General features: G+C 67.5%; 53 protein-coding genes (1 of these 53 only partly in view). 20 read left to right on the forward strand and 33 right to left on the reverse strand.

Features of this window, described 5'->3' with window-relative positions:
• The 15 genes from AC0KXF_RS06365 to AC0KXF_RS06435 all read right to left on the reverse strand — a co-directional run.
• Positions 1 to 779: the 5' portion of an ABC transporter permease gene (locus AC0KXF_RS06365; RefSeq protein ID WP_473108362.1), read on the reverse strand. 202 nt of this gene lie to the left of the window's left edge; the window shows 779 of its 981 coding nt (coding positions 1-779); its start codon is at positions 777 to 779; the stop codon falls past the left edge of the window.
• A 144-nt stretch (positions 780 to 923) separates the two neighbouring features.
• On the reverse strand, positions 924 to 2171 hold the full coding sequence (locus AC0KXF_RS06370) for a sugar ABC transporter substrate-binding protein (protein ID WP_473108363.1): 1248 nt from the start codon (positions 2169 to 2171) through the stop codon (positions 924 to 926).
• A gap of 222 nt (positions 2172 to 2393) precedes the next feature.
• Positions 2394 to 2822 carry a cupin domain-containing protein gene (locus tag AC0KXF_RS06375; protein ID WP_473108364.1) on the reverse strand — a complete coding sequence of 143 codons (429 nt, stop codon included), beginning with the start codon at positions 2820 to 2822 and terminating at the stop codon, positions 2394 to 2396.
• Positions 2823 to 2840: 18 nt separating this feature from the next.
• Positions 2841 to 3647: an SDR family NAD(P)-dependent oxidoreductase gene (locus AC0KXF_RS06380; RefSeq protein WP_473108365.1), complete on the reverse strand. Its 807-nt coding sequence runs from the start codon at positions 3645 to 3647 to the stop codon at positions 2841 to 2843.
• Between the two features lie 76 nt (positions 3648 to 3723).
• Positions 3724 to 4515, reverse strand: a complete 792-nt coding sequence (locus AC0KXF_RS06385; RefSeq protein ID WP_473108366.1) for an SDR family NAD(P)-dependent oxidoreductase — start codon at positions 4513 to 4515, stop codon at positions 3724 to 3726.
• 144 nt (positions 4516 to 4659) lie between these two features.
• Entirely contained in the window at positions 4660 to 5715 is a 1056-nt protein-coding gene (locus tag AC0KXF_RS06390; RefSeq protein ID WP_473108367.1) for a zinc-dependent alcohol dehydrogenase, read from the reverse strand.
• A 7-nt stretch (positions 5716 to 5722) separates the two neighbouring features.
• A complete protein-coding gene (locus tag AC0KXF_RS06395) occupies positions 5723 to 7081 on the reverse strand; it encodes a M24 family metallopeptidase (RefSeq protein ID WP_473108368.1) in 1359 nt (452 codons plus the stop codon).
• 126 nt (positions 7082 to 7207) lie between these two features.
• A complete protein-coding gene (locus tag AC0KXF_RS06400; protein ID WP_473108369.1) occupies positions 7208 to 8317 on the reverse strand; it encodes a ketopantoate reductase family protein in 1110 nt (369 codons plus the stop codon).
• Positions 8318 to 8373: 56 nt separating this feature from the next.
• Entirely contained in the window at positions 8374 to 9618 is a 1245-nt protein-coding gene (locus AC0KXF_RS06405; RefSeq protein WP_473108370.1) for an MFS transporter, read from the reverse strand.
• Positions 9618 to 10508 (reverse strand): sugar phosphate isomerase/epimerase family protein, encoded by an 891-nt coding sequence (locus AC0KXF_RS06410; RefSeq protein ID WP_473108371.1) that lies wholly within the window; start codon positions 10506 to 10508, stop codon positions 9618 to 9620. Before AC0KXF_RS06410 ends, AC0KXF_RS06405 begins: the two co-directional genes overlap by 1 nt.
• A gap of 71 nt (positions 10509 to 10579) precedes the next feature.
• Positions 10580 to 13081, reverse strand: coding sequence for an ATP-binding cassette domain-containing protein (locus AC0KXF_RS06415; protein ID WP_473108372.1), 2502 nt, complete (start codon positions 13079 to 13081; stop codon positions 10580 to 10582).
• Positions 13082 to 13158: 77 nt separating this feature from the next.
• Positions 13159 to 14268 (reverse strand): substrate-binding domain-containing protein, encoded by a 1110-nt coding sequence (locus AC0KXF_RS06420; RefSeq protein WP_473108373.1) that lies wholly within the window; start codon positions 14266 to 14268, stop codon positions 13159 to 13161.
• 51 nt (positions 14269 to 14319) lie between these two features.
• Positions 14320 to 15339, reverse strand: a complete 1020-nt coding sequence (locus AC0KXF_RS06425) for an ABC transporter permease (RefSeq protein ID WP_473108374.1) — start codon at positions 15337 to 15339, stop codon at positions 14320 to 14322.
• Between the two features lie 261 nt (positions 15340 to 15600).
• Positions 15601 to 16665, reverse strand: a complete 1065-nt coding sequence (locus AC0KXF_RS06430; RefSeq protein ID WP_473108375.1) for a 2,3-butanediol dehydrogenase — start codon at positions 16663 to 16665, stop codon at positions 15601 to 15603.
• An 82-nt stretch (positions 16666 to 16747) separates the two neighbouring features.
• On the reverse strand, positions 16748 to 17527 hold the full coding sequence (locus AC0KXF_RS06435; protein ID WP_473108376.1) for an SDR family NAD(P)-dependent oxidoreductase: 780 nt from the start codon (positions 17525 to 17527) through the stop codon (positions 16748 to 16750).
• Positions 17528 to 17772: 245 nt separating this feature from the next.
• Here AC0KXF_RS06435 and AC0KXF_RS06440 point away from each other — a divergent pair, with 245 nt between their 5' ends.
• The 6 genes from AC0KXF_RS06440 (at position 17773) to AC0KXF_RS06465 (ending at position 22689) form a co-directional block, all read left to right on the forward strand.
• Positions 17773 to 18219 carry a VOC family protein gene (locus AC0KXF_RS06440; protein WP_473108377.1) on the forward strand — a complete coding sequence of 149 codons (447 nt, stop codon included), beginning with the start codon at positions 17773 to 17775 and terminating at the stop codon, positions 18217 to 18219.
• A 204-nt stretch (positions 18220 to 18423) separates the two neighbouring features.
• A complete protein-coding gene (locus AC0KXF_RS06445) occupies positions 18424 to 19530 on the forward strand; it encodes a substrate-binding domain-containing protein (RefSeq protein WP_473108378.1) in 1107 nt (368 codons plus the stop codon).
• A 5-nt stretch (positions 19531 to 19535) separates the two neighbouring features.
• Positions 19536 to 20351 carry an ATP-binding cassette domain-containing protein gene (locus tag AC0KXF_RS06450; protein ID WP_473108379.1) on the forward strand — a complete coding sequence of 272 codons (816 nt, stop codon included), beginning with the start codon at positions 19536 to 19538 and terminating at the stop codon, positions 20349 to 20351.
• Between the two features lie 9 nt (positions 20352 to 20360).
• Entirely contained in the window at positions 20361 to 21578 is a 1218-nt protein-coding gene (locus AC0KXF_RS06455) for a sugar ABC transporter permease (protein WP_473108380.1), read from the forward strand.
• Positions 21575 to 21991, forward strand: a complete 417-nt coding sequence (locus AC0KXF_RS06460; protein WP_473108381.1) for a hypothetical protein — start codon at positions 21575 to 21577, stop codon at positions 21989 to 21991. The genes AC0KXF_RS06455 and AC0KXF_RS06460 overlap by 4 nt, the downstream gene beginning before the upstream one ends.
• The gene (locus AC0KXF_RS06465; RefSeq protein ID WP_473108382.1) at positions 21988 to 22689 is read left to right on the forward strand and encodes an SDR family NAD(P)-dependent oxidoreductase; all 702 of its coding nucleotides are present in this window, start codon (positions 21988 to 21990) and stop codon (positions 22687 to 22689) included. The genes AC0KXF_RS06460 and AC0KXF_RS06465 overlap by 4 nt, the downstream gene beginning before the upstream one ends.
• 93 nt (positions 22690 to 22782) lie before the next feature.
• Here AC0KXF_RS06465 and AC0KXF_RS06470 read toward each other — a convergent pair whose 3' ends face one another.
• The 6 genes from AC0KXF_RS06470 to AC0KXF_RS06495 form a co-directional block, all read right to left on the reverse strand.
• Complete coding sequence (locus AC0KXF_RS06470) at positions 22783 to 23085, reverse strand: hypothetical protein (protein WP_473108383.1); 303 nt, start codon at positions 23083 to 23085, stop codon at positions 22783 to 22785.
• Positions 23082 to 23504 (reverse strand): cupin domain-containing protein, encoded by a 423-nt coding sequence (locus AC0KXF_RS06475; RefSeq protein WP_473108384.1) that lies wholly within the window; start codon positions 23502 to 23504, stop codon positions 23082 to 23084. The genes AC0KXF_RS06470 and AC0KXF_RS06475 overlap by 4 nt, the downstream gene beginning before the upstream one ends.
• A 60-nt stretch (positions 23505 to 23564) precedes the next feature.
• Entirely contained in the window at positions 23565 to 24545 is a 981-nt protein-coding gene (locus tag AC0KXF_RS06480; RefSeq protein WP_473108385.1) for an ABC transporter permease, read from the reverse strand.
• A 73-nt stretch (positions 24546 to 24618) separates the two neighbouring features.
• Positions 24619 to 25617: a sugar ABC transporter substrate-binding protein gene (locus AC0KXF_RS06485; RefSeq protein ID WP_473108386.1), complete on the reverse strand. Its 999-nt coding sequence runs from the start codon at positions 25615 to 25617 to the stop codon at positions 24619 to 24621.
• 59 nt (positions 25618 to 25676) lie between these two features.
• On the reverse strand, positions 25677 to 26678 hold the full coding sequence (locus AC0KXF_RS06490; protein ID WP_473108387.1) for an ABC transporter permease: 1002 nt from the start codon (positions 26676 to 26678) through the stop codon (positions 25677 to 25679).
• Complete coding sequence (locus AC0KXF_RS06495; RefSeq protein WP_473108388.1) at positions 26679 to 28208, reverse strand: sugar ABC transporter ATP-binding protein; 1530 nt, start codon at positions 28206 to 28208, stop codon at positions 26679 to 26681.
• Positions 28209 to 28553: 345 nt separating this feature from the next.
• Between AC0KXF_RS06495 and AC0KXF_RS06500 the strand changes: the two genes are divergently transcribed.
• The 8 genes from AC0KXF_RS06500 to AC0KXF_RS06535 all read left to right on the forward strand — a co-directional run bounded on the left by AC0KXF_RS06500 (position 28554) and on the right by AC0KXF_RS06535 (position 35083).
• Positions 28554 to 29276, forward strand: a complete 723-nt coding sequence (locus AC0KXF_RS06500; RefSeq protein WP_473108389.1) for an SDR family NAD(P)-dependent oxidoreductase — start codon at positions 28554 to 28556, stop codon at positions 29274 to 29276.
• Positions 29277 to 29305: 29 nt separating this feature from the next.
• Positions 29306 to 30397, forward strand: a complete 1092-nt coding sequence (locus tag AC0KXF_RS06505) for a ketopantoate reductase family protein (RefSeq protein ID WP_473108390.1) — start codon at positions 29306 to 29308, stop codon at positions 30395 to 30397.
• Positions 30394 to 30702: a Dabb family protein gene (locus AC0KXF_RS06510; RefSeq protein WP_473108391.1), complete on the forward strand. Its 309-nt coding sequence runs from the start codon at positions 30394 to 30396 to the stop codon at positions 30700 to 30702. The genes AC0KXF_RS06505 and AC0KXF_RS06510 overlap by 4 nt, the downstream gene beginning before the upstream one ends.
• Entirely contained in the window at positions 30699 to 31730 is a 1032-nt protein-coding gene (locus AC0KXF_RS06515; RefSeq protein WP_473108392.1) for a ketopantoate reductase family protein, read from the forward strand. The genes AC0KXF_RS06510 and AC0KXF_RS06515 overlap by 4 nt, the downstream gene beginning before the upstream one ends.
• A 75-nt stretch (positions 31731 to 31805) precedes the next feature.
• A complete protein-coding gene (locus AC0KXF_RS06520; RefSeq protein ID WP_473108393.1) occupies positions 31806 to 32519 on the forward strand; it encodes a helix-turn-helix domain-containing protein in 714 nt (237 codons plus the stop codon).
• A gap of 15 nt (positions 32520 to 32534) precedes the next feature.
• Complete coding sequence (gene lhgO / locus AC0KXF_RS06525; protein ID WP_473108394.1) at positions 32535 to 33764, forward strand: L-2-hydroxyglutarate oxidase; 1230 nt, start codon at positions 32535 to 32537, stop codon at positions 33762 to 33764.
• 44 nt (positions 33765 to 33808) lie between these two features.
• The gene (gene dcd, locus AC0KXF_RS06530) at positions 33809 to 34414 is read left to right on the forward strand and encodes a dCTP deaminase (protein WP_473108395.1); all 606 of its coding nucleotides are present in this window, start codon (positions 33809 to 33811) and stop codon (positions 34412 to 34414) included.
• Between the two features lie 27 nt (positions 34415 to 34441).
• Entirely contained in the window at positions 34442 to 35083 is a 642-nt protein-coding gene (locus AC0KXF_RS06535; protein WP_473108396.1) for a LysE family translocator, read from the forward strand.
• 107 nt (positions 35084 to 35190) lie between these two features.
• Here the strand turns inward: AC0KXF_RS06535 and AC0KXF_RS06540 are convergent, their stop codons facing one another.
• On the reverse strand, positions 35191 to 37245 hold the full coding sequence (locus AC0KXF_RS06540) for a bifunctional copper resistance protein CopD/cytochrome c oxidase assembly protein (protein ID WP_473108397.1): 2055 nt from the start codon (positions 37243 to 37245) through the stop codon (positions 35191 to 35193).
• A gap of 122 nt (positions 37246 to 37367) precedes the next feature.
• Entirely contained in the window at positions 37368 to 37646 is a 279-nt protein-coding gene (locus AC0KXF_RS06545; RefSeq protein ID WP_017884001.1) for an HU family DNA-binding protein, read from the reverse strand.
• 289 nt (positions 37647 to 37935) lie between these two features.
• Here AC0KXF_RS06545 and AC0KXF_RS06550 point away from each other — a divergent pair, with 289 nt between their 5' ends.
• Positions 37936 to 38628, forward strand: coding sequence for a GntR family transcriptional regulator (locus AC0KXF_RS06550; protein ID WP_473108398.1), 693 nt, complete (start codon positions 37936 to 37938; stop codon positions 38626 to 38628).
• A 6-nt stretch (positions 38629 to 38634) separates the two neighbouring features.
• On the opposite strand, the gene AC0KXF_RS06555 is transcribed toward AC0KXF_RS06550, so the two are convergent.
• The 6 genes from AC0KXF_RS06555 to AC0KXF_RS06580 form a co-directional block, all read right to left on the reverse strand.
• Entirely contained in the window at positions 38635 to 39957 is a 1323-nt protein-coding gene (locus AC0KXF_RS06555) for an aspartate aminotransferase family protein (RefSeq protein ID WP_473108399.1), read from the reverse strand.
• Positions 39958 to 40066: 109 nt separating this feature from the next.
• A complete protein-coding gene (locus AC0KXF_RS06560; RefSeq protein ID WP_473108400.1) occupies positions 40067 to 41548 on the reverse strand; it encodes an NAD-dependent succinate-semialdehyde dehydrogenase in 1482 nt (493 codons plus the stop codon).
• Positions 41549 to 41680: 132 nt separating this feature from the next.
• A complete protein-coding gene (locus tag AC0KXF_RS06565) occupies positions 41681 to 42433 on the reverse strand; it encodes an SDR family NAD(P)-dependent oxidoreductase (protein WP_473108401.1) in 753 nt (250 codons plus the stop codon).
• A 17-nt stretch (positions 42434 to 42450) separates the two neighbouring features.
• Positions 42451 to 43800, reverse strand: a complete 1350-nt coding sequence (locus tag AC0KXF_RS06570) for a M20 family metallopeptidase (RefSeq protein WP_473108402.1) — start codon at positions 43798 to 43800, stop codon at positions 42451 to 42453.
• Complete coding sequence (locus AC0KXF_RS06575; protein ID WP_473108403.1) at positions 43797 to 45014, reverse strand: aminotransferase-like domain-containing protein; 1218 nt, start codon at positions 45012 to 45014, stop codon at positions 43797 to 43799. The genes AC0KXF_RS06570 and AC0KXF_RS06575 overlap by 4 nt, the downstream gene beginning before the upstream one ends.
• A 2-nt stretch (positions 45015 to 45016) precedes the next feature.
• Entirely contained in the window at positions 45017 to 46258 is a 1242-nt protein-coding gene (locus AC0KXF_RS06580) for a M24 family metallopeptidase (RefSeq protein ID WP_473108404.1), read from the reverse strand.
• Between the two features lie 78 nt (positions 46259 to 46336).
• On the opposite strand from AC0KXF_RS06580, the gene AC0KXF_RS06585 reads away from it, so the two are divergent.
• On the forward strand, positions 46337 to 47257 hold the full coding sequence (locus AC0KXF_RS06585) for a LysR family transcriptional regulator (protein WP_473108405.1): 921 nt from the start codon (positions 46337 to 46339) through the stop codon (positions 47255 to 47257).
• 46 nt (positions 47258 to 47303) lie between these two features.
• Here the strand turns inward: AC0KXF_RS06585 and AC0KXF_RS06590 are convergent, their stop codons facing one another.
• The 4 genes from AC0KXF_RS06590 to AC0KXF_RS06605 all read right to left on the reverse strand — a co-directional run bounded on the left by AC0KXF_RS06590 (position 47304) and on the right by AC0KXF_RS06605 (position 52073).
• Entirely contained in the window at positions 47304 to 48140 is an 837-nt protein-coding gene (locus tag AC0KXF_RS06590) for an SDR family NAD(P)-dependent oxidoreductase (RefSeq protein ID WP_473108406.1), read from the reverse strand.
• On the reverse strand, positions 48137 to 49789 hold the full coding sequence (locus AC0KXF_RS06595; RefSeq protein WP_473108407.1) for an amidohydrolase: 1653 nt from the start codon (positions 49787 to 49789) through the stop codon (positions 48137 to 48139). Before AC0KXF_RS06595 ends, AC0KXF_RS06590 begins: the two co-directional genes overlap by 4 nt.
• 5 nt (positions 49790 to 49794) lie before the next feature.
• Positions 49795 to 51162 (reverse strand): MFS transporter, encoded by a 1368-nt coding sequence (locus AC0KXF_RS06600; protein WP_473108408.1) that lies wholly within the window; start codon positions 51160 to 51162, stop codon positions 49795 to 49797.
• A gap of 125 nt (positions 51163 to 51287) precedes the next feature.
• Positions 51288 to 52073: a maleate cis-trans isomerase family protein gene (locus tag AC0KXF_RS06605; RefSeq protein WP_473108409.1), complete on the reverse strand. Its 786-nt coding sequence runs from the start codon at positions 52071 to 52073 to the stop codon at positions 51288 to 51290.
• Positions 52074 to 52211: 138 nt separating this feature from the next.
• Here AC0KXF_RS06605 and AC0KXF_RS06610 point away from each other — a divergent pair, with 138 nt between their 5' ends.
• From AC0KXF_RS06610 to AC0KXF_RS06625, 4 genes are all read left to right on the forward strand, one after another.
• Positions 52212 to 52709, forward strand: a complete 498-nt coding sequence (locus AC0KXF_RS06610) for a DUF3830 family protein (protein WP_473108410.1) — start codon at positions 52212 to 52214, stop codon at positions 52707 to 52709.
• Between the two features lie 251 nt (positions 52710 to 52960).
• The gene (locus tag AC0KXF_RS06615) at positions 52961 to 53287 is read left to right on the forward strand and encodes a transposase (protein ID WP_473108418.1); all 327 of its coding nucleotides are present in this window, start codon (positions 52961 to 52963) and stop codon (positions 53285 to 53287) included.
• Positions 53284 to 54015 (forward strand): IS3 family transposase, encoded by a 732-nt coding sequence (locus tag AC0KXF_RS06620; protein WP_473108411.1) that lies wholly within the window; start codon positions 53284 to 53286, stop codon positions 54013 to 54015. The genes AC0KXF_RS06615 and AC0KXF_RS06620 overlap by 4 nt, the downstream gene beginning before the upstream one ends.
• 192 nt (positions 54016 to 54207) lie before the next feature.
• Positions 54208 to 54396, forward strand: a 189-nt coding sequence (locus AC0KXF_RS06625) for an IS110 family transposase (protein WP_473108412.1), incomplete at its 3' end; no start/stop codon positions are given.

A 54396-nucleotide genomic window follows, 5' to 3' on the forward strand; every position in this document is an offset into this window, starting at 1 on the left:
ACGGCCGCGATCGAGTTCAGCGTCAGAGCATCACCCATCGCGGGCGTGGCCGATCCGATGCGCGACGTCAGCAGGATGCCTGCGACCGCCGCGCAGAGGCCCGCGATGGTCAGCGACCAGAGCTTGATGCGACGGTTGGGGATGCCGGCGAGGGCGGTGACCGCCTCGGCGCCGCCGATGGCGAAGGCGTAGCGTCCGAATCGCGTCTTCATACCGATGAAGGTGAAGAGGAGCCAGACGATGACCGCCCAGAGCACGAGGTTCGGCAGGACGACGAGCAGGTCGCCCTGAGCGATCCAGCGCAGGCCCTGGTTGGAGACTTGCACCGGACGCCCTTCGACCAGCCACGTACCGACGCCTCCGACGGCCATCGACATACCCAGGGTGACCAGGAAGCTCGGCACCTTGCCGTAGGCGAAGATGACGCCGTTGACCAGCCCGACGATGAGGCCGACGGCGAGGGCCCCGAGGATGGCGAGGAAGACGTTGCCGGTCTCCTTCGTGACGGACGCGGCGACCAGACCGGCAAGGGTGACGGTCGCGCCGACGGAGAGATCGATGCTGCCCTGGATGATGACCAGCGTCATCCCGACCGCGACCACCAGGAGGACCGATGACTCGCGCAGAATCGTCAGGAACGTGCTGGCCTGGAGGAAGTTGGGGCTGATGATCGAGAACAGGATGAGGAGGAAGACGATGGCGACCAGAGGCAGACCGATGGACTTCAACGCCTCCCTTCTCTCCGCGCGCCCGATGCTGATGGCTTGTGTGGCGGTCATCGAAAGGTCTCCTTTATATCGTCAGAAGAAATGGAAGGAAGGCGGGGAGAGCGGCGGCAGCCGGTTCGGTATATCTCGCGCCGAACCGGCTGCCGGTGAGACGGAGGAGAGCCGGTGACTTCCTCGCCTCCTCGCAGAAGCTGGTCAGTCCCGGCGTAGGAGCTTCCAGTGCTCATCCCACTCGGCATTGACCGCGTCCTTGTCGCCGATGGCATCCGCGTAGGGCTGAGGCAGTTCGAAGTCGGCGGGCTTCTCCTCCTCGGCCCACGACCACATCTCCTCCATGTCGATCACCTGGACCTGATTCTGGGGATCCCAGTCATCCGGGTGCGCCACGCGACTCATCTTCACCCAGTCGAACGGGTCCTGTTCGATGTACGTCTCGATGTACTCGTCGACGTTGTCGGCCGTGACCAGGACCCCACCGGTCCAGAGCTGACGATTCAGCGGCTCGGGCGCCTCGCCGCTCAGGCATGCATCCAGCGCCTGGACGAACGAGAAGCCGGCCTGCCACTGCGGGATCGAGGAGACGACGCCGAACATCTCGCCCGACTGGATCAGCTCCATGGTGCCCTGGTTGCCGTCCATGCCGGTGACCGGTACGTCCTCGACACCGGCCTCGGTCAGCGCGTTCATCGCGCCGATGCCGACGTCGTCGTTCTGGCCGAACACACCGTCGATGTCGGTACCGTGACGGTTGATGATGCCCGCCATTGCGTTGCGAGAACTATCGCGATCCCACTCGCCCGGCTGCCGATCGAGCAGCTTGATATCCGGGTACTCCTCGAGCGCACGATCGACGCCGAGCGTGCGCTGGAAGTCGGCCGTCGCCCCGGGGTGCCCGGTCACATGCACGAAGTTGCCTTCGCCGCCCATCTCCTCGAACAGTGCCACCGCCAGCTGGTAAGCGAGTTCCTCAGTGTATGGCGAGAAATAGGCGGTGTAGTTGTCACCGTACTCGAACGGAGAATCCCACGGATCCGATTCCCAGGTATTGGCGAAGCAGACGTCGTTCTCGTTCGCGATCCGCGCCATCTCCGGCACGCTCGAGGGATCGGGGGCGGTCACGAAGATCATCCGCACACCGGCATCGACCTGCTGCTGGAACTGCGCGATCTGCGTCGCGGGGTCGCCCTCGTTGGCCATCGCGACGTACTCGCCATTGAAGGCGTTCACAGCGCGCTCGGCCCCCTCGTTCCAGCTCGAGTAGTAGTCGTTGTTCATGCTGGTGAACAGCGAGACGACGGTCTCCCCCTTGAGGTCCACCGATTCGGGGAGATCAGCAGCAGGGCCGTCGTCTCCCCCGCCCCCGCCGTTGCCGCTGCAGGCGGTCGTCAGCAGGAGACCTGCGACGAGGATGCCCGCTCCGATGAGGCGCTTCTTCTTCGGCATCTGCACTCCTTTGTGTTTGGGTATGCCAGCGCGAAATACGATCGACACAAGACCGTTTTCGTTAAGTAAGAATACACACTATTCACGCTGAATGATCAGTCAAGTGTAACGTCTGAGTAAACATTGCCGACTCTCGCAAGCGCCGGCCGACCTTCGGTGCGCAGGAGGGCGACGACCCCGGCCAGTCCGACCGGGATCGTCGTGACCGCGCGACTCCAGGGCTCAGTCCCAGTAGCGCGTCGAGACGAAATGGGGCTCTCCGCCGTCTACCGGGTAAGCCGTGAAGCCCACCTCGTCCTCAGGCATGTAACTGATCGCGAAGCAGAAGCACTTGATGTCGCCGCCCTGATCCGCCGCGAGGGAGTGGATCTGATTCGGACGTATCCGCACGAGCTCGCCCTTGCCAAAGTGGGCGCTCTCACCGTCGATCGTCATCGTGCCGCTGCCCTCGAGCACGAAGTAGAACTCGTCGCTGTTGTGCGAGTGCGGCTCGATCGCGGCCCCCTCCTTCACGACGAACTCGTTGGCGAACTCGAGGTACCCGCCGGAGACCTCCTCGCGCAGTTCCTCCATCTTGAAGAAGAACATGCTGTGCACGGTGTCGTTGTGCTCGGAGATGTACTCCGAACTGCGGCGCTGAATGTTATCCATGAAACTGCTCCCTCCCCATCAGAACAGGGCTCGAATGCTGCCGCCGTCGACGCCGAGCGTCGCGCCGGTGGTAAACGACGAGGCATCCGAGGCGAGGAACACGACCGCGTTGGCGACCTCCTCGGGTGTGCCTATCCGCCCCATGGGGATCCCGCGTTCATCGATGAGGGCCTGGATGGCATCCATCCCCTCCTTGCCGTAGGCCCGTTCGACGGTCTTCACCCAGCCGTAGTTCTCATCGGACCAGAAGGGGGTGTAGATGGGGCCGGGAGCGACGCAGTTCAGCCGGACCGACGGCGCGTAGAGCCGCGAGAGCGACTTGGACACCGAGGCGACGGCGGCCTTCGACGCCGCATAGTCTGTGATCGAATCCTCGGGCTGCCGGGAAAGGTCGGAGGTGACACTCACCACGGCCCCTCCGCCGTTCGCCTGCATCTCGGGCACCAATATCTTGGAGAGGCGGACCATCGCGAAGAAGTTCAACTCCATCGTGCGATGGAACTGTTCATCAGAGGTCTCCTCCAGCGTTCGGAGCGTTCCCGATCCGACATTGTTCACGAGGATGTCGGGAGCACCTCCGAAGAACTCCTTCGCCTGAGTCACGGCGGCCTCGATGCCCTCCAGCGTCGAGAGGTCCGCGACGATCGTTCCGGACTCGAGCCCTCGCGCGGTCAGTTCCTCGCGCTGACTCGCGAGCTTCGCCTCGTTGATGTCCACCGCGACGGGGATCGCCCCCTCGTCCGCGAAGGTGCGCACCACGGCATCGCCGATGCCCGACGCCCCACCGGTGACGAGCACCCTTCTGCCCGCAAGTTTCAGATCCATGTTCTACAATCTCCAGTCTTCATTCGTGTGTTCGGTCGGAGCGGAGGCCCTGACGGTTACGCGGTGCACCCGCGGCTCAGGTCATCACCACCCCGCCGTTGACGTCGAGCGTGGCCCCCGTGATGTAGCCCGCGTGCTCCGTCGACAGGAAGTAGATGCCGTCGGCGATCGAGCGCGGCGGCCCCGCCGCCTTGAGGGGGATCTTCGCCCACTCGATGTCACGCATCTCCTCGAAGCTGATACCGCGAGCGGCCGCCTCATCGGTGAGGGCCTTCTGGTGCATGCGCGTGTTGATGTTGCCCGGCGCGACCGCATTGACCCGGATGCCCTCATCGGCGAGTTCACGGGCGAGCCCCTGGACGAAGCTGATCACCCCCGCCTTCGACGTGCAGTAGGAGGCGTAGAACGGGTGCGCCTCTCGCCCCCAGTACGAGGCGACCGCCGTGATGGAACCCGTGCCGTCGCGGGCGATCAGCGGGATGAAGTGCTTCGATGCCAGAAAGACGCCGCGCAGATTGGTGTGGTGCACGCGGTCCCACTCCTCGACCGGAAGGTCCACCACAGGGAGCCCCTCGGCCTGTACGGTTCCGGCCACGAGCGCGAGCGAGGTCAGCGAGCCCCCGGCCCACTCGTGCACCTGTCCGACGGCCGCACGGAGAGAATCCTCCGATCCCTGATCGAGCACGAGGGGGAGTACATCGGCATCGGCGAACCGACCGCCCAGCTCCTCGGCGAACGCGTCCACCGCTTCCCGGTTCAGATCGGCCACGGCGACCCGCGCCCCTTCCTCGGCGAAGCGGACCGCTGTCTCCCGTCCGATCCCGCCGGTCGCCCCGGTGATCAGAACGGATGGTGCTGAGTTGGTCATGTTGCTCCTTCGCATCAGGGGACTGCTGTCAGTGAACAACTATGTTCACCTTCACTTAAATCTTGCAAGTCCACTGGCCCTTGTCAAGTGCTCATTAACACGACACCCCGCGAGCCCGCCGACTGCGGCCGGAGCCCTCCCCCGTCACGCGAACGGATCGAACAGCACTTTGCCCTCGAGCCCACCCGATACCAGCCGGTCCAACTGGGCCGGCAGCTCTTCGAGAGGGCGCACCGAGTCGAGGAGTTCGCCGGCCAGATCGGTCGTCCGCAGGATCTCCACAGCCACGGGCAGGTCTTCACCGCAGACGTGGGCGAGGGTCGTGCGGATATCGATCTCATGGAAGACGAGTCTGTGGATATCGACTTCCTGGTCCATAGCCGGAGCCCCCACCTGCAGCACCCTGCCCCCGTCGCGGGTCAACGCGATCGCTCGATTCAGCTGCCCATTTGCACCGCTCGCCTCGATCACGAGGTCGACGGCACCCTCCGACTCGGCTATCCGGCGCTCGAAGTCGGCACCGTCCGCGGCGATTACCTCGTCCGCTCCCACGCGCAACGCGCGTTCGAGGCGGCTTCCCGCGAAGTCGATGACGGTCACCTCCACGTCGACCAGGTGCTTGAGCGCAGCGAGCACGAAGGTGCCGATAGCGCCGGCTCCGATGAGCACGACCCGATCGCCGGCCACCGCCCCCGCACGACGCGCGGCGTGCAGGCCGACCGCAAGGGGCTGGGCCAGGCCGGCGACGTCATCGGAGAGGTCCGTCGGGAGATGGACCAGGGTCCGGGCGTCGACCGCGGCGTACTGCGCCATGCCTCCCGACATGTTCAAGCCGTACGTGCGGTACTCGGCGCACAGATTGCTCCGTCCCTCCCGGCATCGCTCGCAGCCTCCGCACGACACGCCTGCCCCGGAGGCCACACGGTCGCCTACGTCGAAACCGGCGGCGTCTGATTCGACGACCTCGCCGACGAACTCGTGCCCGAGAATCAGGGGGCCGAGATGCCCGCTGTGCGGGTGCCGCTTCTCCACGGGGAAGACGCGCGGTCCCGCCTTCCATTCGGAACCGTCGGTGCCGCACATGCCCGTGCGGGTGATGCGGAGCAGCACCTCGCCGGGACGGATGACGGGTCTCGCAACCTCTTCCAGGCGGACATCGCCCGCACCGTAGTAGACAGCGGCTTTCATCGTCTTCGACATACCAGCCTCACGCCTCCCCGCGCCCCCACGCGGTATTCAGATGGGACTGCGAATCGCGCAGCGTGGGGAGATCCGCTCCAACCGCATGGTACTTGGGGCCGGCGACCAGCAGTTCCTCCGCGGGGAACTTGGTGATGACCTCGCAGCCGTCCGCGGTCACGACGACCTCCTCCTCGATGCGGGCAGCGCCGATGCCATCCGCCGAGGGCCAGTAGGTCTCGAGCGCGAACACCATCCCTTCCTTGAGCTCCTCGGGGTGATCGAAGGAGACGAGGCGAGAGAAGATCGGCTTCTCCCAGATCGACAGTCCGACGCCGTGACCGTACTGCAGCGCGAACGCGGCTTCCTCATCAGGGAAGCCGAACTCCTCGGCCTTCGGCCACACGGCGACGATATCGGCGGTCGTAGCCCCCGGCCGCACGAGCGCGATCGCGCGGTCCATGTACTCGCGCGCGCGCTTGTACGCATCGACCTGAGCCCGGCTGGCCGATCCCACCGCGAAGGTGCGGTAGTAGCAGGTGCGGTATCCCTGATGACTATGCAGGATGTCGAAGAACGCCGGATCACCGGGGCGGATGAGGCGATCGCTGTACACGTGGGGATGCGGCGAGCAGCGCTCCCCCGAGATCGCGTTCACGCCCTCGACGTATTCCGAGCCGAGATCGTACAGCACCTTCGAGACCAGCCCGACGGTCTCGTTCTCTCGGACTCCCGGCCGCAGGAAGCGGTACAGTTCGTCGTAGGCGGCATCGACCATGGAGGCTGCCTGCGTCAGCAGCTCGATCTCCTCCTTCATCTTCACCGCGCGTGCATTCAAGAACACCTGCTGCCCGTCGACCACCGAGATTCCGGCCCGCTGCAGCGCCACGAGGATCGGCATCTCGACGATGTCCACACCCAGCGGTTCATTCAGCAGCCCGAACTTCTCCAGCTCGCGGCGCACCTTGCGAGCGACCTCGTCGGCGATGCCGGCGTCGGGGTGGAAGGCGCCGCGCAGGGTCGATATGCCCGCTCGCGCGCCGGACTCGGCGCGCGGGCGCACCGCTCCGTGGTGCGGCGCGTGAGGATCGGCGTCCATCTCCGTGGTGGTCGTGTGCAGCCAAGGGTTGTATAGGTCGTGGTGCTTTGCCGCCGAACCGAAATCCCACACGATCGGGTCGCTATTGCGGGTGATCAACGCGAACCGGATCGCCTTGTCCATCGCCCACGTTCCGATGTGTGTGGAGGACATGTAACGGATGTTCGAGAAGTCGAAGGCGAGCAGGGCGCCCAGATCACTGCGCTCGAGTTCCGCCCGCAGCTTCGCGACCCTGCCGCTGCGCAGCACATCGCGGTCGATCCGCTGCTCCCAGTCGACTGCATTCATACCGTAAGTAGGAATCGGCATCGCCACCACACCCTCGTCGTCGTTGATTGTCAGAGTAAAGGACACTAAACCCTATTGTTCAGCAAGACTAAACTTTTGTGAACGTCCTCGCAAGTCCGACCCCCGTCAGAGGGAGCGACGGCGAGCCCCCGGCTCGGTCCGCTCGCGAACGGGTACCGGTACGGGCTGCCGGAGACTCTGCCTCATCAGCACCGCATTGGCGACGCTCGGCTCGAGCTCCCCGATCTCGATCTTGCGCGCGATCTCGACGACGGCGCTATTCACCGGAGTCGGGACGCCGTACCGCTTCGCCAGACGCACGACCTCGCCGTTCAACTCGAACACCTCGCTGCGTCGACGCTTCATCCAGTCCTGCAGCACGGTCGCCCGCGAGTGGGGCAGGATGTAGTTCTGCACGAGCTCATCGAGGATCGTGGCGACGTAGGTATCGGGGTCCGCGGCCGCCCCGCCCTCCATTCCGAAGATGGGCCGGATCGTGAAGCCGTGCGCCTTCGCCACGGCGATCGCCTCGTTGCCCGCCTCCAGCATCACCTCACGCATGCCGTCGAATCGGGCGCAGTCCGAGATCGAGAGATCGAGATTGGCCGATGTCACCAGCTCGGCGGCGTTCAGCACGAGCTTCATCCATTTCGCAGACTGGATGTCATCGGTCTCCTCCACCACTCCGGCATGACGCATCAGCGCGGCCACGGAGGCGACATGATGCTCCGCCGACGGGTCGAGCGCCCCCACGGCGAACCAGGAGCGATCCCGCCCCGAGTGACGTTCCACGAGCCCCGGCTCGTACATCGCCGACGTCACCTCGATCACCGCCCCCAGCGTGCGCTCGACTCCGACGACATCGGCGATCTCGGTGGCGGTCATGCCGTTCTGCACCCCGACGACCACCGAGTTCCGATGCAGCAGCGGCTTGATCAGCTCGGTGGCCCAGCGGGTGTCGTAGGCTTTCACCAGCAGGAGCACCACATCGAACGGCTCGCGCATCTCCGCCACCTCGCACAGATGATGAGCGGATACCCGCGTGGTCACGATCTCACCCCCGTGGCCGTGCTGCACCCGCACCCCGCGCTCCCGGATCGCCTCGACATTGGCCGGCCACTGGTCGATGAATGTGACGTCCACCCCCGCGTTCACGAGGTCCGCCCCGATCGCCGACCCGTTCGCACCGGTGCCCAGTACGGCCACGCGAACGGACGTGTTCTGACTCTGACTCATGTGTACTTCTCCTCGAGATTCCGCCGGTGGGCAACCACCCCCGGTGTTAACAGATACTAAACGGATATGGCTGGTGAGACCTTCGGGGTTCGGAACGCTCCCCTGACGAGTTGGAGCCCGAGACCCAGCCCGTACAGCACGAGTGCGACGACCGCGACCGCCTGAGCTCCATAGGCCGCAAGCGCCACGCCTCCTGTCAGCGCACCGACGAAACTGCCGAGATTGATCGTTCCTGGAGCCAGGGAGGCCGCGAGCCGCGGTCTCCGGCGCGCCAACCGCACGTATACGACCTGGGCTCCCGGTGTCAGCGACCCGAGCCCCGCTCCCACGAGGAGCATTCCCCCGACCGCACCGACGCTTCCCGCGCCACCGGGCAGCAACAGCCCCGCACCGACGATTCCCGCCGTGCCGCTGAGCAGCAAGGTGCGGGGAGCGGAGCGATCCGCCAGCGCACCGCCGGCGAAGTTCCCGAGGTTCATTCCGATGCCGAAGACCAGCATGAGCACCGCCACCGGCACCACCGGTTGCGAGCCCTGCACATGGGTCGAGAGCGGAGCCACGAACGTGCTGACGGCGAAAGCCCCGCTCGCGAGGCTCGTGATCAGCACGATCGCGACCAAGAGCTTCCGAGCTTCGCCGAGGCCCCGGCTCGCACTCGCGTTCTCCCGTCCATCGCCGACGACGGGCGCGATCCGCACGAGGGCGAGAAGCGGTGCCGCGAACAGCACCGAGCAGCCCGCGAGCGCCGCCCGCCACCCGAACTCCGCACCGAAGGCGATCAGCACCGGCACTCCGAGCACGTTCGCCATGGTGAGACCGCCGACCACGATGGCCGTGCCCCTCCCGTGGTGCCGCGCGCCGAGGGCACGGGCGGCCATCAGAGACGCGAGCCCGACGTAGGTGGCGTGCGGAAGCGCCGCGAGGAAGCGCAGCGCCACCGCGAGGGGCAGGTTCGGAGCGAGCAGTGTGAGCACCGTCAGCACCAGCATCGCCGCGACGCAGACCGCCACGGTGGCTCGCTCGGAGAGGCGCCGCAGTGCGATCGGGGTCAGGATCATGCCGACGACCACGCCCGCAGCGTACCCCGAGGCCATGCCGCCGGCCGCCGCGACCGCAGCATCCGGATGATCGGCGAAGCGCTGCGGCGAGAGATCGGCGGCGATCTCGGGTAGCAATCCCATCACCAGGAATTCGCTCACGCCGATCCCGAAAGCCCCGCACACCAATGCCGCGATGAGCACGCGCTGCCTGATGCGATCGCGCGCGGCCTCACGCGGTCTGTCCGCCTTCGAGACGTCCATCAGTCCCGAACGAGTCGGCGATCCGCCTCCTCGAACACGCTCCGGGTCGCCCGCATGGCGGACTCGACCTCGTCCTGCAGGCTCTTCCGGCGATGCTCGGCGGAGAGGATCTCGACGCCCCAGGCACCCTCGAAGCCGAGCTCCCGGATCACGTTGATGAATCGGGCGACGTCCCAGTCTCCCTCCCCCGGCAGCCTGCGCCCGTTGATGGTGTCGTCCCAGAGCGCCTCGTGCGTCGTCCCCGGGGGAGGCTCGGCTGCATCGTTCAGCTCGACCGCGAAGAGGTGGTCCGGGTTCAGATCCGTCAGCAGATCGTCGGGAGTGTCGCCGGCGCGGTATACATGCCAGATATCGACGATGAGGCCGCCGTTGGGGTTGCCGACACGGGTCACGAATTCCGAGGCCTTCGCGGCGTTCGAGAAATTGGTGAACGGCAGGAACTCCATCGCGATCTTCGCGCCGACCTCCCGAGCCTCATCGGCGAGCCGATTGAACTCCTCGCCCATCACCTCCAGGTCGGCCTCCTCCGAGTACATCTTGCCTGCGACCTTGATGGTCTGCGCTCCGAGAATCTCGGCGGCTTCCAGCAGGTCGCGGCGACGCCCGTCCGACACCGCGCGCTCCTCGCCCGAGGTCCACCAGTTCCCGAGAAACTCGACCTCCACGAACTCGAGGCCCGCGGTCCGGATCTCGGCCGCGAGGCGTTCGAGTCCGACGGTGCTCTTCGCCTCGACCAGGTCGGCGTGCACCCATCCGACCCCGCTCCACCCAGCTTCGGCGACGGCGCGCACTCGATCGAGCACGTCGAAGGGCGAGCGTTCGTCGCCGCTCTCAGGAAAGGCGTCTCCGGCGTGGGTCCAGCACGAGGCGATGAGAGGCGGAACAGGCATGGTGGGGGCTCCTTATCAATTGCGGGAGACGACGCCGGGGTAGGACGATCGTCCGTGTCGGTCGGACGGCCTCAGGCGGCCGCGCGGTTCTTGACCCTCGCCCGGACGACGGAGTAGACGATGGCGGCGACGAGGATCATGATTCCCTGTAGGAAGTACTGCCAGGACTGGTCGAGTTTGAGGAAGAACATCGCGTTCAGCACCTGGACCAGCAGCAGCGAACCGAGCAGGCTGCCGACGAAGGTGCCCCGACCGCCGAAGAGGCTCGTTCCGCCGAGCACCACGGCCGTGATGCTGGTCAGGGTGTAGTTCACCCCCTGCGCGGCGTCCCCCACGCCGAGCTGCGCCATCAGCATGAGTGCGCCGAGGAGGGTGAGCAGGGAGGCGAAGATGTATGCGCTGATGACCGTGCGGTTGATCTTCACCCCCACGCGCCGCGCGTTGGCCTCGTCCGAGCCCGCGGCGCGCAGTCTCCACCCCCACGGGCACTTCTTGAGCGCGATCTCGAGCCCGGCCGCCATCACGAGGAGGACGATGAAGGCGACGGGCACGACGCCCATGATCTTGAACTGGATCACATCGGAGACGGCCCGGTCGATGTTGCCGCCCGGTGTGGGGCGCAGAATGAAGCTGAACCCCTGCAGGGCGAAGTACATCGCCAGGGTCGCCGCGATCGCCGTGAACCTCAGGTATCTGATGAGCAGACCGTTGACGAGCCCTGTGCCCACGGACACGAGGATCATGGCGGCGAGACCGAGCAGCATCGACCCCGCCGTCGCGCCCCCGGAGAAGTGGAACGAGGCTATGACGACGAGCAGCCCGGCCAGGGGCCCCACCGACATGTCGATGCCGGCCAGCAGCAGCGCCATCGTCTGTCCCAGGGCGATGAACCCCAGTGCAGCGGTCAGGGTCAGGATCGACGTCAGGTTGAAAGCGTTCAGATATTTGTCGTTCTGCGTGAGGATGTATCCGCCAAGACCGATGATGGCGACCCCCAGCAGGACCACGGGGGCGTAGTCGCCCTGGAGGAAGCGGGAAAGTCCGCTGGTTCCCGCCCGTTTCGCGGGGACGGCGCGCAGGCTCGCCGTTCTCGAGGTGACCGCGGTGTGCACCATCCGCTCCTCTTGGATCTCATCTCCGGTGAGTTCGGCCGCCGCCTGCCCCCGCGAGAGCACGATGACACGGTCGCAGAGCCCCTCGAGTTCCTTCGCGTCCGACGACGCGACGATCACCGGTGTCCCCTGTTCGGAGATCTCCCTGATGATGCGGTAGAGCTCGGCCCGGGCCCCGACATCGACGCCCTGCGTGGGTTCGTGCGCGAGCACGAGTTTCGGCTCGGAGAGCACCGTGCGGGCCATGACCACTTTCTGCTGATTGCCACCCGAGAGCGAGGACACCTCGGCGTCGAGCGACGGGGCCTTGACCGCCAGCGACCGCAGTTGCTCGGTGACGAGATCCAGTTCCTGCCGTTTACTCAGCAGAGGCCCTCTGCGGAACCGCTTGAGCGCGGAGACGGCCGCGTTCTCCCGCACGGTGAGCGGCATGATCAGCCCCTCGTGATGGCGGTCTGCCGGCATGTAGCCGGACGAGCTCAGAAGATCCTTCGAGCTGAACTCCCGGCCGTCGATCACGACCCTGCCGTGGTGGGGGACGAGCCCTGCGAGCGCGCGCATGAGCTCCTCCTGACCGTTGCCGACGACTCCGGCGATGCCGACGATCTCTCCAGGCCGCGCAGAGAAGGAGATGTCCTGGATCCCGTCGGCGCTGAAGTGCTCGACCACGAGATTGGGCTCGTCGGCACCACCGCGACACTTGGGAGGAAAGGCGGAGGACAGGCGCCGTCCGACGATCAGCGAGAGCAGGTCGTCATCGGTGACCTCGTCGATGCGCGCGTCGGCTCGCGCGACGTGCCCGTCGCGCAGCACCGTGACGCGCTGAGCGAGCTGACGCACCTCGGCCATCCGGTGGGTGATGTACACGATCGCGGTGCCTGCGGAAGTCCACTCGGCGACGAGGTCGAAGAGCATCTCCACCGATTCGCTGCCGAGCGGCGCCGTCGGCTCGTCGAGCACGAGAACCCTCGGGTGCACGGCGAGGGCCTTCGCGATCTCGAGCAGGTGCTTCTGAGCCACGCTGAGATTCTCGACGCGATCGGAGAGGTGCACTTCGAGACGCACTCGCTTGAGCAGTTCCTCCGCCACCTCTTTGGACGGCCGGCCCGCGAACACCGAGGACGGCAGCGCCACCCGCAGATTCTCCAGCACCGTCAGATCGGGCAGCACGGCGGGGTGCTGATGCACGATCGCGACGCCGAGAGCGGCGGCCTGGGTGGGAGTCAGCGACCGGTGCTCTTGACCATCGACCAAGATCACGCCGCTGTCCGGCACCAGTGAACCGGTCGCGACGTTCATCAGCGTCGACTTGCCCGCTCCGTTCTCTCCGAGCAAGGCATGGACCTCGCCCGAGTAGATGTTGAGAGACACGTCGGTGAGCGCGGGAACGCCCGCGAAGCTCTTGCCGATCCCGTGGAGGGACATGACCGGCGTCTGCGGAGTGGCGTCGCTCTGCTGCACGTTAGCTTCCTTCGAGTGAGATGAATTACTGAGAGAGCCGGTGGGGATGCCGTCCAACCCCACCGGCTCAGCCGCTATCAGCCGCCGATGAGCTCCGCCTGCTCCTCGCCGGTGAGAGCGGAGGAGGACAGGTAGGTGTCATCGGGAAGGTCGGGGTTGCACTGGACCGGCTTGTCCTCGGTCGTGGAGTCCTCGAAGACGCCGCCGACGTAGGCCTCGTCCGCGGGGACTTCGCCGCCCGTCGCGCGCGCCACGGCGTGCTGCACGGCAAGGGCGATGTTGTCGGTGCCCGTCTTGACGGTCATCATCTTGAAGTCCGGGCTGCTCTCCTGGTGGTCCTCCCAGAAGCACCCGAGCACATTGCCGTCGGAAGCCGCGAGTGCCGGGATCGAGCGTCCGCTCTTCTCGAATTCGGGCAGCGCTCCCACGAGAGACGGCCCATAGTCCGAGACGATGACGTCGATCTGCGGGTGCTTGGCGATCGCGGCCGTGAGCACCTGCTGCGTCTTCGAGGGATCCCAGTCGGTCACTTCGAACGGCTGCTCGCCGATGAATTCGTACTTGGGATCGCTCAGCACCTCGTCGAGGCCGGCCTTCTCGTCGAGGCCCTGCGTGGTTCCCGCGGGACCGCTCAGGAAGAGCACCTTGGCCCCGTCAGGAAACTGCTCCTTGATCCAATTGCCGAAGGTGCGCCCATCCTCGACGTAGTCGGCTCCGATCCAGATGTCGTAGTCTTCTCCGGCCTTCCCGCCGACGCCGTCGCGGTACGGCACCGTCACGACTCCGGCCTCGTACGCGGAGCGGAGCGCGGGGAGCACTGCCTCTCCGGATGCGGTGTGCACAACGATCGCGTCGGAACCGGTCGCAACGGCCCCGTTGATGTCGGAGATGGCCTTCTGCGTGTCGCCCTGACCGTCGATGGTCTCGAAGGAGGTGACGCTCGGGCACTTCTCTGCCTCGATGCGCGCGGTCTCTGCGGCGATCATGCGCCAGCCGTTGACGATGTAGCCGTCGAGGAACGTCAGGCTCGCCTCGTCCGGGCCGCACCACGCGGGCGCGTCGGCGTTACCGCTCCCGTTCGAGCCGCCGTCCGGGGCGTCATCGGCTCCGCCGGAGCAGGCGGTCAGCAGCAGCACGCTCGCCGAGAGTGCCGCAGCCCCCGCAAGCAGTCGTTGAGCACGTTTCATGATGTTTCCTTTCGTCTGAAAGCGTGGTTCTGGTGAAGAGACAGAGTCGGTTCAGGCCGGAACCGGTCGGGGTGCCTTCGTGCGTCCCGCGATCCAGCGCCGCACACGCCCCCAATCGATGGTGTAGATCGCCACGCCGATGACGAACGCCGCGGCCTGCATCAGCGTGCGCGCCGCATACGGTATGCCGAGGGCGAGCGAGAACTGCTCGAGCTGGGTCAGGAAGAAGGCCGCGACGATCGTCGCCACGGGAAACCCCCGGCCGCCTCGGAGCGACGTACCGGCGAGTACCACGACGGCGACCGAGGGAAGAAGATAGTTGTTGCCGAGGTAGGGGGTCGGTTGCGTCACGACGCCGGCCAGGATGAGGCCGGCGAAGGAGTAGAGGAGCTGAGCCCAGATATATGCGCTCACCTTGTGGGTGCGGACGCGCATGCCCATCGCCCGCGTCGCGTCAGGGCTCGCCCCCACGGCCTCGAAGCGGCGTCCGACGATCGTCTTCTTCAGCAGCAGCGATACGAGCAGCAGCGTGAGCAGCAGCAGGAGCAGCGTGTTCGGGATTCCCAGGACGTTACCGTTCGTGATGCTCTGGAGCAGCGAGGTCGTCGTACGCGGCACGCCCCCCGAGATGACCAGGATCGCGCCGAACATCAGTCCGTTGGTGCCGAGCGTCGTGATGACGGCGTTCAGGCCCATCACCCCGACGAGGAATCCGTTGACGAAGCCTCCGACCAGCGCGAAGGCGACGCAGTACAGCGCCGCGAGCCAGAGCTTCCCGGAGTCTCCATTGGTCACGTGTGTGGCGAGTACGACGGCGATGGAGACGGCCCCCGGCACCGAGAGGTCGATGCCCGCCTGCTGCACGACCAGCATCTGCCCGAGACCGGCGATCGCGAGCACCGAGGCGAACGGGATCACTCCGAGAAGCACATTGGGCGCCAGACTCGACGGTGCGATGAAGTATCCCAGGAGCAGAACCGCTGCAAGAGCGATCAGCATGGTGATGAGCCCCTGCGACACCTGGACCTTGGCGCCCGTAAGCACGCGCCCCCCGGAAGAACCTGACGTCATCGTTTCTCCTTCGAACAGGACTGCCGGGGCGCCATCGCCTGCCCGCATCAATCCCAAAAGTTAAGCCTTACTATACAAAGCTTGCAGACATGCACCACGAGTCCATTCAGGCTAAACATGCCTTTGATGCAGGATCGTTACCATCGGCACCCTCAAGACGCGGAGTATCAGGGAGGGCGCTGGTGCACACGCTCTTTACTCCCCCGTTGCGCCACCCGCATCGTTCCTCCGGCGTGAACAGGACGGGTGAAGTCCCGCGGCTCAGGAAGCCGTGGCCTGCATCAACAGCTTGACCTGGTCGCCTGCAGGGTCGAGCAGCGTTTCGAAGCCGTCCACCACGCGATCGATCGGCAGCTGAGCGCTGACCGCCTTCTCCACGGGCAATCGGCCTCGCCCGATGAGGTCGATGATGCGCGGCCAGTCCGTGGTGGGGAAACACCAGGTGCCTCCGAGCGTGATATCCCGCTCCGACAGCACCATCGGATCGATCGATGCGGGACCCGTGTGCAATCCGGTCTGGGAGATGTGGCCCGCTGCCCGCACCGCTGCGAGTGCCGTCTGCAGTGCCCGCTCATTGCCCGAGCACTCGATGACAGCGTCCGCTCCGACCCCGTCGGTGCGGTCGCGCACCTCGCCCACCACATCGGTCGCAGCGGCGTCGAACACCTCGCCGACGTCCAGAGACCTGCAGAGCTCGAGACGGTTCTGATTGACCTCCGATATGAGAACACGGGCGCCCAGCGCCGCAGCGTAGAGCGACGCGAGCACACCGATCGGGCCTGCGCCGGTGATCAGGACCGTGTCCCCCGGCGACACTCCGGCACGATCCACCCCGTAGGCGGCCACAGCGGTGGGTTCCACCAGGGCGCCCTGCAGATCGCTCATGCCCTCGGCGAGCGGCGTCACCTGAGCCGCTGCGACCACGCACTGCTCTGCGATGCCGCCCCATCGGTAGCTCAATCCGACGGCGGCCATGGTCGCGCAGAGGTGCCCTCGACCCCGCCTGCACTGGTAGCAATCGCCGCAGAAGATGAGCGGCATCACCGACACCTTCTGCCCCACCCGAACATTCGTGACCGAACTCCCGATCTCGAGCACCTCGGCCGAGAACTCGTGACCGAGGATCTGAGGAGCTCGCGCACCCGTGAGCGGGTGGGGCTCCTCGCTCGGGATGACGATCGGCCCCTGCGCGTACTCGTGCAGGTCGGTGCCGCAGATGCCGCACCATATCGGACGGAGACGGACCTGGTGAGCCTCCACCCGTTCGGGTTCGGGCACGTTCTCGACCCGGATGTCGCGAGCGCCGTAGAAGACCGCTGCCTTCATGAGAGGATTCCTTTCGCTGTTCGTTATCGGGCGGTCCCGACCGACTGCCGGAACCGCCTTCGGACCGTGGCGGCGTCCGCTGCTAGACCAGGATCATCCCGCCCTCGATCGGAATGATCTGGCCGGTGATGTAGTCGGAGTCCGGAGCCGCGAGGAAGACCGCGGTCGGTACGAGATCCTCGGGCGTGGCCGCGCGCCCGAGGAGAATGTCTCCAGCCATCGACGCGAAGCCGGAGTCGCCCTCGCCGATCGCCTCGAGATCAGCGTCGAGCTTCACCCACAGAGGCGTATCGACAACGCCTGGCGCCATGCCGTTCACCGTGATCCCTTGGTCTGCAAGGGCACGCGCTGCCGCCTGTGTCAGCGAGATGACCGCCGCCTTGGCGGAGCTGTAGGGGGCGAAGTTCGGGAATCCGGTTCGCCCCGCGATAGACGCGGTATTGATGATCTTGCCGGGTGTGCCCTGCGCGAGGTACTGCTTCGCCGCTTCCTGAGTACCGATCAGCACGCCGAGTGCGTTCACCCGCATGACGAGTTCGAAGTTCTGCTCCGTGACGTCGAGGAACTTCAGAGGGGCGTTCATTCCCGCATTGTTGAAGTAGGCATCGAGACGGCCGAACTCCTCGACCGCCGCGGCGATGGAGGCCCGCACGCTCTCCCGGTCGGTCACGTCCGCTTGTACGCCGATGGCCGCGCCGCCGGCATCGACGATCTCTCGCGCCACGGCATCCGCCGCGCCTCCGTCCAGATCCGAGATCACCAGCTTCGCGCCCTCCGCGGCCATGCCGCGGCTGATCCCCGCGCCGATGCCCGATCCCGCGCCGGTGACGATGATCGTGCGCCCCTCAAGCCGTTTCACCATGTTCGAACCCCTTCGTTCTCCGTGATTCGCCGCCCCGAATCGAGCGGCCCCGATGTTCAGCATAACTAAACTTTGCTCAGGAATGCGAGCCCCGTATCGCAACACCCTTCAACCCATCCCCCGGCACGCGGCCCTGATCTGCAAGGCATCCACTCGCAACTGGGCACCATTCACCATTGACCCCGCCACCGGAATACTGTTTAGTGGCAGTGTTGATCTGACACATGGCAAGCAAAGGAGCTCACATGCCATTCACCGTCGAAGGCCTCCATCACGTCGGCATCACCGTGCGAGACATGAAGCGCTCTTTCGAGTGGTACAGCACCATGTTCGGCCTGGACCACGGGCCCGTGAACCACAACGAGGGGCCCGCCCTCGAGGCCGGCGTCGAAGTGCCCGGAGCCGCACTCGACTACTCGATGATCGAGATCGGCTCCACCCGCATCGAGTTCCTCGAATACTCCGAGCCGGAGGGTGAGGACTTCGCGCTGCGCAACTGCGATGTCGGCGCAACGCACCTGTGCTTCCAGGTGAACGACATGGACGAGGCCTATCGCGTGCTCACCGAGCGAGGAGCCGCCTTCAACGCGCCTCCGGTCGCGCTCACCGAAGGCGCCCTGGCCGGCTCCAAGTGGGCTTATCTGCGCGACCCGGATGGCATTCAGCTCGAACTATGGCAGTGGCCCCGCTGACCCTCCGCCCGACTCGAGCCGCAGCCGCGAGAGCGGAACGACCGCGGCTGCGGCCACAAGCCTGAATGTTCATCAGCAATAAAATATCTGGCACATAACGAAACCGATACTGAACATCTATTGAGAACACGGCGCTTTCTGTTTACTTTCAAAGAACAGCACCGTGCTGATGTTGGAATCGCATTCAAAGGAGATATCCCCGACATGAAGAAGAAAACACTGTTCTCGGGAGTGATCGCGACCATCGCGATCACCGCGATGGCTGGGTGCTCCTCGAGCGCTCCCGCGGGCTCGGGCGGGAGTGGCGGCGACAGCGACCTGGAAGGCACGGTCACACTCCTGCTGCCCAACACGACGACAACGCGGTTCGTCGAGCACGACGGGCCGGCGTTCGAGGCCGCGATGGCGGAGCTCGCTCCCGACGTGACCGTGGAGGTCCTCAACGCGGAGGGCGATTCCGAGACTCAGATCCGTCAGGCCGAGACAGCGATCCTGAACGGCACGAAGGGCATCGTCCTCGTCTCCGCCGACCCGAACCTCTCGGCCTCCGTGCTGCAGAAGGCTGACGAGTCGGCGATCCCGGTGATCTCGTACGAGCACGAGGCGCTCGATGGCCCGCTGACCTACCAGGTCATCAATGACCCGCTCAAGGTCGGAGAAGCCCAGGGCTCGTACTTCGCCGAGCATCTTCCCGAGGCCGACGGCCCCGTGAAGGTCGCTCGTGTCTACGGAAACGCCGGCGATAACTACACGGTCAAGGTGAAGGAAGGGCAGGATCAGTACCTCGACGAACTCGTCGCCGACGGACAGGTCGAGGTCGTATGCGAGGACAACGCCGCCGGGTGGGACCCGGCCAACGCCCTCACCATCGTCGAGCAGTGCCTGACGAAGACCAGCAATCAAGTCGACGCGATCATCGCTTCGAACGACGGCACCGCCTCGGGTGCGATCGCCGCTCTCGAAGCTCAGGGCCTCGCAGGCCAGGTTCCCGTCTACGGCGGCCAGGACGCGAATCTCGAGGCCCTGAAATTCATCCTCCGCGGTCTGCAGGTCGACACGGTCTTCAAGGACTACGCGCGCGAGGGCAAGGTCGCGGCCGAACTGCTCGTATCCGTCCTCCGGGAAGAGGATCCTCCGTCCGGCCTCGTGAACGCCGAGTTCGACAACGGCTTCGCGGCGATCCCCGCCGCTTACCTCGATGTCACGAGCATCGATGCCAACAACATGCAGGTGGTGGTCGACGCGGGGCTCTACACCAAGGAAGAGATCTGCGAGGGCGTCGAAACCGATGCGGAATTCTGCAACAGCTGACCAGCATGTGGGGCGGGGCCGCGGCGGCGGTTCCGCCCCACGCCACGGATAAGGAGTGTGTTTTGACTGTTACAGAACCGGTCATCGCATTGAAGCTGAAATCCATCAGCAAGCATTTCGGAGGCCTCCACGCGCTCACCGACGTCGACCTCGAGCTGAGAGCCGGGGAGATCACCGCGCTGGTGGGGGACAACGGAGCCGGGAAGTCGACCCTGACGAAGGTAATCGCAGGGATCTACATCCCGGACGGAGGGGAGATCATCCGCTCCGGGAACCCGATCAAGCTGAACAGCCCCAAAGATGCCACCGACGCGGGAATCCAGACCGTGTACCAGGATCTCGCGCTGTGCGACAACCTCGATACCATCCAGAATCTGTTCCTCGGGCGAGAGCTCGGCGGCTCCATCGGGAGCGGCTTCCGCCTCTCCTACGAGGAAATGGAGGAGGAGGCCCACAAGGCGCTGGCAGGCCTCGGCGTCAAGATCAAGAACCTGCGAGTGCCGATCTCCTCGCTCTCCGGCGGGCAGCGACAGGGCATTGCGATCTGCAGGAGCATCCTGACCTTCCCCGACATCGTGCTCCTGGATGAGCCGACGGCGGCGCTGGGAGTCACTCAGAAGCAGCAGGTTCGAGAACTGCTGGAACGCCTCCGGGATCAGGGGCTGGCCGTCATGGTGATCTCCCATGACATGGCCGATGTCCAGCACCTCGCGGATCGTGTCGAGGTGCTGAGGCTCGGCAGAAAAGTAGCGACGCTGAACCGCGGAGAGTTCACCGCTTCCGATGTGGTTCATGCCATCACCGGCGCAGGCGAAGAGTAAGGATCGGCGATGATTCAGCCAAATCGATCGACGCAGGTGCTGCACACCGCGCAGCCACCCGGTTCCCCGTTGAAGGAGAGAGTGGCCGGGTTCTTCACACAGTTCCGGCTCGGCCCAGTGCTCATCGTGCTGGTGCTGGTGTGGGTGCTGTTCACCATCCAGAACCCGCGTTTCCTCTCGCCCGTCAACATCTCGAACCTCAGTCTTCAGATCACGGTGACCGCGACCCTGGCACTGGGGCTCGTGTTCGTCCTGCTCCTCGGAGAGATCGACCTCTCGATCGCCGCACTCAGCGGTGTCGTGGCAGCGGTCACCGCGAACCTCGCGGTCAATCTCGGGTGGGAGCCGGTCTTCGCGATCCTGGCCGGTATCGCCTTCGGCGTCGCCTGGTCCATGTTCCAGGGCCTCATCGTCCTGTTCGGGGCACCATCATTCATCGTGACGCTCGCGGGTTCGCTCTCGCTGGGAGGCATGCTGCTCGTCCTGCTGCCCGACCGAGGACAGATCTCTCTTTCGAGCAGCCCGCTCCGGGCGATAGCGGGGTCTTATCTGCCGCCGGCGCTGGGCTGGGGACTCGGCGCACTCGCCGCGCTCGTCATCGCATGGTTCTTCCTCAAGCGCTATCTCAACCGCCGCAAGCGTCGGCTCTCGACCTCGCTGAACACGCAGGTGCTGTTCCCGGTCATCGGGACGGTGCTCCTGGCCGGGATCATCGTCGGCGTGATGAATTCGCATCGGGGTGTCCCCGTGGTGTTCGCCGTGTTCATGATGATCATGCTCCTGCTCGCCTACGTGATGACGCAGACGAAACTCGGCACCCGCTTCTACGCGGTCGGCGGCAACAGGGAAGCCGCGCGGCGCGCCGGGATTCCCGTCGGGAAGACGATCATGACGGCGTTCGCCTTCGCAGGGGTATTCGCCGCCCTCGGCGGCATCTTCGCCGCCTCGCGTCTCCTCGGAGTGTCGAATCAGTCAGGAGGCGGCACGCTTCTGCTCGAAGCCATCGCAGCGGCCGTGATCGGCGGCACCAGCTTGTTCGGCGGGAAGGGCACGATCTGGTCCGCCCTTCTCGGGGCGCTGCTCATAGGAAGCATCAGCAACGGCATGGACCTGCTGGGGCTCTCCACCGAGACCAAGATGGTCGTGACAGGCGTGATCCTGGTCATCGCGACGATGGCCGACGTCGTGATCTCAAGAGGATCGTTCTCATGGAGGGGAAAGAAATGACCGAAGTCGTGGAAGCGCACACCCGGGGCGACGCCTCGGAGATCGTCGTGCGCACGGGCACCCCGCTGTCGCGGGAGGATCGGAACACACTGCTCATCGACGATCTGTACCGCATCGTCACCGCGCTCAATCAAGGCGTCGATGCGGGCTGCTCAAGGATCATCGTCGATGTCAGGGTGCCGGAGGATCTGCCGCCCCGGGCCCGAGCGAACGCGGAGGCGTTCATCGCCGCCATCCGAGGGATCATCCAGGCTCTGACGCTGGAGCTCTCTCCCGAGGCGCCGGCCGTCAACATCGTGATCAGCGAGGACGACCGGCCATCGGACAGGGACCGTACGAAGCGGTACCTTCTCTCGGACAACGGCGGCTACTCATGCGGAACCACATACGACCTGAGGAGGGCTGACGCATGATCGCACTGGTGACCGGAGCATCGGGAGGAATCGGATCGGCGATCGCCGCTGCGCTCGAGCACAGCGGGCACAGCGTGCATCGCCACGATGTCCGCGAGGGCGATGCAGCCCTCGATCTGGTGGGCGATCTTCTCGATGCCGAGCACATCGAGGAGCTTCTCGCGTACGCCGAGGAGCACGGTATCGACTGCGTATTCCTCGCCCACGGAATCGCAGCGGCGACGAGCCTGGCCAACACCTCGTATGAGTTCCTCGAACGGGCGATGAGGATCAACACCCTCTCGATGCTCGACATCTACGACGCTTTCGAGGATCTGTTGATCCGCCGAAACGGAACCTTCTGCGCGATCTCGAGCCAGGCGGGCCTGCTGGGCGAGGCCGCCAACGGCGCCTACTGCGCCTCCAAGTTCGCGGTGGTGGGCTGGGCTGAAGCGCTGAGGGGCGCCGAGAACGGACCGCGGATTCGTATCCTCTGCCCCGGCCCCATCGAGACCCCTCTGCTGATCGAGGCGTTCCAGGGAATGGCCGACAGCCAGGGCGTGGGCTTGCAGGACATCATCGATCAGCGGGTCGGCCGGATTCCCGCGGGTCGCATCGGCAGGACCGAGGATCTCGGCGCCGCCGCGACCTGGCTGTGCGAGCTGCAATCCCCTCGAGTGCTCATCGCACCGGTAACCGGGGGCGAAGTGCTCGTGTAACGTCGCTCCGGGCGTCTCGGACGGGACGAGACAGCAGACCGCCCCGCACCTCTCGAGGAGAGTGCGGGGCGGCTCTGCGTCGTCGCGAGGACCTTATACTCGCAGCACCACGTGGAGGAAGGACGCGGGCAGGGCGCTGCTCAGCGACATCTCGCCCCCCTGCGGAATCGCGAAGGCGCTTCCCCTCCGCAGGGTGAACACCTCGCCGGAGGCCGTCGTACCGGTGATCACCCCTCTGAGGACAAAACCCGCGTGCTCGCGATCGTCGGAGATGAGGGTGACCCCCTCCGAGCCGAGATTGTCGACGCTGATCTCCTCCCAGGGTCCCGCCATCACCTCCCGGATGCGCGACGGCTCCGAGAAGAGGTTGACGATGTTCTTGGCGGACTCGCTCATGCGTGTGCTCCTTCCGCAGCGGCACTCGGACTATAGGCGGGCAGCAGCTCGACGATCTCCGGCGGCAGCGCCTCCACCACCACGAACTCGAGCACCTCGTCTCCGATGTTCTCGATCGCGTGCCTGCCGCCGAGCGGGGTCATGATGAGATCGCCGGGCCCGACCTCGGAGGTCTCCCCGTTCAGGGTCATGAGCGCGCGACCGCTCACGATGAAGTAGATCTCCTCGGTCCGGGTGTGAACGTGCTCTCCGATGGCCGCGCCGGGATCGAGCTGGTTGTGCTCGAACGAATCCCAGTCGGCGTGGAGCATGAGCCCCGTGACGAAACGTTTCCAGCGGTTCGTCCCGCGCCCGCCGTGGAGCCCCATCATGATGCTGGGCGCGTCCGTGTTCGAGACGACGATAGGTGAGGTACTCATTATCTTCTGAACTCCGATGGTCGTTGGTCGGGTGGAAAGGCGGACGGTGCCGGGGTCCGATCAGGCGAGGCGGCGCGACCCGGCCCATCTCCGATTGATCTGGGTGCCGAGGAGGATCACGACGCCCAGGACGATCTGCTGGTCCCAGAACTGCAGTCCCATCGCGCTCAATCCTCGGTCGATGGCGATGATCACGAGCGCGCCGAACATGGTGCGGAGCGCTCCGCCGTGGCCGCCGGTGAGCGTGGTGCCCCCGATGATGACGGCCGTGATGACCTGGAGCAGCAGGGCGTCTCCGGCCGCCGGGCTGCCCGAACCGAGGCGGAACGCCAGGAGGACGCCCGCGACCCCGCTCAGCAGGCCGGCCGTGATGTAGACCAGCAGTTTGATCAGGGGGACGTTGATGCCGCTGAAGCGCGCGGCCTCCTCGTTCTGCCCGATCAGACGGATCTGCCGGCCGAAGCGGGTGCGCGCCAGCACGACGGCGACGATCGTGACGGCGATCGCCGCGACGTAGAAGACGTTCGGGAGCCCGAGGGTGACGCCGCGGCCGAAGACCGTCGCCTCGGGCAGCATGGGAGCCGCTCCGCGCCGTGCATCGCCCGCATCCGAACTCATCGCGACGGCCAGGTAGGCGACCGCGCTCACGATCAGCATCATCCCGAGCGTCAGGATGAACGGCACCAACCCCGCATACCCGATCAACAGGCCGTTGACGACACCGACCAGGATCCCGACCCCCGCACCGGCCAGCACCGCGACAGTGAGGCTTCCCGTGGCTTGAGACACCAGGGCCGCGGCGACCGCGGAGCCGGCGACCGTCGATCCCACCGAGAGGTCCAGCCCCGAGACCAGGAAGACGAGCATTCCCCCGAGCGCCGCGACGATGAGCACCGAGGCGTCGCGGAGCAGGTTCTGCGCGCTGAAGGCGCTCAGAAAGCCGTCCGTCGTGAAGCTGAAGAAGATCACCACGACGACGAGCACGGGAATCATGGGTGCGTTGCGCAGCGTGTCGAGCACGCCCGATTTGATGTGTTTCACGAGATCCTCACTCCGGGCGGATCGAGGACTCCGGAAGCGCCCTCGATCCGCCCGGATCCTGTCCGGCGGTCGATTACGACTCGCAGCCCCAGACTTTGTCCTCCTGCTCGGCGATGTTCTCGGGAGTCACCGGGATACCCGGGAGCAACTCGGTCTCGGCGACCGGATCACCCTTGATGCCGTTCAGCGTCTGCTCCAGCGCATTGTGCGTCATGGTCGGCACATCGGTCGCCAGCACCATGTCGACGAGACCGTCCTTGACAGCCTGGCAGCCGTTGGCGTCTCCGTCGATGGAGACGATGGTCATGTGCCCCTCCTCGCCGATCGGCTTGAGACGGTCGACCGCCTCGAGCGCGGAGAAAGCCGCCGGGAGCTGGCCGTCGGTCGGAATGTAGATGCCGTCGAGATCGGGATGCGTCTGCAACGCGTTCTCGATGCCCGCGAGCGCCGGCTCGGGGTACCAATCCGTCGGCACCTGGCCGATGATCTCGATGTTGTCGTGCCCCTCGAGACCGTCGTGAAGGCCCTCCGACCGCTGGATGCCGTTGTCGCTGTTGAGCGAGCCCTGCAGTTCGAGCAGCGTGAAGGGCTGACCGTCGGCGATGCGGACGAACTCCTCGGCCGCCGCGAGCCCGTCTGCGTGAGGATCTCCTCCGACGTGGTACGACACCCAGGAGGTGTCGGCCGGAGCCTGGTCCATACTCGTCACCACGACACCGGCTCCCTCGGCGGCCTCGATATCGGCGCGGATGGCTTCAAGGTCGAAGGGGATGAGAACGAGACCCTGCGCGCCCTGCGAGATGAGCGATTCGATCTGGCTCGACTGACGCTGAGCGTCGTCCTCGGCGTTCTGATGGATGAGTTCGACTCCGAGTTCTTCTGCCGCGCTCTTCAGGAACTTGAGCTCCCCCTCGCGGAACGTCTGCATCTTGTCGAAGGAGATGCCGATGGTGACGTCTCCGTCTCCTCCACCTCCACCGCCGCCGTCTCCGCTACTGCTGCACCCGGTGACGAAGAGCGTCATCGCGGCGAGCGAGGCCACGATGCCTCGGCCGATCGCCTGTTTTCTCATGTTTCCTCCTTGGTGTGATGGATTCTGACGAGCCGCTCGAGCGGCTCCCGATCGACGCCCTAACCCGCCAGCCGCGCCTTTGCGTGTCGGCGCCTCGCGCGGAGCCGCGACAGCCGGCCGCTGATGATCATGTCGAGCATCACAGCCGCCACGAGCACCACTCCGCGCACGACGTCGTAGATGTAGATCGAGGCGTCGATCCGGTTCAGCCCGTTGTCGATGAGCGACAGCAGCAGCGCGCCCAGAGCGGCGCCGATGACCGAGCCCTTGCCTCCGAACAGGCTCGTGCCCCCGACGATGACCGCGGTGATCACGGTGAACTCGTACCCGAAGCCCAGGGTGGCCTGCGCCGTTCCCACCCTGCCGACGATGATGAGCCCTGCAATACCCGCGCACAACGCGGAGATCGCGAATACCGCCAATCGCACGCGGTTGATCGGCAGGGCGCTCTCGCGGGCCGAGCGCTCCGAACCGCCGATCGCGACGATGTATCGACCCAGTGTCGTTCGACGCAGCAGCAGATCGGCCGCGATCACCACGATCACCGCCGTGATCACCGGCCCCGGGATCCCGAACACGTTCAGGCGGCCGAGCCACTGGATCGGGCCCTCTGCGGCCCAGCTCGCCGCGCCGGTGAAATGCAGTGCGATCCCGCGGAACAGGGTCAGCGTACCCAGTGTGACCAGCAGCGGATGAACTTTGAGCACCTGGATCAGTACCGCGTTGAGGAGGCCGGCCACGAGAGCCGTGCCGATCACGATGAAGTAGGTGGCCGGGCTGGAATCGCCGCTCGCCGCCGAGTTCACGCCGGCTGCGGCGAGCGCGAGCACCATCGACACATTGATGATGGAACCGACCGACAGATCGATCCAGCCGGCCGTGATCACCAGGGTCATGCCCGCCGCGGCGATCGCCGTGGCCGAAGCCTGCAGCAGAATGTTGCTGAGGTTGCCGGGGCTCAGGAATCCCGGGGAGAGCGTGGTGAAGATCACCACCGTCAGCACCACGACGCCTGCCAGAATGGCGATCTGCGGCGACAGCCGCCTGAGAACCCGATTCATCTACGCGGCCCTTCCGCTCGATGCCGCCCGCAGGATGGCAGCCGGATCGAATCGGTCGCGGCCGAACTCTGCCGCGATCGATCCGCTGTGCATCACGAGGATCCGATCGCTCACCTGGAAGAGCTCCGGCAGATCGGAGGACACGACGACTACGCCCACCCCCTGATCCGCGAGGTCGAAGACGGTGCGCTGCACCTGCGCCTTCGCACCCACGTCGATGCCTTTCGTCGGCTCGTCGAGCAGGCATACTCGGGGGTCCAGGCTGAGCCAACGCGCAAGTATGGCCTTCTGCTGGTTGCCTCCCGACATCGCCCCGAAGTCAGCCTCGCTGCCGGCGGTCTTCACTTTGAAGTCGGAGATCATCCTGTCGGTCAATGCGCGCTCCCGCTTGACGCGCATCCAGCCGAGCCGGCCGGAGACCCGGTACAGCGTCGGAGAGGTGACGTTCTCGCGGACCGTCCGTTCCAGGAAAGCCTGCTGCACGCGCCGGTCCTCCGATACCAGCACCATCCCCCGTCGCCGGCTGTTCACTACGGATCGGTCCCGGTAATCCTGCCCCAGCACCCTGACCTCGCCGTCCGCCTGCCGCAAGCCGATGACGGCCTCCATCAATTCGCTGCGGCCGGCGCCGGTCAGTCCCGCAACGCCGACGATCTCCCCGGCCTTCACTTCGAAACTGATGTCCTCGAGCAGGGTCTCGTCGCTCAGGCCGCGCACCTCGAGCACGGTCTCCCGCGAGATACCGGTCGCGCGCTGTTCTCGGCTCACAGCCGCGAGCTCCCGGCCCACCATGAACTGCTCGATCTCGTTCACAGTGATCTCGTCTCTGTGCCTCAGCGCCACGATCTCGCCGTCGCGCATCACCGCGACCCGGTCGCCGACCGCCTGCACCTCATCGAGGAAGTGCGTCACGTGGATCAGCGCGTAGCCCGATTCGCGCAGACGCCTCATCACAGTGAAGAGCTGTTGCCGTTCCTGGATGCTCAGCGAGGTGGTCGGTTCGTCGAGCACCAGCACGCTCGAAGCGTTGCGAACGGCCTTGACGATCTCGACGAGTTGACGCTGGCCCAGGGGCAACTCCTGGACGAGTTGCGAGGAGTCGAGTTCCATGTCGAGCAGGTCCCGGAACAACTCGTCGGTCTTCGCGACCAGCTCCTTCGGTGAGACGAGGAAGCCTCGTTCCGTCAGATCCTGGATGTGGACATTCTCGGCGACGGTCATGTTCGGGAACAGGCTGAGCTCCTGGTGGATCGCCGCCAGCCCGAGTTCCTTCGCGCGCGAGCTGGTCCACTCCGCTTCGGTCGTCCCGTCGAACACGATCTCTCCGCCATCCGACTTGATGAGTCCGCACAGGATGTTCTTCAGCGTGGACTTGCCGGCCCCGTTCTCGCCCAGGAGGATGAGCGTCTCGCCAGCGAACACCTCGAGGTCGAATTTCTTGAGCACGACGGTGCCGTCGAACGACTTCGAGATGCCCCGGAGCTGGAGGATCGGGGTCCCCTCCTCAATAGCATCGGCATCGACTCTCATGAGCGGGACTCCCCAGCTCCGCCCCCGTGGATCGTCGCGGGGCGACGGACCGTCGTCGCCGTAAGAGTCGGTGTCATCCTTAGCCTCACCTTGTTCAACATCGATGTTGCAGCAGTCAGAGAACGGACTGAATGTACAGATTAGCTAAACATCAATCCCGAGAGCAAGCAACCACCCAGCCGGAACAGTTTCCCGAGTTTGCGTGAGACTACAGCAAAATTCTCCCCGAAACGCGCAAGCACACCCACCCCGAAGCCCTCTTGGAGTTGACAGCAGCACTTAATTATGTGTGTACTAATGCTGCACATATTTCGATTCTCGATAACGGATGCACGGAGGTCGGCAATGAGGCTCGATGGAAAGATCGCCCTGGTCACGGGAGCGGCGGGCGGCATCGGCCGCGCCACCGCCGAGCGATTCGCAGAGGAGGGCGCGATCGTCTACGCCGCCGACGTCAAGACACCGGCCCCGTACGATTCCGAATCGATCACGTTCGTGCAGCTCGACGTCACCGATCTCTCGCAGTGGGAGAGCGTCACCGCCGGGATCGTCGCCGACCACGGGCGCATCGACGTGCTGTTCAACAACGCGGGCATCGTCAAGGCCTACGAACCGGTCTCCGAGATTCCGCTCGAAGACTGGAATCTCGTCGTCGACGTGAATCTCAACGGCGTCTTCTACGGCTGCCGCACAGTGGTGCCGATCATGGTCGCGGGCGGAGGCGGCTCCATCATCAACACCTCCTCCATCTGGGGCATCGCCGGCGCCGCGGGCGTCGCAGCTTACACCGCTTCCAAGGCCGCGGTGCGCTCCCTGAGCAAGAACGTCGCGCTCTCGTACATCTCGGAGGGAGTCCGCTGCAACTCGCTGCATCCTGGTCTCATCGATACGCCGCTCATCGACGCGCAGGACGCCGACGTCACCGCCGGAGTCCTGGCGATGGTGCCCCTCGGACGCCTGGGCTCGCCCAGGGAGATCGCCAACGGCGTGCTCTTCCTGGCGAGCGACGAATCGAGCTACATGACCGGAGCCGAGCTGGTGCTCGACGGCGGATACACTGCCCAATAGCACGAGCCGTGAAGAAGGGAAGCGATCACATGGACGGCCGGCGAATCGCAGTGCTCGGCACGGGTGCGAACGGCGCCTCGATCGGCGCCGACATGGCGCGCGCCGGTCTCGATGTCACCTTCATCGATCAGTGGCCGGAGCACATCGAGGCGATACGAGAGAACGGTCTCACGGTCGAGATGCCGGATCGGACCGAGACGACGCGCATCGACGCCTACCACCTCTGCCAGGTCGCCGAGATGCGGGACCCGTTCGACATCGTCTTCCTCTCGACCAAGACCTATGACACCCGCTGGTCCGTCGAGCTCATCAAGCCGCTTCTCCACGATCGGTCGGTGGTGGTCGGGCTGCAGAACGGGATGACGATCGACGCCGTCGCCGAGATCGTCGGACCGGAGCGCACCATCGGGGCGGTGCTGGGCATCGCCGCCAACGTCTTCGAGCCGGGTCTGGTCGTGCGGCAGTACGCCCCCGAGGACACCTGGTTCACGGTGGGCACGCTCGACGGCGAGCGGACGCCGCAGCTGGAGGCTGTCGTCGACTCCCTTCGCCACGCGGGCACCACTGAGGTCTCCGACGACATCCGCTCCTCGAAGTGGATGAAACTCATCGCCAACATCCCGGAGATGCTCCCCTCGGCGATCCTCGGAGTGCCGCTGCTGACGGCAGTAGCGCAGAAGGACATGCGCAGCGTGATGGACGCCGCCGCCCGCGAGGCCTACCAGCTCGCAGTCGACGCCGGCATCACGATGCTCCCCATCTTCGGCAAGACCGCCGACGAAGTGCCCGACTCGGATCAGTACGCGCTCGACCTGCTCGACGCGGTGCTGGAGTCGTTCTCCCGCCCGGACACCCGTGTCGCCGTGCTCCAGGACTGGCAGAAGGGACGTCGAGCCGAACTCGATGGATTCAACGGCTACATCGTCGAACTGCGCAAACGACTCGGCGGCGAGGCCCCGGTCAACGAGGCGATCCTGCGCATCGGCGAACGCATCGAGCGCGGTGAGCTCGTACCGAGCCTCGCCAATGTCGAGCTGATGCGCGCCATCATCCGCGAGCCCGTGCTCGTACCGGCCAGAAGCGCCCGACGCACCGCCGAGCGCAGAATGGAGCTCCCGTGATCCGCCACATCGTCACCTTCAAGTTCGCAGAGCGGGACACCGAGGGCCGCGCCCGCTCCGCAGCCGCGCTCAGGGAGGCTCTCGAACCTCTCATCCGCACCGTTCCCGGCGTGCAGTCGCTTGAGATCGGCATCGACGACGGCACCATCGGAGGGCACTGGGACGCTGTGCTCGTCTCCCATCACGACTCCTTCGAAGCGCTGGCCGCTTACCAGGTGCACCCGGACCACCTCGCGGCGCTGACCGTCGTCGGAGAACTCGTCTCCGACAAGTCGGTCGTGGATTACGAACTCGAGCGACCGTGAGCGGCCCCCGCATCGCGGTCTTCGGCGCGGGAGCGAACGGAGGAGCGATAGCCGAGGGCCTGCGGCACGCGGGTGCCGATGTCACCGTTTACGACCCCTGGCCCGCCCACGTCGAGGCCATGCGCCGCGACGGCCTCACCGTCGACCGGGCCGGAACGGTGCGCACCACGCGAGTGGCCGCGCGGCATCTCTGCCGACTCGCCGAGCCGACGGCTCCCTTCGAGATCATCGTGCTGGGGGTCAAGGCCTACGACACCCGCTGGGCCTGCGAGCTGCTCCGTCCGCACCTCGCCGACGACGGCTCCGTGGTCGCCGTTCAGAACGGCATCACCCTGGACACCGTCGCCGAAGTCTTCGGGCCGGATCGCAGTGTGGGAGCCGTGGTCGAGGTCGCCGCCAACATGTTCGTACCCGGCCGGATCATCCAGGAGGCCCCGCTCTGGCTGGCGCTGGGCGGCGAGACGCCGGCGGCGCAGGCCCGCGCGGAGGCGGTGGCCCCGATCCTGAGCAGCGCGGCGGAAGTGGTCACGACCGGTGACATCCGCTCGGCGAAGTGGATGAAGCTCGTCGCCAACGCTTGCGAGCTGGTGCCGTCCGCGATCCTCGACCTGCCGCTCGCCGAAGCGATCGCGCTTCCCGGAATGCACGAGATGATGCTCGCAACCGGTCAGGAGGCGCTGGACGCGGCGCTCGCAGACGGTCGACGCATCGTACCCATCTTCAACCGGGAGACGGACTCCGCCGCGCTCACCCAGGAGAACTACGTGAGGCATCTGCTCGGGGTCGTGCTCGACGCGTATACGTTCCCCTCCACGCTCACGACGGTGCTGCAGGACTGGCGCAAGGGGCGTCGCGCCGAGATCGACGATCTCAACGGCCGTGTCGTCGCAACCGCGGGGGGAGCAGATCGCGCCCCACTGAACAACCGGGTGCTGAGCGTCGCGCGCGCCATCGAACGGAGCGAGGTAGAGGCGGGAGTCCACAACGCGGAGCGCCTCCTCGGCGCGGCGGCGAGCCACCGACCCTGAGCACCGTCAGCATGTAGTTACACTTAATAGGCATACGTTAAGCGTCTCGACGCTGCACAGCATAGGAGAGCCTTCATGTCCGATTCCATCGGCGCACGTCTCAGGGAGGCCCGTGAAGCCCGGGGGATGAGCCTGCGCTCGCTCGCCTCCGCGATCGGCGTCTCCCCCAGCCTGCTCTCGCAGGTCGAGACCGGCAAGACGAAACCGTCCGTCAGCACACTCTACTCCCTGGTGTCCCAGCTGGACATCTCCACCGACGCGTTGCTCGGACGGGAGGAGCACTCGCTCCTCCGAGAGGCACCCGAGTCGCCGCAGGTGGTGCAGGTGCCCCACGTCGTCCCACGCCCCACCGTGCCTTACCATTTCCAGGCTTCCACCGAGAACCCCACTCTCGAGATGGACAACGGCGTGAAGTGGGAGCGGCTCTCGGTGCTCGACGGCACCGACGTCGAGGCGCTTCGGGTCACCTACCAGCCGGGCGCGTCGAGCTCGATCGAGGGCCAGCTGATGCGGCACTTCGGAGTGGAGCACGTCTACCTGCTGAGCGGCGAGCTCACGCTCAAACTCGAGTTCGACGAGCACATCATCCGCGCGGGCGACTCGATGGCGTTCGACTCCCAGCGGGCGCACCTCTTCGTGAACAACGGCGACGAACCGGTCATCGGTATCTGGTACGTGGTCGGTCGCGCGGCAGCCGCCCAGGCGACGGCCGAGGAGAAGCGGCCGCGCGACGGCGCTCCGGCGCATCTGAACTCCGCCGTGGACGTGCTCCGCGCCTTCCGCGACTGACCGGAGAAAGGGGTGGTGTCCGGACCGGAGCGCTTCGCGGTCATCGGCGGAGGCATCCTCGGTACCGCGGTCGCACGCGAGTTGACCACGCGGTTCCCCTCTGCAACGATCACCCTCTTCGAGAAGGAACCGTCGGTCGGACGACATCAGACCGGTCACAATTCAGGCGTGCTGCACGCGGGGCTCTACTACGAGCCGGGCAGCCTCAAGGCCGCGCTGTGCCGCAGGGGCGTGGGCCTGATGACCGAGTACGCGACAGAGAAACGCATCCCATACGAGCAGTGCGGCAAAGTCGTGGTCGCGTTGGAGGCCGAGGAGCGCCCTCGCCTGAGATCGATCTGCGAACGTGCGCGGGCGAACGGCGTCCCGGGAGTCGCCATGGTCGGTCCGAACGGGCTGCGCTCTCTCGAGCCGCACGTGACGGGTATCGAGGCTCTGCACTCGCCCCGCACCGGCATCATCGATTACCGGCGCGTCGCGGAGTGCCTGTCGGATGACATCCGGTCGGCCGGCGGTGCGGTGCACCTCGGCATCGAGATCCTGGACATCGCTTCGGAGCACGCGGGAGTAAGGCTCGTCACGAACGCGGGAGACTTCGTCTTCGATCACACGGTCGTGTGCGGGGGCCTTCAGTCGGACCGCCTCGCCGTCATGGCCGGCTCACGACGCACACCCGCCATCGTGCCGTTTTTCGGCCAGTACCTGTTGCTCGGACCGGAGTTCAGGACCATTACCAACGGCCTCGTCTACCCCGTCCCCGATCCGCGATACCCGTTCCTCGGCGTGCACCTCACCAAGCGGGTCGACGGTGCGATGACCATCGGCCCCAACGCCTTCCTGGCGCTGGACCGCGAACGGTACAGCGGCTTCGGGATCAGGCCCCGGGACCTGCGTGACATCCTGCGCGAACCTGGTTTCTGGCGCTTCGCAGGACACAATCTGCCGAGCGCGTTCCGCGAAGCGCGGGGAGTGCTCTCGCGACGGCGCCTCGTCAGCGAGGCCGCCCGCTACGTCCCCGAGGTGGCGGACGCCGTCACCGTGGCGCTCCCGCGTGGCGTGCGCGCGCAGGCCGTCACCCGCGAGGGTCGGCTCGTCGACGATTTCGTCATCGAGCATCGCGGCGCCCTCACTCTGCTGCGCAACGCGCCCTCACCGGGGGCGACCGCATCGCTCGCCATCGCCGAGTACCTCGTGCGGAGGATCCTCGACGAGCAGTACGGCATCCGCGGGGCATCGACGAACTGAGAACCCAACGGCGACGCCCCGCCCGCACCGTTAGAATCGTTCCCGTGCTGCTCTCCGATCACGACATCAACGCGGAACTCGAGTCCGGGCGCATCGGCCTGACGCCGACCGGCTCCGAGATGGTGCAGCCGTCGAGCGTCGATGTACGCCTCGACCGCTACTTCCGCCTCTTCGACAATCACAAGTACGCGGTCATCGACCCGGCGGAAGAGCAGCCGGAGCTGACCCGTCTCATCGAGGTCGATCCCGCAGAGGGGTTCATCCTGCACCCGGGCGAGTTCGTGCTCGGCTCGACCTTCGAGCGGGTGAGCCTGCCCGACGACATCGCCGCACGTCTCGAGGGCAAGAGCTCGCTCGGTCGCCTCGGGCTGCTCACCCACTCGACCGCGGGCTTCATCGACCCGGGCTTCGAGGGACACGTCACGCTCGAGCTGTCCAACGTGGCCACGCTGCCGATCCGTCTGTGGCCCGGCATGAAGATCGGGCAGCTCTGCTTCTTCAAGCTCTCGTCGCCCGCCGACCGCCCCTACGGCGCCGGCGCCACCTTCTCGCGCTACCTCGGACAGCGCGGCCCCACTGCCTCGCGCTCGCACCTCAACTTCCATCGCGCCGATGTCACCGTGACCGAGGAGGGCGCCCCGGGTGAGTAGCCCGAGGCGCCCGTAGCACCTCAGACAATGACGTTCGAGCAGGCCATCCTGGGCTTCTCCGTCATGGCCGTACTGCTCACGGTCGTGCCCGGCGTCGATACGGCCCTGGTGCTCAGGAGTTCGATCTCCCACTCCCGCGGCTACTCCTGGGCCACCGCGCTGGGCGTGCTCGCCGGGGTGGTCGCCTGGGGAATCGCCGCGGCCGTCGGAGCGAGCGCGCTCCTCGCCGCTTCAGAGACGGCCTACCGGATTCTCAGCGTCGCCGGGGCCGTCTACCTCGCCTGGATGGGACTGAGATTCATCGTCTCGAGCTTCCGCGGTGCCGCAACGCACGGCCAGGACCTCCCCGAGCTGCGGGGCAGCGCATGGCGCGGTTTCGCGACCGGGCTCGTCACCAACCTGCTCAACCCCAAGGTGGGAGTGTTCTACCTCGCAGCGATCCCGCAGTTCGTGCCGGAGGGCGTTTCGCCGATCCTCATGGGCACCCTGCTCGCGCTCGTGCACAACGCTTTCGGTCTCATCTGGTTCGCGGTGATCATCGTCGCCGGCGGGGCGCTCGGCGCGCGCCTCCGGTCACCCCGCTTCATGCGCTGGCTCGATCGCGTCACCGGCGGCGTACTGCTGATGTTCGGGATCCGCTTGGCGCTCGATCTCCGAACCGGGCCCTGACAGGGAGGAGATCCGCGCCCGCGCGGGCGGGATAGTCGACAGCTTCCCGCCCGGGCGACGATCTCCTCCCTGAGCGCGGCGCCCTCCGCCCCCGACCTCGACCCCGCTCAGCGGCGCGCGGCGCGCTCGTCGCGCGCCGCGGTCTTCGCCAGCATCGCGTTGTAGGCCTCGAGCTCGGCGTCCCCCGAGCGATCCGCGGCCCGATCCTTGCGCTTCTGCTCCTTCGCGTCGCTGCGCGACCACTGCACCGCGACCACGAGCGCGAGCGCGAGCGTCGGCAGCTCGCCGATCCCCCACGCGATCCCGCCTCCCGTGTTCTGGTCCTCGAGCGGTGTCGCACCCCAGGTGCGGCCCATCGCGCCGTACCAGTCCGCGAGCAGCAGCCCGTCACCAGTCATGAGCGTCACGCCGAAGAACGCGTGCGACGCCATCGTCGCGAACAGGGTCACCAGTCGCAGCGGGTACGGGAAGCGGTACGGCACCGGATCGACGCCGATCATCGACAGGCTGAACAGGTAGCCCGAGATGAGGAAGTGGATGATCATCCACTGGTGGCCGAGGTGCTCCTCGGCGGCCCAACGTGCGATCGGCGTGAAGTAGAAGACCCACAGGGACCCCGAGAACACGACCGCGGCCACGGCCGGGTGCGTGATGATCTTCGAGTAGGGCGTCGCGATCGCCCACATGATCCACTCGCGACCGCCCCACGAGCCGTCGGTGCGGCGCTCCACGGCCCGCAGCGCGAGCGTGATCGGCGCGCCGAGCACGAGCACGAGGGGAATGAGCATGGTCAGCATCATGTGCCCCAGCATGTGCACGCTGAACAGGTACTGCTCGTACGCGTTGAGCGCGCCGTTGGTCGTGTAGAAGAGCAGCAGCAGGCCGAGAATCCAGGCGACGGTGCGGCCGATGGGCCACCGGTCGCCGCGGCGGGCGAGGCGCAGCACTCCCGCCAGGTACAGCGCGACGCCGAAGACGCACACGAGCACCCACGCGAGGTCGAATTTCCACTCGGTGAGGTAGCTCCCGGCGGTCAGCTCGGGCGGCAGCGGATCGCCGGTGAGCCACTCGGCCGGGCTGATCCTGCCGCCCTGATCGCGAGCCGGCTCGAGCGCGACCGGCGTCGCGGTGCGCCCGAGCGCTCCCGCCACACCGCTCGCGATGCCCATGACGGCGAGCTCCGCGACGACGAACCAGGCGAAAGCCCGGGTCGCACCACTCGCGATACGCGGGATCAGGCGCGAGCGCTGCACCGCGCCGAACACGCCGAGGGCGAGAAGCGCCGCGGTCTTCAGCACCACGAGCTGCCCGTAACCGGTGCCGAACAGCGCGTCGACGGAGCCGATGCGCATCCATGCGCTCACCACACCCGAGGCGAGAACGCCGATGAACGCGAAGAGCGCCAGCGTGGAGTAGCGCGCGGTGAGCACCGCCAGCCGCTGCCGGTCGACGACCCTCGCCACGAAGACCAGGGTGAGCAGACCCCCCAGCCACACCGCCGCGCCGATGAGGTGCACCAGCAGCGCATTGACGGCTAGCCCGTGCCCTGACGCGCCTGCGGCGTGCCCCTGCTGCGCGAGGGGCAGCGTGGAGACCAGGGCGGCGAGCAGCACCAGCAGGGTGAGGCGGCGCCCCCGGATCGCGAAGGCCATCACCGTGGTGACCGCGGCGAGCAGCAACTCGAGCAGCCACAGCCGGCCCAGCTCGATCTCCGTGACGAACTGGGCGAGCCCCGCACCGAACTGCGCATCGGGCGAGAACGCGAGGCCGGATACGTCGACGTAGGTGAAGAGGATCGTCGCCGCGCTCGCGACGGTGAGCACGGCGGCCGACGCCGCGGCGAGATCCATTGCGGTCCGCGTCTCTGCGGGCGGCTCGCCTCCCCCGCGGGATGCGGGCGCGTGCGTGCGGGTCCCGCTTGCGTGCGAGGCCGGGTTGAGGCCCGCGAGCGCCCAGACGGCCATCACCACGGAGCCGATGAGCCCCGCCATCGACACGTTCACGAGCGTGCGCGAGACGGGAAGGCCGAAGCGCACGATCGCGCCGGGATCGGCCAGTGCGCGCTCATCGGCCGCGCCCCCGATCGAGAGCCCGATGATCAAGGCTACGAGGGTCGCCGCGAGCAGGGTGGCGGGCGCGAGCACGCGCAGGTATCGGGGCACCGAACCAGCCTAACCCGGCCGCCCGGGCGTCTCCTCTACACCGACACCGCGGCGCCCGCCCCTGAACGCAGAGAGCCCCGGCGGCGCCGAGGCGCGACCGGGGCTCTCTGAGGGTGAAGAAGTTACTTCACGGCAGCCTTGAGCTTCGAGCCGACCGAGACCTTCACACGCTTGCCGGCGGGGATCTCGATGGTCTCACCGGTGCGGGGGTTGCGGCCGGTGCGGGCAGCGGTGGTCGCGGTCTCGAAGGAGATCCAGCCCGGGATCGACACCTTGTCGCCACCGGCGACGGTCTCGGAAACCGCGGCGAAGAGGCCGTCGATAACGCTCGAAACGGCGGCCTGGCTCTGGCCGGTCTCGGCCGCGATCTTAGCGACGAGCTCAGTCTTGTTGAGTGCCATGTTGTGTCCTTCCAGGGCGAGACGCGCGGCGCCGGCCCCTGATCTTGTTCAGGTGTCCCCCACCCGTTGGGAGGGTCCGATCGGTTGATCGCGTACGAATCTACCCCAATTCGGCGGAATCTCGCGGATTTCGACCGATTTCAGAGGAGATTTCTCAGTCAGGGGCTCGTGCGGGCGCGACCGGAGCGCAGACCGAACTCACCTCCGGGCACCGAGCGGACGTATCCTGTGTGTACCCCATGCACGCACACCGCCCCGTGAGGGCGCTCGATCCCCCTTGAGTAGGACCATGCCGGAACTCGACGACATCTCACTGCACCGGGTCAGTACCGCGGAGGCAGTCTCCGACGCGCTCGTCGGTCTGATCGTCTCGGGCGCGCTCAAGGTCGGTGAGCCGCTGCGCGAGTCGAGCCTCGCCACGAAGCTCGGCGTCTCCCGCAATTCGCTGCGGGAGGCCATCCGCCTGCTCGAGCGCAGCCGCCTCGTCAAGTACGAAATCCACCGCGGCGCCGTCGTCAGCACCCCTACGGCGAGGGACCTCGAGGATCTCTACCGCACCCGCATCGAGCTCGAGCTCTCGGGGGCTCGGCAGGTGCCCGACGAGCAGCAGCTGCGGCGACTCGACGCGGCCTTCGAAGTGCTCGTGAGCGCGGCCGATCAGAACGCGCCCGAGCAGATCGTCGCGGCCGACCTTGACCTGCACCAGGCCATCGTCGACCTGCTCGGCAGCGAGCGGATCAGCGCCTTCTACCGCCTGATCTGCAAGGAGCTCGTGTTCTACTTCACCGTGCTGTCGTACACGGACGAGGAGTACGTGAATCCGCAGGTCTCGATCGTGAATCGCCACCGCGGCATCTACGACGCGATCCGCGAGGGCGACCGCGACGTGGCCGTCGAATTGCTGCGCGAGCACATCGAAGGCAACTACCGTCGACTGAGCGAGATCCTCGCGGGAGGCGAGACGCCCGCCGCGAGAATCTGACGCGGCTCAGAGCGCCGCGAACGCGTCATCGAGGATCGCGAGCGCCTCGTCGATGAGGGCGTCCGAGATGTTGAGCGCCGGCAGCAGCCGCAGCACGTGCCCGTCGCTGCCGCCGGCCATGACGAGCAGACCATGCTCGGCCGCGTGTCGGCTCACCGCGCGGAAGGCCGCGGGGTCGGGCGCGCCGTCCTCGTCGATCAGCTCGACGCCGTGCAGGGCGCCGAGCCCTCGCACGTCGCCGATCAGGGGGTAGCGCTCCTGTAGCGCGCGCAGCCCGCTCTGAAGACGCTCCCCGATCTCGCGCGTGCGCTCGAGGAAGCCGGGCTCGCGCAGCTGCCGCAGCACCTCGACCGCTGCGGCGCAGCCGACGGGGTTGCCGCTGAAGGTGCCGCTCAGGCCTCCGGCGGGGATCGCGTCCATGATCTCGGCGCGCCCGGTCACCGCCGAGACCGGGATGCCGGCGGCGAGCGCCTTCGCGGTCACGACGAGGTCGGGCACGAAGTCGAAGTGCTCGCTCGCGAAGAGCTCGCCGGTGCGGCCGAGGCCCGTCTGGATCTCGTCGGCGATGATCACGATGCCGTGCTCGTTGCACCAGGCCTGCAGCGTCTCGAGGTAGCCGGGCGCGGGCACGGTGACGCCGCCCTCGCCCTGGACGGGCTCGATGACGAGGCAAGCCAGGTTGTCGGCGCCGGAGATCTTCTCGAGGTGCGCGATGGCCCGCTTCGCCACGACGGCGCCGTCGAGACCGTCGCGATAGGGGTAGGAGTTCGGCACGCGGTAGATCTCGCCGGGGCGGGGGCCGACGCCGGCCGAGTACGGCTGCGCCTTGTAGTTCATGCCGAGCGTGAGATTGGTGCGGCCGTGGTAACCGTGGTCGACGACGGCGATGCCGTTGCGCCGGGTGTGGGCGCGCGCGAGCTTCACGGCGTTCTCGATGGCCTCGGCACCGGTGGAGCTGAGCGCAGACTTCTTCGGGAAGTCGCCCGGGGTGATCTCGCCAAGGAGGCGCGACACCTCGACGTAGAGCTCGTAGGGGGTCACGCCGAAGAGGGTGTGCGTGAAGCGGCGGGTCTGCTCGATCGCGGCCTCGATCGCGGCGGGGTTGCCGTGCCCGAGCGAGGTCACGCCGATGCCGCAGCCGAAGTCGATGAACTCGTTGCCGTCGATGTCGGTGAGTACCGATCCCTCGGCGCGATCGATGTAGATGGGCAGCAGCGGGCTCACGGAAGCCGAGACGTGCTGCTCCTTGAGCGCGTGCGCGGCGCGCGACTTCGGGCCCGGCACTTCGGTGCGGACGCGCTGCGGACGATCGGTGATGGTGGTGGTCATGCGGGTTCTCCTGGTCTCGGGTTCGCCCGGTCGTGCCGGGCGGGGTGGGTGAGGGGCGAGGCGATGGGTGAAGGGCGGGGCGGATCGGCCGAGTCCGGATCGACCGGGCTCAGGCGGTCTCGCGCCTCGAGATGTTGTAGAAGCGGATCTCTTGGTACTCCTCGAGGCCCTCGCCGGAGCCCTCGCGCCCGAGGCCCGACTGCTTGACGCCGCCGAACGGCGCGGCGGGCGTCGTCGGCACGCCGTTGTTGATGCCGACGAGGCCGGTCTCGAGGGCGTCCGCGACGTTGAGCGCCCGGTCGAGGCTCTCGGTGAAGACGTAGCCGGCGAGCCCGAAGGGGGTGTCGTTGGCGGCCGTCAGCACCTCCTCCTGAGTCGCGAAGCGGCTGATCGCGGCGACGGGGCCGAAGATCTCGGTGTTCGCGATGTCGGCGCCCGCGGGCACTCGGTCGAGCACGGTCGCCTCGAAGAAGTGCCCGGCTCCGTCGAGGGCCTTCCCGCCCGCCCGGAGGTCCGCGCCGCGCTCCACCGCGTCGTCGACGAGGCGGGCGAAGTTCGCGACGGCGCGGTCGTCGATCACGGGGCCGAGCGCCGCGCCCTCCGCGACGGCGTGGCCGAGCTGCACCTGAGACATGCGCTCGCTGAAGGCGGCGACGAAGTCGTCCGCGATACCGTCCTGCACGTAGATGCGGTTGGCCGCGACGCACGACTGGCCGCCGTTGCGCAGTTTGGCGGCGATCGTGCCCTCGACCGCACGCTCGAGGTCGGCGTCGTCGAAGACGATGAGCGGTGCGTTGCCCCCGAGCTCCATCGAGCTCTTCACCACGTGCTTCGCGGCCAGCCCCATGAGCTCGGAGCCCACGCCGGTGGATCCCGTGAACGAGATCTTGCGCACGCGCGGGTCGGCGAGCACAGCCTCGCTGAACGCCCCGGAATGCTTCGTGGTGACGACGCGCATGAGCTCGCGCGGCACGCCGGCCTCCGCCATGAGCTCGACGGTGAGCACCGTCGTGAGCGGGGTCAGGCTCGCAGGCTTGATGACCGATCCGCACCCTGCGGCGAGCGCGGGGGCGATCTTGCGGGTGATCATCGCCATGGGGAAGTTCCAGGGGGCGATGAGCAGCGCGAGGCCAACCGGTGCGCGGCGGGTGAGGATGGTGGATCCGCCCGCCGGGTTCTCGCGGAACCCTCCGGCGGGGCGCAACAGCTCGTCGGCGTACCACCGCACGTAGTCGGCCGCGTACTGCACCTCGCCGCTCGCCTCCGCGCGCGTCTTGCCCATCTCGCGGCTGATCACGTAGGCGAGGCGCTCGCGGTTCTCGATGAGCACGTCGTAGACGCGGTGGAGCACGTCGGAGCGGTGCCGCGGGGCCGTCTTGGCCCAGGCGCGCCCGGCCTCGTCGGCGATGCCGACCTGCTCGAGCGCGTAGTCGACGGAGCGGCTCGGCAGCGTCGCGATGCGCTGCTCTGTGGAGGGGTCGAGCACTGCGAACTCGTCGGCGCCGGGCTCGTGGTTCGAGAAGCCGGGCAGGCTCTCGAGCGCGCGTTCCGACGCGGCGAGCCGCTCGGGCGAAGGCAGCAGTACAGACATCGATGTCCTCTCTCAGAAAGAAGCTTGGCTTGTTAAATTGTAGCCTTGTCCTACAATTTTTGCCAACAGTATTGATCCGCGTTCCCCGCGGTCGCGAGAGGGGCGGATCCGCGTCGGCCGATCCTCGTCCGCCTACTTGGCGAGGTACCCGCCCTCGACCGGGATCGACACGCCGGTGAGGTACGCGGCCTCGTCGGAGGCGAGGAACTTCACGACCGCCGCGACGTCCTCGGGCTCGGCGATGCGGCCCATCGGGATCGCCTCGGCGACCCGCTCCGCCTCGGCCTCGGGGTCGGGCAGACCCTCGAGCCACTCCTGGTAGAGCGGGGTGCGGGTCATACCGGGGGCGACCGCGTTCACTCGGATGTCGAACGGCGCGAGGTCGATCGCGGCGGCCTTCGTGAAGGCGAGGATCGCACCCTTCGAGGCGCTGTAGACGCCCATCGTCGGCACCCCGATGCTCGCGAGACGGGAGGTGATGTTGATGATCGCGCCCCCGTGCCCCTGCTCCCGCATGCGCCTGGCGGCCGCGATGAGCAGGTTCATGGTGCCGAAGGTGTTCGTCTCGAAGGTCGCGCGGATCTCGTCCTCCCCGACCTCGAGCAGGTCATTGGTGTGATCGATCGCGGCGTTGTTCACGAGCACGTCGACGCGGCCGAACGCCTCGACGACCCGCCCGACGAGGTCGGCGGCGGCGCCAGGGGCGCTAAGGTCGGCGGCGAAGAAGCGGGCGCGCTCGCCGAGATCGGCGACCACGGCCTCCCCCCGCTCGACCGAGCGACCGACCACCGCCACGGCGAAGCCGCTGTCGATGAGCTGCTGCGCGATGACCACTCCGATGCCAGAGGTCGCCCCCGTGACGATCGCGGTCTTCGTCTGCGTCATGTTCTCTCCACTCCTATTCATGCCCGGTCCGCCGTCTCTGCTGTCCCTGCGATCTCCGCCGTCCCTGCGAGCTCCGCAGTTCCGCCGGGCTCCGCACGCACCGCGCTCCCCGCGGCGCCGGCTGCGAGCCGGAGCGCGATGAGCGTGTAGGCCCGCGCCGCGATGAGCAGGTGCTCGACGCGCACGCTCTCGTCGGGCTGGTGCGCTTGGTTGTTGATATCGCCCGGCCCGAGGATCACGGTGGGGGCGCCGTGGAAGGCCGCGATGAAACCGCCCTCGCAGGCCGCAGTCCACCCGGTGACCCGCCTCTCGCCGCCGAGTTCGGCGACGGCCCCGGAGGCGATCGTCACGAGCTCGGAATCGGGATCCGTGCGGAACCCGGGCATCTCCATGTCCACCTCTCCGCGCACCTCGACGCGGTCGGCGCCGGCCATGCCGCACGCGGCGATGTCGGTTCGTACACGGGCGAGGAGACCGGCGAGCACGACCCGGGGATCCTCGCCCGGCATCGTCCGGCGGTCGACCGTGAGGATCGTCTGCCGCGGCACCATCGAGGTGCCGCTGCCGCCGGCGATGGTGCCCACGTTCCAGGTCGGCCCGCCGAGCAGCGGATCCCGCTCCCCCTCCGCGGCCGCGAGGTGCTCCTCGCGCACGAGCTCGACCACGCGGCTCGCGGCGTAGATGGAGCTCGCGCCGTCCTCGGGTCGGCCCGCGTGAGCCGACGCTCCGAGGCACTCGACGACGAAGTTGCTCGCGCCGCGGCAGCCGATCACCGTGTCGAGGTCGGTGGGCTCCGCGACGATGCAGGCGAGGTAGCGGCGGGGCGATCCCTCGCTCAGCGCCTCGGCGGCTCCGAGCGCCGCGATCACTCCCTGGGCGCGATCCTCCTCGTCGCCCGTGCAGAGCAGCTCGAGCCGCAGCCCAGGCGCGACGGCGTGTACGGCCTCCATCGCGGCGAGCACCGCGGCGAGGCCGCCCTTCATGTCGGTCGCGCCGCGGCCGATGACGAGGCCGTCTCGCACCCGCGGCTCGAAGGGGTCGGCGCTCCAGCCCTCGCCGGCGGGCACGACGTCGCTGTGCCCGAGGAAGAGGATCGAGGGCCCGGAATCGGGGCCGAGCACGGCCCGCAGGTTCTCGCGTCCGGGCGCGAACTCCTGCGTGGAGACGGTCGCCCCGATCCGCTCGCACGCGGCGCGCAACCGGCGCACGGTCTCGGCCTCGGTGCCGCCGGGGTTCTCGCCCCGGCCGCGGATGAGCTCGCAGGTATCGTCGACGATGCGGTCGCGGTCGATCAGCTCGAGCGCGCGCTGCTCCAACCCGGGCTGCTCAGCCGCGGCGGATCCGGCGGCGCGATCCGCGGCGGTCACCGCGCGCCTCCGACGGTGCGGCGGATCGCCCGGGCCAGTCGCGCGACGCCCGCTTCGATGCGCTCGGGAGACGACGTGGCGAAGCAGAGGCGCAGCGCGCCCCGCATCGACTCGTCGACGGTGAACGCCGGCCCCGGGATGTAGGCGACGCCCTCAGCGAGCGCCGCGGGGAAGAGCTCCTCGGTGTCGACGCCGGCCAGCTCCCCCGCGAAGGTGACCCAGAGGAAGAACCCGCCCTCGGGATCGGTCGCCACCGCGGTATCGCCGAAGTGACGCGCGAGCGACGCCCGCATGGCCTCCTTGCGCTCGCGGTAGACGGGCAGCATGCGCGCGACGTGGCGTTCGAGATGCCCGGCCGCGAGGAGGCTCGCGGCCGCGCGCTGCACCGGCACGCTGCTGCAGGTGTCCATGGCCTGCTTCGCGTTGATCGCGAGTTCGCGCACGGCGGGGTCGACATCGATCCACCCCGTGCGCAGCCCGGGCGCGATGGTCTTCGAGAAGGTGCGCACCTGGAAGAGGAGCGGGTGCCCGGGGGCGATCTCGGCGAAGCTCGGCACGCTCTCCCCCTCGAAGCGGAGCATGCCGTAGGGGTCGTCGTCGATGATCATCGCGCCCCAGCGCTCGGCCAGCTCGATGAGCCGCTCGCGCCGCTCGCGGCTCATCGTCACGCCGGTGGGGTTCTGGAAGTTCGGGATCGTGTAGATCGCGTGCGGAGCCCGGCCCTTCGCCGCCACGAGCTCGGGCAGCGCCTCCACCACGAGGCCGGCGTCGTCGACCGGCGCCGGCAGCACCTCGGCGCCGTAGCTCAGGGCCGTGGCGTTGCCGTTGCTGTAGGTCGGGGCCTCGGCGATGACCAGGTCGCCCGGGTCGGTGAAGAGCTTGAACGCGATGTCGAGCCCCTGCATGCCGCCGCTCGTGACGAGCAGGCGCTCGTCGGAGGTCTGCACCCCGAGGCGGTCGCTGAGCGCCAGGATCTGCTCGCGCAGCACCGGCTCGCCCTGCGTCTCGGCGTAGTCGTAACGACCCTCTGCGGTGCGGGTGAACGCCTCGTCGATCTCGGCCATCGGCATGAGATCCTCGCTCGGCGCGCCCATCGCGAAGCGCACGATGTCGTGCTGCTGCTCGGCGAGCAGCGCCGTCGAGGCGTCGATCACCGAGCCGACGAGGAGGTCGGTCCGATCGGCGAACGGCGGGGTGAGTTGGGTGACGGCCATGCTCAGGCTCCCTTCACGATGAGCCGACGCGGAGCGTCGGTGAAGACCTCGGCGCCTCCCGGTGCGACGCGCACCGACTCCGACGCCTCGAAACCGTAGCCGGTCATCCACATGCCGGCGATCACGTGGAACGTCATGTTCTCCTGCAGCTCCGTCCTGTCGTCGGCCCGCAGGCTCACGGTGCGCTCGCCCCAGTCGGGCGGGAAGCCGACGCCGATCGAGTAGCCGAGGCGCGACTTCTTCTCGAGGCCGTATCGGCGCAGCACGCGGTCGAACGCGGCCTGCACATCGGCTGACGTGCTGCCCGGCCTCAGCGCCTCAAGCGCCGCGTTCAGCCCCTCGACCGTGACCCCCGCGAGACGGTCGAGTTCGGCGGTCGGGCGGCCGAGCGACACGGTGCGCGCGAGCGGTGCGTGATACCGGCGGTGCACGCCCGCGAGCTCGATCGACACCGCCTCGTTCGCGGCCATCCGCTCGGCGGTCCAGGTGAGGTGCGGGGTATCGGCGCCCTCGCCATGCATGAACATCGGCACGATGGCTGGGTAGTCGCCGTCGGCGCCCCCGTCGAGGTCGCCGCGCGCCTGCGCGGCCATGACCTCGGACGCGATCTCGTTGAGCGGCCGCCCCTCGGCGACGGCGTCGACCGCGCAGCGCATGGCCTCGCTAGCCACGAGCCCGGCCTTGCGCATCTGCGCGATCTCGAAGTCCGACTTCACGAGGCGCACCCAGTTCACGAGCTCGCGGCTCTCGACCAGCTCCCACTCGGGCAGGCCGTCGCGCAGGGCGAGGTACGAGCGCACGGCGAAGAAGTGCGCGTCGCCCTCGAACCCGATGCGCATCGATCCCGCGCCGCCACCGCTCGCGAAGCCGCGCTCGCGCAGCTGCTCGGCCACCCACGCCATCGGGTGGGTGTCGGGCCGGTGCACGAGCGCCTCGGGGTAGCCGAGCACGTCGACGCCGTACCGAAGCGCGGTGCGGTGCGCGCCGAGCGCGTCCATCTCGCGCATCGCGAGCACCGGTTCGCCCTCGACGGGCACGTAGAAGATCTGCGGGGTGTAGAACGACCACGCGTTGTACCCCGTGAGGTAGAAGATGTTCGCCGGGTCGGCGACGACGAGGCCGTCGAGGCCCAGCTCGCGCATCGCGTCTCGCACCGCGGCGAGCCGCCGATCCAACTCCGCCGTCTGCAGCACCTGTGCCGCCATCTGCTCCTCCTCGCCCGTCAGCTGCTCTGCTCCCTCCACCGTAGGGCACCTCCACCGTTCATTCTCGCCCACGAGTATCATTAGTACCGTTCATCTTCAATTCACGATGGAGGAGCGATGCTCGACGCCAACAAACTCGTGCTGCTGCGAGAGGTCGCGCTGCGCGGCAGCCTCACGGCCGCGGCCGCGTCGCTGCGGGTGAGCCCCTCGAACGTCTCCCAGCGCCTCGGTCGGCTCGAGCGGGAGTGCGGCGTGCCGCTGCTCGAGACCGAGGGCCGCGGCGTGCGGCTCACCGCCGCGGCCGAGCGCCTCGTAGCTCGCACGGAAGAGGTGCTTGCGGTGCTGGAGCGGGCCGAGAGCGAGCTCGCGGAGTCGCGCGACGCCCTGAGCGGCACCGTGCGGCTCGTCGCGTTCCACACCTTCGCGATCGGCATGCTCGCCGCGATCACCCGCCGCCTCGGCGGCATCGCCCCGGCTCTGACGCTCGAGTTCGTGCAGCTCGACCCCGAGGCCGCGGTCGACAGGCTGCTCGCCCGGCGCGCGGACGTCGCCGTGGCCGACGAGTACCCCGGCCACCCCCTTCCGCCGGCGCCCGGCCTGCTCGCCGCGCCCCTCGGCCGGGAGCCGATCCGCGCTTACCTCCCCTCGGGCGCGACCGACCCCGCCGAGACCGCCTGGGCGATGGAGCCGCGCTCCTCCGACTCCTTCCGCTGGAGTCTCGGCGTGTGCCGCAGCGCCGGATTCGAGCCGCGGGTGCGCTTCGAGTCGCCCGATCCGCACGTGCATCGCCGCCTGCTCGAACAGGGCGTGGCGGCCGCGTTCCTTCCGGCCTCGGCCGCGGAGGGGCTCCCCGACTCGGTGGTGCCGGTGCCCGGCTTCCCGACTGACATGCACCGCAGCCTCACCACCCTCGTCAGGCGCGGTACCGACCGCTCGCCGGCCGTCATCGCGTGCCGCACCGCCATCGAGGCCGCCTGGGCGTCGCGGTCACGGCCCGCCGACGGCGAGGAGGCTGAACCGCGCGACACGACACGGTGAGGCCGGATCTCGCGCGGCACAGTGAAACCGGATCTCGCGCACCCTCTCAACCAATCGTGTAGCCGCCGTCGACGGGCAGCACCGCACCCGTGATGTAGGCCGAGTCGGGAGCGGCGAGGAACACGACCGCCCCCGCGATGTCGCCCGGAGCCGCGAGACGCGCGAGCGGGATGCGACCCGTCACCTCGGCCTCGGCGGCGGCGGGATCGGGCTGCTCGCCCAGCCAGTTCTCGATGAGCGGCGTCTTGGTCATGCCCGGCGCGACCGCGTTCACGCGGATGCCCAGCGGGGCGAGCTCGACCGCGGCCGCGACCGTGAACGCGTTGATCGCCCCCTTGGTGGCGGCGTAGCCGCTCACGCCCGGCATCCCGACGCGCGCCAGGCGCGAGCTGATGTTCACCACTGCGCCGCCCGGCCCGCCTCCGCCCTCGTGCGCCGCGAGCAGCGGGGCGAGGCGTTGCGTGAGCAGCATGTGCGAGACGACGTTGAGCGACATGGTCTCGAGCAGGCTTTCGCGCTGCAGCTCGCCGATGCGGTCGTTGTGCCGGCGCCCCACGTTGTTCACGAGCGCCATGAGCGGTCCGAATCGGTCGTCGAGCTGTTCGGCGAGGCGATCGGGCGCGTCGGCTGCCGCGTGGTCGACCTCCACGAACCTCGTGCGCGCCGGGAGCGGATCGATCGGCGCCCGCCGCCCCGTGACGACGACGCCGAACCCCCGCTCCACGAGGCCGCGCGCGATCGCGAGGCCGATGCCCGAGGTGCCGCCCGTCACGACCGCGGTGCCGAGCGGCCGCGTCGAAGACTCGCCGGCCGCGCGATCCCCCGACGCCCGTCTCTCGCTGTGCAGCCCGTTTATCTCTGCGTGCGACTCCTCCGCGGTCATGCCTCCTCCGATCCGCCCCGCAGCACACCGCCGGGGTCGTGCGTCGCGGCCCCTCCGACGGCCGTGGCGATCACCTCGATGTCGCCGATGCGCGACGGGTCGACCCGCGTCGGATCGTCGCCGAGCAGCACGAAGTCGGCGAGAAACCCCGGGAGCAGACGGCCCTTCTCCGCGCCCCAGCCGGTCACCTCTGCCGAGCCCGCGGTGTAGGCCCGCAGCGCCTGCTCGGTGCTGAGCCGCTCATCGGGTCCGTACACCCACGAGCTCGCGGTCAGGCGCTCGACCGCGGCCTGCATCACGGCGAGTGGACGCCCGTCGGCCACCGGGCGGTCCGAGCTGCCCGCCACGGGCAGGCCGTGGCGCAGCAGACTGCCGAGCCGGAAGGACCGCTCGGAGCGCGCGTCCCCGATGTAGTCGCGGAAGCCGTCGCCGTAGACCCGCATGAAATAGGGCTGCGCGACGATCGACGTGCCGAGCTGCGCGAGGGCGGCGACCTGCGCCTCAGTGACCACACCGCCGTGCTCGATGCGGTGCGGCAGCGGCGGCCGCACCCCCTCGCCGCGCAGCTGCCGGAGGATGTCGATCGCGAGGCCCACCGCCTCGTCGCCGACCGCGTGCATCGCGAGCGCCCATCCGGCCCGGCCCGCGTCGAGGGCGCGCCGTCGCATCTCGTCGACGTCGCCCTGGAAGTAACCGTGGTTGCTCGGGCAGTTGTGGTACCCCTCCGACATGCGGGCGGTGTTACCGAGGATCGAACCGTCGAGGAAGATCTTCACCGGGCCGAGTTGCAGCCGGTCATCGCCGAGCCCGCTGCGCACTCCGCCCGGCAACCCCCGGAAGCTGCGGCCGTCGCTGCTGAGCGGCACCTCTCCGAGCACGTCCGATACGAGCATCGGCTGCATCCTCGTGCGCAGCGCGCCGGCCTCGAGCGCGGCCTGATAGGCGGCGAACTCCTGGGCGCTGTGCCCGATCCACCCGCCTCCGATGCCCGCGTCGGTGACGCTCGTGAGGCCCTCCGCCGCGTATCGGGCGGTGGCGGCGTCGAGCGCGGCGACGATCTGCTGCTGCGGGGCGGGCAGCATGCGATCCTGCACGAGCGACATCGCCGTCTCCTCGAGCAGCCCGGTGGGCCTCCCGTCGGCGTCGCGGACCACCGAACCGCCGTCGATGCGCTCCGAGCCCGTGATGCCGAGCTCCTCGAGCGCGCGCCGGTTCACGAAGCACGAGTGCCCCGAGGTGTGCTTGATCCACACGGGCCGCCCTCCGGCCGCGGCGTCGAGCCGATCCGCGTTGGGGTACCGCCCGCCGGTGTCCATCTGGTTGTACCCCGAGGCCACCAGCCACTCGCCCGCGGCGAGCCCGCCCGCCGCGCGCTCGACGCGGGCGTACAGGTCGTCGAGGCCGGTGCAGGCGGCGAGGTCGGTCTCGAGCAGCGTGTGCCCGAACCAGACCGAGTGCGCGTGCGCGTCGTTGAAGCCCGGCACCACAACCGCGCCGCCCGCGTCGATGCGCCGCCCCGCGCGCAGACCGTCGCAGTCCTCTCCGATCGCGACGATCCGCCCGCCGAGCAGGGCGATCGCGTCCGTCTCCGGCACCCGCTCGTGCTGGGTGAGCACCCGGGCGTTCTCGAGGATCGCGTCGACACGCATGCGGCTCAGCTCTCCCCCGGCGCCGGGATGCGGGTGCCCGGGGGAACGATGGCGACGGGCTGGGTGCGGATCGACACCCCGCTCGTCTCCTTCATCATCAGCGCGGCGACGAGACCGACGAGACAGGCCGCCATCATGTAGAGCGCCGGCATGAGCCGGAAGCCCGTTGACTCGATGAGCGCCTCGTTGGCCATGGGCGCAGTGCCGCCGAAGAGAGCGGTGGCGACGTTGTAGGTGATGGCGAATCCCGCGTACCGCACGTGGGTCGGGAAGAAGGCCGGGAAGGTCGCCGAGATGGTGGCCAGCTGCGGGATGTACAGCAGGCCGAGCACCAGGAACGCGACCAGCGCCCAGACGAAGCCCTGCGCCATGAGCATGTACATGGGCAGCGCCATCACGATGAGACCGATGAGGGAGAAGACCCACAGCGGCTTGCGGCCGACCCTGTCGGAGAGCTTGCCGAAGAACGGCACGAGCAGCATCATGCCGAGCTGGCCAAGCAGGAACACGGTCAGCGAGGTTTCGGCGGAGAGGTTGATGGTGTGCTCGAGGTAGGTCGGCATGTACGTCAGCAGCGTGTAGTTCACCACGTTCAGGGCGATGACGAGGCCGGTCATGATGAGCATGGCCTTGCGGTAGTGCGAGAACAGCTCGCGCCAGACGCCGCGCGTGTTCTCCTTCTCGGCCTTCGCGGCGGCCTCCTCCTGCTCCTGGAAGACGGGGGTGTCCTCGATCCGGCTGCGCAGGTAGAGGCCGATGAGGCCCATCGGCCCCGCGATGAGGAACGGGATGCGCCAGCCCCACTCGGCCATGGTGTCCTGGCCAAGCAGCAGCGTCGCCGCGAGCACGATCGCCGATCCGAGCACAAAACCGCCGAGCGTGCCGAACTCGAGGAAGCTGCCGTAGAAGCCGCGCTTCTTGTCGGGCGCGTACTCGGCCATGAACGTGGCGGCACCACCGTACTCGCCGCCGGTCGAGAAGCCCTGCACCATGCGCAGGAAGATGAGGAGGGCGGGCGCGAGAAAGCCGGCCTGCTCGAAGGTCGGCAGGATGCCGACCGCGAAGGTGGCGCCCGCCATGAGCAGGATCGTGAGCGCGAGCACCTTCTTGCGTCCGAGCTTGTCGCCGAGCGGCCCCCAGAACATGCCGCCCAGGGGGCGCACGAGGAAGGACAGGGCGAAGGTCGCGAGCGCCCAGACCGTGCCGGTGCCCGTGTCGGAGGGGAAGAAGTTGATGGTGATGTAGGTCACGGCGACCGCGTAGACGCCGTAGTCGAACCACTCGGTGGCATTGCCGATGGCCGAGGCGGCGATGGCTTTGCGCAGGGTGGCCTTGTCAGGTTCGATGCGTTTGTCGGGTGCTGTCGTACTCATGATGCGTTCGCTGCTCCTTTGCAACTGGTCGTGAATGGTTCGATTCCGAGACCGTGCCCCCTCACGGCCGAGGACGCCGACGGTCGGCGCGATCCCCCGGGCTTCCCGCCCCTATCTCCTCCAAGCTACTCAAACAGCCGCCCGAAGTCTTCGATGGGCGTCAGCACCCCCGCGAGGCGCAGCCCCTGCCACAGGGTGACCTGGTTCGCCGTGAGCACCGACTTGCCGAGCGTCTCCTCGAGCCGCGGAACGAGCCTGGCGGTGTGCATGGCCGTGTCTGGCAGGAGCACTGCTTCGGCCTCCTCGGGGTTGTTGCTGCGAGCGAGTTCGACCACGCCGTCGTCGTCGAGCTCTCCTGCGAGCGCCGCGGTTTCGATGTCGTGGCTCACCAGGGAGACGACGGTGACACCCGCGTCTTCGAGCAGCCTTCGGAAGTGCACGGAGACGTCCTCGGGGTAGGTCGCCGCGATCGCCACGCGGGTCGCACCGAGATGGCGGATCGCGTCGACGAACGCGAGGGAGGTCGACGACGCGGGGATCCTGAGTGCCTCGCCGACCTCCGCCGCCTGCCGCTCGGCCCCCTCGAGTCCGAACACGAAGCTGCCGGAGGTGCAGGCCCAGACGATCGAGTCGGGGGACTCGCTCCGCAGCGCCTCGGCCCCCTCGAGCAGCCGCTCGCTGCGGCCGAGGTCGAGCAGAGCGTCGACCTCGTGCGCGTCGACCCCGACCGAGGTGTGCACAAGCCGGAGCTCGACCCCCTCCGGCACAAGCGTCTGCATGTACGGGTAGTCGTCCTCAGCGCCGTAGCCGGGGTAGAGAAAGCCGATCGTCGTCATCGGAGTCCTTTCAACGGTGGTCTCGCGGCCGGACGCCTGCCCGTCGCCGCGAGCGGATCCTCTGCGACCCGCCATGGAACGCTACCCTATCGGACATTCCGATTGTTGACAATTTTCGTTCGACGACCATAATCTGGAGACGCACGGGCGAACACTCGCACCGTCGACCACGCGCACGGGCGCCCGGCGCCCGCCGACCACGAGGGAGTGCTCATGAGCCGCTACATCACCATCACCCTGCTCAAGCGCGGCGTCAGCTGCCGCGCACGGCTGCTCGACGACGAGGCACCGCGCACGGCGGGCGCCGTGTGGGACGCGCTGCCGCAGGAGGGCCAGGTCTACCACGGCAAGTACGCCCGCAACGAGATCTACAACCTCGTGCCCGCCTTCGCCCCCGAGGAGCCGGGGCCGGAGAACACGACCATCACGCCGATCCCCCGCGACGTCTGCTACTTCAGCTTCTCGGAGACCGAGCTCGGCAATCCCGGCTACGGCTACCGGGAGGGCGAGGGCGGCGACACCGGCAAGAGCATCGTCGACCTCGCGGTCTTCTACGGCCGCAACAACCTGCTCATCAACGGCGACAAGGGCTGGATTCCCGGCAACGTCTTCGCCACGATCGAGGAGGGCTTCGAGGAGTTCGCGGCCGCCTGCCAGGACCTGTGGATGAACGGGGCCGCGGGCGAGACGCTGCGGTACGAGCGGGCGTAGGCGCGGCGCAGAGGGAGGGGAGGATCTGAACTGCTCCCTGAAAGTTGGACTGATTAATTCAGTTCCGACGACCAGGGAGCAGTTTCATGCATCCACGTAGTTCGCTTTCTGATGACCACCGTGTAGCGGCGGTAGCGTTGTTCGAGGACGGGTGGGGGCCGGATGCGGTCGCCACTCTCCTTGAGTCCCGGTTGAACCCGATTCGTCGGCTCTATGACCGATGGCGGGTGCGTGGGAGTAGGACATTGCTGATGAAGCCGACGAAGGCGTCGTACTCGTTCGAGCTCAAACTCGAGATCGTCACCCGGTTTCTCGCCGGTGAGACCAAGGCGGAGCTGGCTCGCGAGTTCGCTCTGTCCTCGCCGAAGTTGGTCGAGACGTGGGCGCGGAAGTATCGGAATGAGGGCGAGGATGCGCTCGGTCCCAAACGCCCGGGCAGACCGCCCGGGCCGACCGTTGAGCCGAGCGAGGCGAATGAGATGGCGCGGTTGCGGCGGGAGAATGCGCGGCTTCAGGCGGAGGTCGCGTATCTGGGAAAACTGCGGGCCTTGATGGAGCAGCAACGACGGTCAAAGTGAACGCCGTCGTGACCCTCAAGGCAGACCACTCCCTCACCGACCTGCTCGCCGCCGCGGGCCTTGCCCGATCGACGTTCTTCTACCACCAGGCCCGCCTGGACGTCCCCGACCCGCACGCCGAGCTGAAGGCCGCCATCACCGACGTGTTCACCGTGAACAAGGCGCGTTACGGGTATCGGCGCGTGCACAGCGTGCTGGTGAGAACCGTGTGGCGGGTGAACCGCAAGACCGTGCTGAAGCTGATGCGCCAGCTCGGCCTGGCCTCCACATCCCGCCGCAAACGGCGATACGCGTCCTACCGGGGTGAGACCGGCCAGATCGCGGAGAACATCCTGGACCGCGACTTCACGGCGCAGTCGATGCACGAGAAGTGGGTCACGGATGTGACCGAGTTCCGTGTCGGCGACGACAAGCTCTATCTGTCCCCGGTGATGGATCTGTGCAACGGGGAGATCATCGCGTTCTCAACGAGCCGGTCACCGAACCTGGAACTGACGAACAGCTCCCTGTCCGCCGCGATCGAAACGCTCGAGACCGACCAGCATCCGCTGGTGCACTCCGATCAGGGGTTCCAGTATCAGCACAGGTCCTGGCGGGCGCTGCTGACTGAAGCCGGCGCGACGCAGTCGATGTCCCGCAAGGGCAACTGCTTCGACTGTCAGTCTGTTTGTACCCAGTCTCGCAAGGATTGGGGAGTCCCGGTCGGAGTGGTCTGGCTCGTGTTTTGATTGGCCCGCATGGTGCCTTTGCGTTGATCTGTCGGCCCTCCGTCCGGGCAGCGCAATAGAAGCGCTGCCACCGGACGAGGCGTGACCTAATAGGAGCCTGGAGCATACTTTCGATAGCGTCCCCGTGACAGTCCTGTCCCCTCGCCGGTGACAGCGTGAACCCCACGATAACCGGCAGAGGAGAGCACCGCTATGACCCAAGAAACACCCTCCCGTTCAGGGCACGTCGTGATCGGCGTCGACACGCATAAACATATCCACGTCGCTGCCGTGATGGACACGATCGGAGGGATCCTCGCGACACTTACGATCGCGACCGATACCGCTGGGTTCAAGCAGCTCCTCGCCTGGGCTGAGAGCTTCGGGAAGGTCATCTCCTTC

The organism is Leucobacter holotrichiae (assembly GCF_055791005.1).

Bases quoted from the DNA above. Each gene is read 5' to 3' on its own strand.
- AC0KXF_RS06370 (WP_473108363.1), bottom strand. From the start codon at position 2,171: ATGCCGAAGAAGAAGCGCCTCATCGGAGCGGGCATCCTCGTCGCAGGT.
- AC0KXF_RS06375 (WP_473108364.1), bottom strand. From the start codon at position 2,822: ATGGATAACATTCAGCGCCGCAGTTCGGAGTACATCTCCGAGCACAAC.
- AC0KXF_RS06380 (WP_473108365.1), bottom strand. From the start codon at position 3,647: ATGGATCTGAAACTTGCGGGCAGAAGGGTGCTCGTCACCGGTGGGGCG.
- AC0KXF_RS06385 (WP_473108366.1), bottom strand. From the start codon at position 4,515: ATGACCAACTCAGCACCATCCGTTCTGATCACCGGGGCGACCGGCGGG.
- AC0KXF_RS06390 (WP_473108367.1), bottom strand. From the start codon at position 5,715: ATGTCGAAGACGATGAAAGCCGCTGTCTACTACGGTGCGGGCGATGTC.
- AC0KXF_RS06395 (WP_473108368.1), bottom strand. From the start codon at position 7,081: ATGAATGCAGTCGACTGGGAGCAGCGGATCGACCGCGATGTGCTGCGC.
- AC0KXF_RS06400 (WP_473108369.1), bottom strand. From the start codon at position 8,317: ATGAGTCAGAGTCAGAACACGTCCGTTCGCGTGGCCGTACTGGGCACC.
- AC0KXF_RS06405 (WP_473108370.1), bottom strand. From the start codon at position 9,618: ATGGACGTCTCGAAGGCGGACAGACCGCGTGAGGCCGCGCGCGATCGC.
- AC0KXF_RS06410 (WP_473108371.1), bottom strand. From the start codon at position 10,508: ATGCCTGTTCCGCCTCTCATCGCCTCGTGCTGGACCCACGCCGGAGAC.
- AC0KXF_RS06420 (WP_473108373.1), bottom strand. From the start codon at position 14,268: ATGAAACGTGCTCAACGACTGCTTGCGGGGGCTGCGGCACTCTCGGCG.
- AC0KXF_RS06425 (WP_473108374.1), bottom strand. From the start codon at position 15,339: ATGACGTCAGGTTCTTCCGGGGGGCGCGTGCTTACGGGCGCCAAGGTC.
- AC0KXF_RS06430 (WP_473108375.1), bottom strand. From the start codon at position 16,665: ATGAAGGCAGCGGTCTTCTACGGCGCTCGCGACATCCGGGTCGAGAAC.
- AC0KXF_RS06435 (WP_473108376.1), bottom strand. From the start codon at position 17,527: ATGGTGAAACGGCTTGAGGGGCGCACGATCATCGTCACCGGCGCGGGA.
- AC0KXF_RS06440 (WP_473108377.1), top strand. From the start codon at position 17,773: ATGCCATTCACCGTCGAAGGCCTCCATCACGTCGGCATCACCGTGCGA.
- AC0KXF_RS06445 (WP_473108378.1), top strand. From the start codon at position 18,424: ATGAAGAAGAAAACACTGTTCTCGGGAGTGATCGCGACCATCGCGATC.
- AC0KXF_RS06450 (WP_473108379.1), top strand. From the start codon at position 19,536: ATGTGGGGCGGGGCCGCGGCGGCGGTTCCGCCCCACGCCACGGATAAG.
- AC0KXF_RS06455 (WP_473108380.1), top strand. From the start codon at position 20,361: ATGATTCAGCCAAATCGATCGACGCAGGTGCTGCACACCGCGCAGCCA.
- AC0KXF_RS06460 (WP_473108381.1), top strand. From the start codon at position 21,575: ATGACCGAAGTCGTGGAAGCGCACACCCGGGGCGACGCCTCGGAGATC.
- AC0KXF_RS06465 (WP_473108382.1), top strand. From the start codon at position 21,988: ATGATCGCACTGGTGACCGGAGCATCGGGAGGAATCGGATCGGCGATC.
- AC0KXF_RS06470 (WP_473108383.1), bottom strand. From the start codon at position 23,085: ATGAGCGAGTCCGCCAAGAACATCGTCAACCTCTTCTCGGAGCCGTCG.
- AC0KXF_RS06475 (WP_473108384.1), bottom strand. From the start codon at position 23,504: ATGAGTACCTCACCTATCGTCGTCTCGAACACGGACGCGCCCAGCATC.
- AC0KXF_RS06485 (WP_473108386.1), bottom strand. From the start codon at position 25,617: ATGAGAAAACAGGCGATCGGCCGAGGCATCGTGGCCTCGCTCGCCGCG.
- AC0KXF_RS06490 (WP_473108387.1), bottom strand. From the start codon at position 26,678: ATGAATCGGGTTCTCAGGCGGCTGTCGCCGCAGATCGCCATTCTGGCA.
- AC0KXF_RS06495 (WP_473108388.1), bottom strand. From the start codon at position 28,208: ATGAGAGTCGATGCCGATGCTATTGAGGAGGGGACCCCGATCCTCCAG.
- AC0KXF_RS06500 (WP_473108389.1), top strand. From the start codon at position 28,554: ATGAGGCTCGATGGAAAGATCGCCCTGGTCACGGGAGCGGCGGGCGGC.
- AC0KXF_RS06505 (WP_473108390.1), top strand. From the start codon at position 29,306: ATGGACGGCCGGCGAATCGCAGTGCTCGGCACGGGTGCGAACGGCGCC.
- AC0KXF_RS06520 (WP_473108393.1), top strand. From the start codon at position 31,806: ATGTCCGATTCCATCGGCGCACGTCTCAGGGAGGCCCGTGAAGCCCGG.
- AC0KXF_RS06535 (WP_473108396.1), top strand. From the start codon at position 34,442: ATGACGTTCGAGCAGGCCATCCTGGGCTTCTCCGTCATGGCCGTACTG.
- AC0KXF_RS06545 (WP_017884001.1), bottom strand. From the start codon at position 37,646: ATGGCACTCAACAAGACTGAGCTCGTCGCTAAGATCGCGGCCGAGACC.
- AC0KXF_RS06550 (WP_473108398.1), top strand. From the start codon at position 37,936: ATGCCGGAACTCGACGACATCTCACTGCACCGGGTCAGTACCGCGGAG.
- AC0KXF_RS06555 (WP_473108399.1), bottom strand. From the start codon at position 39,957: ATGACCACCACCATCACCGATCGTCCGCAGCGCGTCCGCACCGAAGTG.
- AC0KXF_RS06560 (WP_473108400.1), bottom strand. From the start codon at position 41,548: ATGTCTGTACTGCTGCCTTCGCCCGAGCGGCTCGCCGCGTCGGAACGC.
- AC0KXF_RS06565 (WP_473108401.1), bottom strand. From the start codon at position 42,433: ATGACGCAGACGAAGACCGCGATCGTCACGGGGGCGACCTCTGGCATC.
- AC0KXF_RS06575 (WP_473108403.1), bottom strand. From the start codon at position 45,014: ATGGCCGTCACCCAACTCACCCCGCCGTTCGCCGATCGGACCGACCTC.
- AC0KXF_RS06585 (WP_473108405.1), top strand. From the start codon at position 46,337: ATGCTCGACGCCAACAAACTCGTGCTGCTGCGAGAGGTCGCGCTGCGC.
- AC0KXF_RS06590 (WP_473108406.1), bottom strand. From the start codon at position 48,140: ATGACCGCGGAGGAGTCGCACGCAGAGATAAACGGGCTGCACAGCGAG.
- AC0KXF_RS06595 (WP_473108407.1), bottom strand. From the start codon at position 49,789: ATGCGTGTCGACGCGATCCTCGAGAACGCCCGGGTGCTCACCCAGCAC.
- AC0KXF_RS06600 (WP_473108408.1), bottom strand. From the start codon at position 51,162: ATGAGTACGACAGCACCCGACAAACGCATCGAACCTGACAAGGCCACC.
- AC0KXF_RS06605 (WP_473108409.1), bottom strand. From the start codon at position 52,073: ATGGCGGGTCGCAGAGGATCCGCTCGCGGCGACGGGCAGGCGTCCGGC.
- AC0KXF_RS06610 (WP_473108410.1), top strand. From the start codon at position 52,212: ATGAGCCGCTACATCACCATCACCCTGCTCAAGCGCGGCGTCAGCTGC.
- AC0KXF_RS06615 (WP_473108418.1), top strand. From the start codon at position 52,961: ATGAAGCCGACGAAGGCGTCGTACTCGTTCGAGCTCAAACTCGAGATC.